This window comes from Pseudonocardia sp. (assembly GCF_050246655.1).
GTDB lineage: Bacteria > Actinomycetota > Actinomycetes > Mycobacteriales > Pseudonocardiaceae > Pseudonocardia.
In genome coordinates this window covers 1-57,135 of the sequence record NZ_JBFWVQ010000016.1, presented here as the reverse complement: position 1 = coordinate 57,135, position 57,135 = coordinate 1, and the positions used below count along the sequence as shown (strand labels likewise).

54 protein-coding genes (1 of these 54 only partly in view) are annotated in these 57,135 nt (G+C 74.9%); 38 read left to right on the top strand and 16 right to left on the bottom strand.

The window, feature by feature from the left end; translation table 11 throughout:
- Positions 1-1,660: the 5' portion of an ATP-binding protein gene (locus AB7J25_RS08480; protein WP_428506838.1), read on the bottom strand. 425 nt of this gene lie to the left of the window's left edge; the window shows 1,660 of its 2,085 coding nt (coding positions 1-1,660); its start codon is at positions 1,658-1,660; the stop codon falls past the left edge of the window.
- 152 nt (positions 1,661-1,812) lie between these two features.
- Here AB7J25_RS08480 and AB7J25_RS08475 point away from each other — a divergent pair, with 152 nt between their 5' ends.
- The 6 genes from AB7J25_RS08475 (at position 1,813) to AB7J25_RS08450 (ending at position 8,298) form a co-directional block, all read left to right on the top strand.
- Positions 1,813-2,442, top strand: a complete 630-nt coding sequence (locus tag AB7J25_RS08475) for a Maf family protein (RefSeq protein ID WP_428506836.1) — start codon at positions 1,813-1,815, stop codon at positions 2,440-2,442.
- A gap of 69 nt (positions 2,443-2,511) precedes the next feature.
- Complete coding sequence (locus tag AB7J25_RS08470) at positions 2,512-3,447, top strand: TIGR04222 domain-containing membrane protein (protein ID WP_428506834.1); 936 nt, start codon at positions 2,512-2,514, stop codon at positions 3,445-3,447.
- A gap of 318 nt (positions 3,448-3,765) precedes the next feature.
- On the top strand, positions 3,766-5,109 hold the full coding sequence (locus AB7J25_RS08465) for a DUF692 family multinuclear iron-containing protein (RefSeq protein WP_428506832.1): 1,344 nt from the start codon (positions 3,766-3,768) through the stop codon (positions 5,107-5,109).
- Positions 5,110-5,298: 189 nt separating this feature from the next.
- Positions 5,299-7,068: an acetyl/propionyl/methylcrotonyl-CoA carboxylase subunit alpha gene (locus AB7J25_RS08460; RefSeq protein ID WP_428506830.1), complete on the top strand. Its 1,770-nt coding sequence runs from the start codon at positions 5,299-5,301 to the stop codon at positions 7,066-7,068.
- Positions 7,069-7,614, top strand: coding sequence for a GNAT family N-acetyltransferase (locus AB7J25_RS08455; RefSeq protein ID WP_428506828.1), 546 nt, complete (start codon positions 7,069-7,071; stop codon positions 7,612-7,614).
- Between the two features lie 213 nt (positions 7,615-7,827).
- Positions 7,828-8,298 carry a hypothetical protein gene (locus tag AB7J25_RS08450; RefSeq protein ID WP_428506826.1) on the top strand — a complete coding sequence of 157 codons (471 nt, stop codon included), beginning with the start codon at positions 7,828-7,830 and terminating at the stop codon, positions 8,296-8,298.
- Positions 8,299-8,379: 81 nt separating this feature from the next.
- On the opposite strand, the gene AB7J25_RS08445 is transcribed toward AB7J25_RS08450, so the two are convergent.
- Together AB7J25_RS08445 and AB7J25_RS08440 are read right to left on the bottom strand one after the other, a co-directional pair.
- Positions 8,380-9,342 (bottom strand): aldo/keto reductase, encoded by a 963-nt coding sequence (locus tag AB7J25_RS08445; RefSeq protein WP_428506824.1) that lies wholly within the window; start codon positions 9,340-9,342, stop codon positions 8,380-8,382.
- Positions 9,339-10,121 (bottom strand): IclR family transcriptional regulator, encoded by a 783-nt coding sequence (locus tag AB7J25_RS08440; protein WP_428506822.1) that lies wholly within the window; start codon positions 10,119-10,121, stop codon positions 9,339-9,341. The genes AB7J25_RS08445 and AB7J25_RS08440 overlap by 4 nt, the downstream gene beginning before the upstream one ends.
- Before the next feature lie 111 nt (positions 10,122-10,232).
- Between AB7J25_RS08440 and AB7J25_RS08435 the strand changes: the two genes are divergently transcribed.
- The 4 genes from AB7J25_RS08435 to ptsP are packed head-to-tail and all read left to right on the top strand — an operon-like array spanning position 10,233 to position 15,122.
- A complete protein-coding gene (locus AB7J25_RS08435) occupies positions 10,233-10,988 on the top strand; it encodes an MIP/aquaporin family protein (RefSeq protein WP_428506820.1) in 756 nt (251 codons plus the stop codon).
- A gap of 17 nt (positions 10,989-11,005) precedes the next feature.
- On the top strand, positions 11,006-12,007 hold the full coding sequence (gene dhaK, locus AB7J25_RS08430) for a dihydroxyacetone kinase subunit DhaK (protein WP_428506890.1): 1,002 nt from the start codon (positions 11,006-11,008) through the stop codon (positions 12,005-12,007).
- Positions 12,004-12,654: a dihydroxyacetone kinase subunit DhaL gene (gene dhaL / locus AB7J25_RS08425; protein ID WP_428506818.1), complete on the top strand. Its 651-nt coding sequence runs from the start codon at positions 12,004-12,006 to the stop codon at positions 12,652-12,654. Before dhaK ends, dhaL begins: the two co-directional genes overlap by 4 nt.
- Positions 12,651-15,122, top strand: a complete 2,472-nt coding sequence (gene ptsP / locus AB7J25_RS08420; protein WP_428506816.1) for a phosphoenolpyruvate--protein phosphotransferase — start codon at positions 12,651-12,653, stop codon at positions 15,120-15,122. The genes dhaL and ptsP overlap by 4 nt, the downstream gene beginning before the upstream one ends.
- Positions 15,123-15,129: 7 nt before the next feature.
- On the opposite strand, the gene AB7J25_RS08415 is transcribed toward ptsP, so the two are convergent.
- Positions 15,130-16,536, bottom strand: a complete 1,407-nt coding sequence (locus AB7J25_RS08415; RefSeq protein WP_428506814.1) for an NAD(P)H-quinone dehydrogenase — start codon at positions 16,534-16,536, stop codon at positions 15,130-15,132.
- A 76-nt stretch (positions 16,537-16,612) separates the two neighbouring features.
- Between AB7J25_RS08415 and AB7J25_RS08410 the strand changes: the two genes are divergently transcribed.
- Positions 16,613-17,062 carry a gamma-glutamylcyclotransferase gene (locus AB7J25_RS08410; RefSeq protein WP_428506812.1) on the top strand — a complete coding sequence of 150 codons (450 nt, stop codon included), beginning with the start codon at positions 16,613-16,615 and terminating at the stop codon, positions 17,060-17,062.
- 122 nt (positions 17,063-17,184) lie between these two features.
- On the opposite strand, the gene AB7J25_RS08405 is transcribed toward AB7J25_RS08410, so the two are convergent.
- Complete coding sequence (locus AB7J25_RS08405) at positions 17,185-18,084, bottom strand: hypothetical protein (protein WP_428506810.1); 900 nt, start codon at positions 18,082-18,084, stop codon at positions 17,185-17,187.
- Positions 18,085-18,245: 161 nt separating this feature from the next.
- Positions 18,246-19,481, bottom strand: coding sequence for an amidohydrolase (locus AB7J25_RS08400; RefSeq protein ID WP_428506808.1), 1,236 nt, complete (start codon positions 19,479-19,481; stop codon positions 18,246-18,248).
- 333 nt (positions 19,482-19,814) lie between these two features.
- On the opposite strand from AB7J25_RS08400, the gene AB7J25_RS08395 reads away from it, so the two are divergent.
- The 4 genes from AB7J25_RS08395 (at position 19,815) to AB7J25_RS08380 (ending at position 24,464) form a co-directional block, all read left to right on the top strand.
- Positions 19,815-21,455 carry a serine/threonine-protein kinase gene (locus AB7J25_RS08395; RefSeq protein ID WP_428506806.1) on the top strand — a complete coding sequence of 547 codons (1,641 nt, stop codon included), beginning with the start codon at positions 19,815-19,817 and terminating at the stop codon, positions 21,453-21,455.
- Between the two features lie 5 nt (positions 21,456-21,460).
- Positions 21,461-22,249, top strand: a complete 789-nt coding sequence (locus AB7J25_RS08390; protein WP_428506804.1) for a purine-nucleoside phosphorylase — start codon at positions 21,461-21,463, stop codon at positions 22,247-22,249.
- Positions 22,246-23,892 carry a phospho-sugar mutase gene (locus tag AB7J25_RS08385; RefSeq protein WP_428506802.1) on the top strand — a complete coding sequence of 549 codons (1,647 nt, stop codon included), beginning with the start codon at positions 22,246-22,248 and terminating at the stop codon, positions 23,890-23,892. The genes AB7J25_RS08390 and AB7J25_RS08385 overlap by 4 nt, the downstream gene beginning before the upstream one ends.
- A 122-nt stretch (positions 23,893-24,014) precedes the next feature.
- Positions 24,015-24,464, top strand: coding sequence for a flavodoxin family protein (locus AB7J25_RS08380; protein WP_428506800.1), 450 nt, complete (start codon positions 24,015-24,017; stop codon positions 24,462-24,464).
- A 193-nt stretch (positions 24,465-24,657) separates the two neighbouring features.
- Here the strand turns inward: AB7J25_RS08380 and upp are convergent, their stop codons facing one another.
- A complete protein-coding gene (upp, locus tag AB7J25_RS08375) occupies positions 24,658-25,290 on the bottom strand; it encodes a uracil phosphoribosyltransferase (protein WP_428506798.1) in 633 nt (210 codons plus the stop codon).
- Positions 25,291-25,315: 25 nt separating this feature from the next.
- Between upp and AB7J25_RS08370 the strand changes: the two genes are divergently transcribed.
- Together AB7J25_RS08370 and AB7J25_RS08365 are read left to right on the top strand one after the other, a co-directional pair.
- A complete protein-coding gene (locus AB7J25_RS08370) occupies positions 25,316-25,972 on the top strand; it encodes a DinB family protein (RefSeq protein WP_428506796.1) in 657 nt (218 codons plus the stop codon).
- 148 nt (positions 25,973-26,120) lie between these two features.
- Complete coding sequence (locus AB7J25_RS08365; RefSeq protein ID WP_428506794.1) at positions 26,121-26,567, top strand: nitroreductase family deazaflavin-dependent oxidoreductase; 447 nt, start codon at positions 26,121-26,123, stop codon at positions 26,565-26,567.
- Between the two features lie 29 nt (positions 26,568-26,596).
- On the opposite strand, the gene AB7J25_RS08360 is transcribed toward AB7J25_RS08365, so the two are convergent.
- The gene (locus tag AB7J25_RS08360; protein WP_428506792.1) at positions 26,597-27,505 is read right to left on the bottom strand and encodes a haloalkane dehalogenase; all 909 of its coding nucleotides are present in this window, start codon (positions 27,503-27,505) and stop codon (positions 26,597-26,599) included.
- 339 nt (positions 27,506-27,844) lie between these two features.
- Here AB7J25_RS08360 and AB7J25_RS08355 point away from each other — a divergent pair, with 339 nt between their 5' ends.
- The 4 genes from AB7J25_RS08355 (at position 27,845) to AB7J25_RS08340 (ending at position 32,115) form a co-directional block, all read left to right on the top strand.
- Positions 27,845-28,081 (top strand): hypothetical protein, encoded by a 237-nt coding sequence (locus AB7J25_RS08355; RefSeq protein WP_428506790.1) that lies wholly within the window; start codon positions 27,845-27,847, stop codon positions 28,079-28,081.
- Positions 28,082-28,188: 107 nt separating this feature from the next.
- On the top strand, positions 28,189-29,145 hold the full coding sequence (gene deoC, locus AB7J25_RS08350; RefSeq protein WP_428506788.1) for a deoxyribose-phosphate aldolase: 957 nt from the start codon (positions 28,189-28,191) through the stop codon (positions 29,143-29,145).
- Positions 29,142-30,566, top strand: a complete 1,425-nt coding sequence (locus AB7J25_RS08345) for an aldehyde dehydrogenase family protein (protein ID WP_428506786.1) — start codon at positions 29,142-29,144, stop codon at positions 30,564-30,566. Before deoC ends, AB7J25_RS08345 begins: the two co-directional genes overlap by 4 nt.
- Positions 30,567-30,708: 142 nt before the next feature.
- Complete coding sequence (locus tag AB7J25_RS08340) at positions 30,709-32,115, top strand: pyridoxal phosphate-dependent decarboxylase family protein (RefSeq protein ID WP_428506888.1); 1,407 nt, start codon at positions 30,709-30,711, stop codon at positions 32,113-32,115.
- Here AB7J25_RS08340 and AB7J25_RS08335 read toward each other — a convergent pair.
- A complete protein-coding gene (locus AB7J25_RS08335) occupies positions 32,112-32,834 on the bottom strand; it encodes an alpha/beta fold hydrolase (protein WP_428506784.1) in 723 nt (240 codons plus the stop codon). The two genes, AB7J25_RS08340 and AB7J25_RS08335, sit on opposite strands and share 4 nt — an antisense overlap.
- A 28-nt stretch (positions 32,835-32,862) precedes the next feature.
- Here AB7J25_RS08335 and AB7J25_RS08330 point away from each other — a divergent pair, with 28 nt between their 5' ends.
- Positions 32,863-33,879 (top strand): TIGR03617 family F420-dependent LLM class oxidoreductase, encoded by a 1,017-nt coding sequence (locus tag AB7J25_RS08330; RefSeq protein WP_428506782.1) that lies wholly within the window; start codon positions 32,863-32,865, stop codon positions 33,877-33,879.
- 78 nt (positions 33,880-33,957) lie between these two features.
- Here AB7J25_RS08330 and AB7J25_RS08325 read toward each other — a convergent pair whose 3' ends face one another.
- Complete coding sequence (locus AB7J25_RS08325) at positions 33,958-35,238, bottom strand: PQQ-binding-like beta-propeller repeat protein (RefSeq protein ID WP_428506780.1); 1,281 nt, start codon at positions 35,236-35,238, stop codon at positions 33,958-33,960.
- Positions 35,239-35,270: 32 nt separating this feature from the next.
- Positions 35,271-35,759: a cupin domain-containing protein gene (locus AB7J25_RS08320; RefSeq protein ID WP_428506778.1), complete on the bottom strand. Its 489-nt coding sequence runs from the start codon at positions 35,757-35,759 to the stop codon at positions 35,271-35,273.
- A 30-nt stretch (positions 35,760-35,789) separates the two neighbouring features.
- Here AB7J25_RS08320 and AB7J25_RS08315 point away from each other — a divergent pair, with 30 nt between their 5' ends.
- The 13 genes from AB7J25_RS08315 to AB7J25_RS08255 all read left to right on the top strand — a co-directional run bounded on the left by AB7J25_RS08315 (position 35,790) and on the right by AB7J25_RS08255 (position 50,275).
- The gene (locus tag AB7J25_RS08315) at positions 35,790-36,620 is read left to right on the top strand and encodes an aldehyde dehydrogenase family protein (protein WP_428506776.1); all 831 of its coding nucleotides are present in this window, start codon (positions 35,790-35,792) and stop codon (positions 36,618-36,620) included.
- A gap of 237 nt (positions 36,621-36,857) precedes the next feature.
- Positions 36,858-38,045, top strand: a complete 1,188-nt coding sequence (locus AB7J25_RS08310) for a primosomal protein (protein WP_428506774.1) — start codon at positions 36,858-36,860, stop codon at positions 38,043-38,045.
- A gap of 449 nt (positions 38,046-38,494) precedes the next feature.
- Positions 38,495-39,664 carry an ADP-forming succinate--CoA ligase subunit beta gene (gene sucC, locus AB7J25_RS08305; protein ID WP_428506772.1) on the top strand — a complete coding sequence of 390 codons (1,170 nt, stop codon included), beginning with the start codon at positions 38,495-38,497 and terminating at the stop codon, positions 39,662-39,664.
- Position 39,665: 1 nt separating this feature from the next.
- Complete coding sequence (sucD, locus tag AB7J25_RS08300) at positions 39,666-40,553, top strand: succinate--CoA ligase subunit alpha (RefSeq protein ID WP_428506770.1); 888 nt, start codon at positions 39,666-39,668, stop codon at positions 40,551-40,553.
- A 531-nt stretch (positions 40,554-41,084) separates the two neighbouring features.
- Positions 41,085-42,323, top strand: coding sequence for a DUF5336 domain-containing protein (locus AB7J25_RS08295; protein ID WP_428506768.1), 1,239 nt, complete (start codon positions 41,085-41,087; stop codon positions 42,321-42,323).
- 60 nt (positions 42,324-42,383) lie between these two features.
- The gene (locus tag AB7J25_RS08290) at positions 42,384-44,096 is read left to right on the top strand and encodes a cell division protein PerM (protein ID WP_428506766.1); all 1,713 of its coding nucleotides are present in this window, start codon (positions 42,384-42,386) and stop codon (positions 44,094-44,096) included.
- Positions 44,097-44,424: 328 nt separating this feature from the next.
- Positions 44,425-45,042, top strand: coding sequence for a phosphoribosylglycinamide formyltransferase (purN, locus tag AB7J25_RS08285; RefSeq protein WP_428506886.1), 618 nt, complete (start codon positions 44,425-44,427; stop codon positions 45,040-45,042).
- Entirely contained in the window at positions 45,039-46,637 is a 1,599-nt protein-coding gene (gene purH, locus AB7J25_RS08280; RefSeq protein ID WP_428506764.1) for a bifunctional phosphoribosylaminoimidazolecarboxamide formyltransferase/IMP cyclohydrolase, read from the top strand. The genes purN and purH overlap by 4 nt, the downstream gene beginning before the upstream one ends.
- Positions 46,638-46,739: 102 nt before the next feature.
- On the top strand, positions 46,740-47,540 hold the full coding sequence (locus tag AB7J25_RS08275; RefSeq protein WP_428506762.1) for a S1 family peptidase: 801 nt from the start codon (positions 46,740-46,742) through the stop codon (positions 47,538-47,540).
- A 53-nt stretch (positions 47,541-47,593) separates the two neighbouring features.
- Positions 47,594-47,959: a hypothetical protein gene (locus AB7J25_RS08270; protein ID WP_428506760.1), complete on the top strand. Its 366-nt coding sequence runs from the start codon at positions 47,594-47,596 to the stop codon at positions 47,957-47,959.
- Positions 47,956-48,132 carry a hypothetical protein gene (locus AB7J25_RS08265; protein WP_428506758.1) on the top strand — a complete coding sequence of 59 codons (177 nt, stop codon included), beginning with the start codon at positions 47,956-47,958 and terminating at the stop codon, positions 48,130-48,132. The genes AB7J25_RS08270 and AB7J25_RS08265 overlap by 4 nt, the downstream gene beginning before the upstream one ends.
- Positions 48,133-48,173: 41 nt before the next feature.
- Positions 48,174-48,866, top strand: coding sequence for a response regulator transcription factor (locus AB7J25_RS08260; protein ID WP_428506756.1), 693 nt, complete (start codon positions 48,174-48,176; stop codon positions 48,864-48,866).
- Positions 48,863-50,275: a HAMP domain-containing sensor histidine kinase gene (locus AB7J25_RS08255; RefSeq protein WP_428506754.1), complete on the top strand. Its 1,413-nt coding sequence runs from the start codon at positions 48,863-48,865 to the stop codon at positions 50,273-50,275. The genes AB7J25_RS08260 and AB7J25_RS08255 overlap by 4 nt, the downstream gene beginning before the upstream one ends.
- A 149-nt stretch (positions 50,276-50,424) precedes the next feature.
- Here the strand turns inward: AB7J25_RS08255 and AB7J25_RS08250 are convergent, their stop codons facing one another.
- Positions 50,425-51,126: a hypothetical protein gene (locus tag AB7J25_RS08250; RefSeq protein ID WP_428506752.1), complete on the bottom strand. Its 702-nt coding sequence runs from the start codon at positions 51,124-51,126 to the stop codon at positions 50,425-50,427.
- Between the two features lie 156 nt (positions 51,127-51,282).
- Here AB7J25_RS08250 and AB7J25_RS08245 point away from each other — a divergent pair, with 156 nt between their 5' ends.
- Genes AB7J25_RS08245 through AB7J25_RS08235 form a run of 3 tightly spaced genes read left to right on the top strand, consistent with a single transcriptional unit; the run spans position 51,283 to position 53,955 of the window.
- Entirely contained in the window at positions 51,283-52,485 is a 1,203-nt protein-coding gene (locus AB7J25_RS08245; protein ID WP_428506750.1) for an alpha/beta hydrolase family protein, read from the top strand.
- On the top strand, positions 52,473-53,006 hold the full coding sequence (locus AB7J25_RS08240) for a peptidylprolyl isomerase (RefSeq protein WP_428506748.1): 534 nt from the start codon (positions 52,473-52,475) through the stop codon (positions 53,004-53,006). The genes AB7J25_RS08245 and AB7J25_RS08240 overlap by 13 nt, the downstream gene beginning before the upstream one ends.
- A gap of 16 nt (positions 53,007-53,022) precedes the next feature.
- Positions 53,023-53,955, top strand: coding sequence for a rhomboid family intramembrane serine protease (locus tag AB7J25_RS08235; RefSeq protein WP_428506746.1), 933 nt, complete (start codon positions 53,023-53,025; stop codon positions 53,953-53,955).
- A 121-nt stretch (positions 53,956-54,076) separates the two neighbouring features.
- On the opposite strand, the gene AB7J25_RS08230 is transcribed toward AB7J25_RS08235, so the two are convergent.
- The 4 genes from AB7J25_RS08230 to pknB form a co-directional block, all read right to left on the bottom strand.
- On the bottom strand, positions 54,077-54,508 hold the full coding sequence (locus tag AB7J25_RS08230; protein WP_428506744.1) for a PH domain-containing protein: 432 nt from the start codon (positions 54,506-54,508) through the stop codon (positions 54,077-54,079).
- A gap of 21 nt (positions 54,509-54,529) precedes the next feature.
- Positions 54,530-54,805 carry a cell division protein CrgA gene (crgA, locus tag AB7J25_RS08225; protein ID WP_428506742.1) on the bottom strand — a complete coding sequence of 92 codons (276 nt, stop codon included), beginning with the start codon at positions 54,803-54,805 and terminating at the stop codon, positions 54,530-54,532.
- A 48-nt stretch (positions 54,806-54,853) separates the two neighbouring features.
- Positions 54,854-55,489, bottom strand: coding sequence for an aminodeoxychorismate/anthranilate synthase component II (locus tag AB7J25_RS08220; RefSeq protein WP_428506740.1), 636 nt, complete (start codon positions 55,487-55,489; stop codon positions 54,854-54,856).
- An 18-nt stretch (positions 55,490-55,507) separates the two neighbouring features.
- On the bottom strand, positions 55,508-57,135 hold a 1,628-nt coding region (gene pknB / locus AB7J25_RS08215; protein WP_428506738.1), incomplete at its 5' end, for a Stk1 family PASTA domain-containing Ser/Thr kinase.

Sequence of the window (57,135 nt, the reverse complement as noted above, 5' to 3'; positions counted from 1 at the left end):
CCGGAGAAGGCACCGGCGGCACCGACGCGCGTCCGTAGTCGGGCGTCTCGGGCGAGCGTGGCGCGGGCACGCTGTCGATCACCGATCGCGCCTCCCACCAGCCTGTCCAGCCGTTGGACTCCGCGTAGCCGTCCCCCGACGGGCCCTCGGCGACACCCGCCTCGACGAGCGCGGGGCGCGCGGTGGTGGCGAACACCGGGTCGAGGTTCGTGCTCAGCGGCTGCTCCGGATCGAAGCCGGACGGCGGGGCGAGGGTCAGCTTCTCGGTCACCTCGCGGGGACCTCCGCCCGGGCGGGTGGCCGTGCCCGGCTCCGCGTGTCGCGCGGACGCGTGGGGCTCCTCCAGCAGGGCCTGCGGCAGGTGCACGACCGCCGTGATGCCGGAGCCCGGTGTCGTGTCGAGGGTGACGGCGATGCCGTGGCGTGCGGCCAGCCGTGCCACGACGTGGAAGCCGAGGCGCTGCGCGACCGACAGGTCGACCTCCGCCGGCTTCGAGAGCAGCGCGTTCGCCGCCGCCAGCTCGTCCGGCGGCATGCCCACGCCCCAGTCCTCGATCGTGAGCAGGACGCCCTCGGGCCGCCGCGCGGTGGCCCGGCGGGTCCGGATCGTCACGACGGTCTCCGGCGGGGAGAAGCGCACCGCGTTCTCCGTGAGCTCCGCCAGCAGGTGTGTGAGGTCGGTGACGCTGCCCCCGGCGACGGCGGCGTGCTCGTCGATGGTGAAGGCGACCCGCTCCAGGTCCTCGGTCTCGGCGATCGCCGCCCGCACGACGTCGCGCAGCGGCACCGGCTCGCGCCACATGCGCGGTGGCTGCTCGCCGGAGAGCACGAGCAGGTTCTCGGCGTTGCGCCGGACCCGGGTGGTGAGGTGGTCGAGCCGGAACAGCTCGGCGAGGGCGTCCGGGTCGCGCTCGGAGTCCTCCAGCTGGTTGATGATGTCCAGCTGCCGGTAGAGCATGGTCTGGTTGCGGCGCGCGAGGTTCACGAGCAGGTCCGAGGTGAACTTGCGGCGTCCGATCTCGGCGTCCGCGAGCTGCATGGCCAGCGCGTTGCGCTCGTTCTGGGAGTCCTCGGTGTAGCGCCAGAACATCGTCATCCCGATGCACGCCGCGAGCACCGCGCCGCCGTGCAGCACCGACCACGTCCACGGGCTCTGCTGACCGGCGGCGTGGCTGAACATGAGGTCCTGCCGCCACGCCGACCCGATCCCGTGGGTGAGGACCGTCAGCGCGATGTTGACCAGGAACGGCACCCAGTCCTGGTAGAGCGCGATGAACCCGATGATGACGAAGAAGTGGAAGTGGGCCTCGATCGACCCGTACGTGAGCACGACGAGGGCCGTCGCGCTGTACACGAGCCCCGTCGAGACCGCGATCGCGGGCCCTCGCCTGCCCGGCAGGGTGTGCCCGAGCACCATGCACAGGACCAGCGGCAGCAGCGCGACGCCGGTGACCACCGGTGTGTGGTCCAGCACCAGACCGATGACGGCGAGCACCGGGACGTGGGCAAGCAGGACCAGCTGCAGGAACCTGTGCCGGCGCCGCCAGTCCGCCTCGTCGAGCGTGCCGCCTCGGGGCAGGTAGTCGAGGAGCGACTTCCAGTTCGACAACCGCACCATTCTCCCTCCGTTGCCGCCGTAGCCCGAACGGGTGTACGGCACGGCACAGGAAAGCTATGACCGCGATGATCGGGGCGATATCGGGGATTCGAACCGTACACCCCGTCGGAGTGATCTCCGTGACACCCCTCCCCGTTCGGGTGGCGGAGCCGTCGCTCACCGTGATGATCGAACGGTGCGTAGGGTCGTGACCTGTGCGTATCGTGCTCGCTTCCGCCTCCCCTGCCCGGCGCGGCATCCTCCGCGCGGCAGGCGTCGATCCGATCGTCGAGGTCGCGGGTGTCGACGAGGACGCCCTGCTCGCCACCCTCGCCTGCGCCTCGCCCGGCGAACGGGTGACCGCTCTCGCCGCTGCCAAGGCGGCCGTCGTCGCCCGCCGCGTCGGTGCGCTGCATCCCGACGCCGTCGTGATCGGCTGCGACTCGATGCTCCACGTCGACGGCGAGCTCGTCGGCAAGCCCGTGGACGAACCCCGCGCCCGCGCGCGCTGGCTCCGCATGGCGGGCCGCTGCGGGGCACTCGTCACCGGCCACGCCGTGCTCCGCCTCTCCGGCGGCGACGTCGACCGGGTCGCCGAGGGCGCTGCCACCACCACGGTCCGGTTCGCCGACCCCGACCCGGCCGAGCTCGACGCCTACCTCCGCACGGGAGAACCGCTGGCCGTCGCGGGGGGATTCACCCTCGACGGCTACGGCGGCTGGTTCGTCGACGGCATCGACGGCGACCCGTCCAACGTCGTCGGGCTGAGCCTGCCGCTCGTCCGTCGGCTGCTCGCGGAGGTCGGTGTTCGGGTCAGCGACCTCTGGAACCTCAATTCCCGGTGAAGAACGTTCCCTCGGCAGTGTCCCCGCCGTCACACTCCCGGGCGACAGGGAACGGACGGAGGTGGGGACGTGGACGCGGCGACACCGCTGGCCTGGAGCACGTTCGGCGGCCCCGGCGACACCTGGGGGGTGAGCGGTCCCGCGTTCCTCGTCCTTTACCTGATGCTCGCCGCGGCGGTGTGGATCGCGGGTGCGCAGGCGCGCCGTGGCATCGTCGCGAGGCCGCTCGGCAGGCCCGGTGTCGATCCCGGCGCGCGGCCCTACGACCTCGCGCTCCTCAACGGCGGTCGGGAGCTCGCCGTCGACGCCGCCCTGGCGGCCATGCACCAGTCGGGCACCGTCGTCCCGCGGTCGGGCAAGGTCGGCGCCTCCGGACGGCTCGACGCGCGGGCCGACGATCTCGAACGTGCCGTGCACGCGGCTGCGACCACGCCCGTGACCCGGGCGCGGCTGCGTCACCACCGTTCCGTGGGCCTCGCGCTGGACGCCGTCCAGGCCCGGCTGGTCGCGGGTGGGCTGCTGCTCTCCGAGGCCGACCGCAGGCGCTACCGCGCCGTCGGCTGGTGGATGGTCGCGGTCGCCGGGCTCGGTCTCGTGCGCCTGCTCGCCGGGGTCGCGGCGGCCAAGCCCGTCGGCTACCTCCTCATCGCCATGGTGGCGGCCGCGGTCGTCGGCCTCGTCCAGCTCGCGGGCGCGCCGCGCCGGACCCGCGCCGGGGACGAGGTCCTGCGGGCGCTGCGCGCCGAGCACCACGTCCTCTCGCCCACCATGAGGCCGGACTGGACCACCTACGGCGCGGGCGCGGCCGCGCTCGGCGTCGGGCTCTTCGGGCTCCAGGCGCTGTGGGCGTCGGACCCGGCCTTCGCCGGCGAGATCGCCCTGCAGCGGGCCGCGGCCGCCGGTGGGTCGTCGGGGACGACCACGTCCGGCTGCGGGTCGTCGAGCGCGGACTCTGGTGGTGGTGGGGGAGGCGGCTGCGGCGGCGGCGGGGGCTGTGGCGGCTGACGCGGGTGCGTCCGCGCCCACCGGGATGGGGGTCCCGGCGGACGTGGGTGCGACCCGCGTGACGGGGGGACCGGTCCGGGGCGCTGGCGGGCGCTCCGGCCGGGTCGAGGGGGCCGGGGCCTCGCGCGGGGCTCCCGGAGCCGGGGGAGGAACGGCGGTGCGCGGGGGCACCGCCGGGCAGCGGGGAGCGGTGGCCGCGACGGTGGGGTGCGGCCACCGTCCCGTGGCCGGACGGTCCGCGACCCCGGGGGGCGCGGCCGTGCGGGGGCGGGCGGGTCGGTCCGGTCGTGCGGGGGGTGCGGCCCGGCGGGTGCCGCCGTGATCTGGGCCGCCGACGTCCCCGCGGCCTCCGGCCCCGCCGTGCCGCTCGCCGGCGGCGGGGCCGGCGGCGTCACCGCGCTGGCCGCGGGTACCGGCATCGGCTGGCGCCCCGAGATCGCCGGTGTCGTCGCGGACCTGCCCGACCTCGCGTTCTGCGAGGTCATCGCCGAGGCGATCGATCCCGCGTCGCCGCCCTGGGCCGTCGAGGAGCTGCGTGCGCGGGGCGTCCCCGTCGTCCCGCACGGGGTGCGGCTGTCGCTCGGCGGGGCCGAGGCCGTCGAACCCCACCGCGTCACGCACCTCGCCGCCGCGGCGGCAGCTCTCGGTGCGCCGCTGGTCAGCGAGCACGTCGCGTTCGTCCGCTCCGGCGGCCGCGAGGCGGGCCACCTGCTGCCGGTGCCCCGCACGCGGGCCGCGCTGGCCGCCCTCGCCGGCAACGTCGCCCGCCTGCAGGCCGAGCTGGACGTCCCGCTCGCGCTGGAGCCCATCGCCGCGCTCGTGGACTGGCCCGAGGACGAGTACACCGAGGCCGACTTCCTCGCCGCGCTGCTGGACCGCACCGGCGCCCACCTGCTGCTCGACGTCGCCAACGTCCACGCCAACGCCGTCAACCATGGTCAGCACGCCGAGGCGGTCCTCGACGCGCTGCCGCTCGATCGCGTCGCCTACGTGCACGTCGCGGGCGGTGCCGTCCGCGCGGACGGGCTCTACCACGACACCCACACCCATCCCGTACCCGCGCCCGTGCTGCAGCTGCTGCGCCGGCTGCGCGAGCGGCTGCCCGCCGATGCGCCCGTCCTGCTCGAACGGGACGGGGCCTACCCGGCGGCGGCGCAGCTGCGGGCCGAGTTCGCGGCGGTGGCCGCGGCCGGGCCGGACGGGACCCGGCCCGGTCCCGTCGCGGCCGGGAATGCGCCCGCCCGCGTCCCGGCCGCCGGGCCCGGGATCGACACCGCCACCCTCGCCGCCGCGCAGGCCGGTCTCCTCGACGCCCTGGTCGCAGGCGGGCCCGATCCGCCAGGGTTCGATCCGTACCGGCTCGACGCAACCCGCGCGGCGCTGCTGCGCAAGCGGGCAGGCGAGGTCGCCGTCGTGTGGCCGGTGCTCGCCGTGTCGCTCGGCGAGCGGTGGCGCGCGGCGTTCGCGGCGCACGCGGCCGGTCGTCCGCCCGCCGGAGCGCTGCGCGACGGCTGGGACCTCGCACGCGCGCTGCACGTCGCGAACGCCCTGGGTCCCGGCGCCGCCGCGGAGCTCGCCGACCGCGAGGCCGCGTTCCGCTACGACGGGGCGAGCGCACCGCGCAGGCGGGGCCGGCTGTCGCGGGCGTTGCGCGGGCGGTGACGACGGTGTCGTCACCGGATGTGATGATCGTGTGACGATCCGCGCGGTGGCGCAGGTCACGCGTCACCGGCTGTGACGCGAAGGCCACACCCGGACGACCGGTCCGTTCGGTGGTTCGGCTCCTACACTCCCCGGTAACCATCGCGCCGGGGCAGGGCCACCGGACGCTGCACCTCCGGGGAGGCCGTCGTGTCGGGCTTGAGCAAGGTCCTGGTCGCCAACCGAGGCGAGATCGCCGTCCGCGTCATCCGGGCCTGCAAGGACGCGGGCATCGGGAGCGTCGCCGTCTACGCCGATCCGGACCGCGACGCCCCGTTCGTCCGGCTGGCCGACGAGGCCTTCGCGCTCGGCGGCAGCACGGCGGCCGAGTCGTACCTGGACTTCGACAAGATCATCGGTGCGGCGCGCGCCGCCGGGGCCGACGGGATCCACCCCGGCTACGGCTTCCTGAGCGAGAACGCCGACTTCGCCCAGGCCGTCATCGACGCCGGCATCACGTGGATCGGCCCGTCGCCGCAGTCCATCCGCGACCTCGGCGACAAGGTCACGGCCCGCCACATCGCCCTGCGCGCGGGCGCACCGCTGGTGCCCGGTACGGCGGACCCGGTCTCGGGGGCGGAGGAGGTCGTCGCGTTCGCGAAGGAGTACGGCCTGCCCGTCGCGATCAAGGCGGCGTTCGGCGGCGGCGGGCGCGGCATGAAGGTGGCGCGCGAGGAGAAGGAGATCGTCGAGCTCTACGAGTCGGCGGTCCGCGAGGCGACGGCGGCGTTCGGCCGCGGCGAGTGCTTCGTCGAGCGCTACCTGGACAAGCCGCGCCACGTGGAGACGCAGGTCCTGGCCGACGAGCACGGCAACGTCGTGGTGGTCGGCACCCGGGACTGCTCCCTGCAGCGCCGCTTCCAGAAGCTCGTCGAGGAGGCGCCCGCGCCGTTCCTCACCGACGAGCAGCGCGAGACCCTCTACGGCGCCTCCAAGGCGATCGTGAAGGAGGCCGGCTACCACGGCGCTGGCACCGTCGAGTTCCTCATCGGCCAGGACGGGCTCATCACGTTCCTGGAGGTCAACACGCGGTTGCAGGTCGAGCACCCGGTCTCGGAGGAGACCAGCGGGCTCGATCTCGTGCGCGAGCAGTTCCGCATCGCCGAGGGCCGCGAGCTCGGCCTCACCGAGGATCCGCAGCCGCGCGGGCACTCCATCGAGTTCCGGATCAACGGCGAGGACGCCGGGCGCAACTTCCTGCCCGCGCCCGGCACCGTCACCGCGATCGACTACCCGGCGGGCCCGGGCGTGCGGGTGGACGCGGGCGTGGAGGCGGGCTCGGTCGTCGGCGGGAACTTCGACTCGCTGCTCGCCAAGCTGATCGTCACGGGCTCGGACCGTGCGCAGGCGCTGGAGCGCTCGCGGCGTGCGCTCGCGGAGCTCCGGGTCGAGGGCATGGCGACGGTGCTGCCGTTCCACCGCCTCGTCGTGGCCGATCCGGCGTTCGCGGCCGGCACCGGTGCGGAGTTCACCGTCCACACGCGGTGGATCGAGACCGAGTGGGACAACACCGTCGAGCCGTTCGCGGGCGGCCAGGAGGCCGACGAGGAGGCGGCGCCCCGCCAGAACGTCGTGGTGGAGGTCGGGGGGCGGCGGCTCGAGGTGTCCCTGCCCGGCGATCTCGCGATCGGCACGGGCGGCGCCGCGGCGAAGGGCAGGGCCCCCCGCAAGCGCGGCGGTGGCGCGGGCGGCACGGCCGTGTCGGGCGACGCGGTCACCGCACCGATGCAGGGCACGATCATCAAGGTCGCGGTCTCCGACGGCGACACGGTCTCCGCCGGCGACCTGGTCGTCGTGCTGGAGGCGATGAAGATGGAGAACCCGGTCACCGCGCACAAGGACGGCACGGTCACCGGCCTCACGGCGGAGCAGGGCAGCTCGGTCGCGCAGGGCACCGTCCTCTGCGAGATCAAGGACTGAGTGGAACCGGTCGAGATCAACGCCGGTACCTGGTACCTGCGTGCGCTGCGGGCCGACGAGCGGATCGACGACCGGCCCGCGGTCCTCGCGTCGGCGCTGGAGCCGGACATCGTCCGCTACCGCAGGCGCCCGGATCCGACGCTCGAGGCCGCCGGGGCGTACGTCGCGCAGCGGGCCGCGGCGTGGGAGCGCGACGAGCGCTTCACGTGGGCCGTGTGCGAGCCGACGACCGGAGAGATGGTCGGCGAGGTCGACCTGTCCCGGCTGGACCTGGACCGTGGTCTCGCCGAGATCGGGGTGTGGGCGCTCCCGCCGGCGCGCGGGCGGGGACTGGCCGTGGCCGCGGTGTCGAGCGTGCTGCGGTTCGGGTTCGGCGGTCTCGGCCTGCACCGGGTGACCTACATGTGGGCGGCGGGCAACACCGCCTCGGAGGCCGTGGCGCGGCGCTGCGGGTTCGTTCCCGAGGGGCTGCTGCGCGGTGCCTGGATGATCGACGGTGCCCACGTGGACATGCACGTGGCGTCACGACTCGCCACCGACCGTTGACCTCGATGATCCACTTCGGGTAGTTTCGGCGCGCCAGGTTCCTTCCACCGCGACCCGCACAACTCCACAGCGGACAGCAGTGACGTACCCGTGTGTCCACCCACGGGGCCCGGTTCTCCGCCACGCGGACAGCCGCGCCGCGGATCCGTTCACCACGTCGGCCACGCCACGCCGTGAACAGTCCCCTCTTCCTTCAGGCGACTGGGATCCGTCATGCCCCCCGAGATCATCGTCAGTACCCACGTCCACACCGACGGGCCGATCCCCGGCCCCCACTCCCTGCTCACCCTCGCCGCCGCGGCGCATCTTGCCGACGGCGGCACGACCACAGAGAACGTCACGCAGTTCGCCGCGACGCTGCGCGAACTGCCCGGCGCCACACCCCACCCGACCACCCTTCAGGACTGGCGGTCGCGGCCCGAGGAGTGGCTCCGCACCCGCCGGGGGAGCCGTCCTCCGGCGCTCGTGGCGACCGACCTGCTCCGGTGGGTCGAGAGCCTCCCGGCCCCGCCGGTGCTCGCCACCGACCACGGACCGGACCACCTGTTCCTCTACTGGTACCTGCAGCGGTTCACCGGCCGCTGGCCGTTCGACCGCGTGAGCGTCGACCCGGCCCACCGGATGGACGCCGCAGGCACCTGCGTCCTGGACGGCTGCCGCAGCAGCGTCGTCCGGGCCGCCTGACACCGCCGGCGGCGGCTCGCGCGTGACTCCTCCGCGCCGGCCGCCGCCGGTGTCCGGCCGCGATCGCGAAGGCACCCGGCCTCACGTCCAGGTGCGACGGGATCGGGCGGCCCAGTAGGCCGTGGGCTCCTCGGCGATCGTCGCGAGCTCGGCCGCCACCGCCGGCGGGAGGACGATCCGCGCGGCGTCGACGTTGCTCGCGAGCTGGGCGACCGTCACGGCCCCCGACAGCACCCGCGTGGCCCAGGGCTGGGCCAGGGCCGCGGCGATGGCCACCTGGTCCAGCGGCACGTCGAGTGCGGCCGCCACGACGGCGGCGCGTCGCACCCCGTCGGACCCGTCACACCCCCCGGAAGTGAGCCGGCCGTTGGCCACGGCCTCCTTGACGGTCACCTGCGCGCCACGGGCGACGGCGTCCGCGAGGGCGTCGCCCGCCGACGGTTCGAGCAGGTTCCAGGTGGCCTGCACGGAGGTCACGAGCGGTCGGCCGTCGACCGTGAGATCGAGCGCGCGACGCACGGTGTCGCCCTGCGCCGGGCCGGACGTCGAGACGCCGATGCACACGCCGGAGTCCCGCAGCCCGGCGAGTGCCCGGTGCAGCGCCCGGTCCTCGAGCACACCGGTCTCGGGCGTGGCGGAATGCACGTGGTAGACGGCCAGGTGGTCCCCCAGCACGGCGCGGGTCTCGGCCAGCTGGGCGGTGAAGGCGTCGAGGGAGTGGTCCTTCACCTCGTGCACGGCCGCGTCGAGCCGCCAGTCCCCGACGTAGCGGTACCCCCACTTCGAGCCCACGACCACGTCGCCGTGTTCCGGGTGGGCCTGCAGCCAGCTGGCGAGGAACTCCTCCGCCCGGCCGTAGGAGCGGGCGACGTCGACGTAGCGGATCCCGGCCTCGTACGCGGCGTCGAGCAGTTGCTCGGCGCGGTGGTGCAGCTCGGCGACGGGCCGCAGGCGGCCCAGGTCGGACGCGCGCCCGGACGTGAGGTAGGCCGGGCGGCCGACGGCGGCGAGGCCGAGTCCCAGCCGGGCGGTGGGGCCGCTCACGCGGACTCGCGCGGGACGGCCGCTGCGGGTGGGGGCCAGGTGGGCGCGCCGAGCTCGCGCGAGACCGCCCGTGCCGCCGCGCGCAGGCCGTCGAGTGCGGCCGGCGGGGGTGGCCACTCTCCGCTCGGTACGACCAGCGCGATCGCGCCCGCGACCTCGCCGGTGGCATCGACGAGCGGAGCGGCCGCGCTGCACTCGCCGAGCACCGCCTCCTCGACCTCGGTCGCGATGCCGGTCCGGCGCACCTCGTCGAGCTGGGCGCCCAGCTCGACGGGATCGGTGATCGTCTCGCCGGTCATGCTCCGCCGGGCGCCGCCGGGCCCGAGTACCTCGGTGCACACGTCCGGCTCGAACGCCAGCAACGCCTTGCCGAGCGCGCACGCGTGCGCCGGGATGACGATGCCGACCTCGGGCATCTGCCGGGACCCGTCCGGGCGCGGCTCGTGGTGAACGACGACGACGTCGTGGCGCAGCAGGACGCCGGTGCGGATCGCGAACCCCGTGCGCCGGGCCAGGTCCTCGGCCCAGGTGTCGACCCGGGCGCGGAGCTCGAGGGTGTCGAGGTAGACGTTGCCGAGGCGCAGGGTGGCGGGGCCGAGGCGGTAGCGGCCGGAGTCGCGTTCCTGGGCGACCATGCCGTGTCCGAGCAGCGTGCGGACGATCCCGTGCACCGTGGAGGGCGGGAGCTCGAGGCTCGCGGCGATCTCGCCGAGGCTCATCCGTCGGCCGCCCTGCAGCACGGTGAGGATCCGCACGGCGCGGTCGACCGACTGAATCATGCCTGGGTTCGTCCCTTCCCGGCGTCTTGTGCCCTGCGCCACAGTAGCGTAGCTTCTCGACCAGCGTTCGACAATGTCGAATGACATTCAGATCCTAGCACGGAGGTGCTCATGGACGAGCCGACCATGGTCCAGAAGCTCGCATCGGAAGTCTTCGGCACGGCCATCCTGGTGTTCATCGGCGTGGGGGCGGTGCCGGCCACGCTGATCGTGAACGGCGACGCCCCCTTCACGATGGCCGACCTGGGCATGATCTCGCTCGCGTTCGGGACCGTCGTGGTCGCCACCGTCTACGCCCTCGGGCACATCTCCGGCAACCACATCAACCCCGCCGTGACGCTCGGGCTCGCCGTCACGGGGAAGTTCCCGTGGTCGAAGGTGCCCGCCTACATCGGCGCGCAACTGCTCGGGGCCGTCATCGGGTCGGTGGCCATCCTCGGTGTCCTCGGACCCCAGGCCAGCGAGGTGGGCCTCGGCGTCGCGGCCTTCGGCGAGGGTGTGGGGGCCGGGCAGGCGTTCGTCGCGGAGTTCGTCGGGACGTTCATCCTCGTCTTCACCGTGTTCGGCGTCATCCACCGCAAGGCCGCACCCGGCTTCGCCGGTCTCGCGATCGGCCTCGTCGTCTTCGCGGTGATCATCCCGGTCGCGCCTGCGACGAGCGCGGCGATCAACCCCGCCCGCGCGTTCGGCCCGATGCTGGTCCAGCAGGTGGCCGGGGGCACCGTCCAGTGGGCGCAGCTTCCGGTGTACCTGGCCGCCGAGCTCGCGGCCGGAGCCCTCGCGGCGCTCGCCTACGTCTTCCTCTCGCGCACCCGCGCCGACCTCCCCGCCCGAGCGGCCGCCACCGAGACCCCCGTGTCGGCCTGACCCTCCAGGAGCAGATGATGAAGAAGCTCATCAACAACCCGTCCGATGTGGTCGCCGAGGCGCTCCGCGGGGTGGCCGCGGCCCATCCGACGCTCCGGGTCGACCACGAGAACAAGATCATCTATCGCGGTGACGCGCCCGTGCGGGGCAAGGTCGGCCTGATCTCGGGCGGCGGTTCGGGGCACGAGCCGCTGCACGGTGGCTTCGTCGGCCCGGGCATGCTCGACGCCGCCTGCGCGGGCGAGATCTTCACCTCGCCGACCCCCGACCAGATGCTGGAGGCGACGAAAGCGGTCGACGGCGGCGCGGGCGTCCTGCACATCGTCAAGAACTACACCGGCGACGTGCTGAACTTCGAGATGGCCGCCGAGCTCGCCGCGGCCGAGACGGGCGTCGACGTGGCGTCCGTCGTGGTCGCGGACGACGTCGCGGTGCAGGACAGCCTCTACACGACGGGCAGGCGCGGTGTCGGCGTGACGGTCCTGCTGGAGAAGATCGCGGGCGCCGCGGCCGAGCAGGGCCGCAGCCTCGGCGAGGTGGCGGACGTCGCGCGCCGCGTCGACGCGAGCGGCCGCAGCATGGGCATGGCGCTGACCTCCGGCACGGTGCCCGCCGCGGGAAAGCCCACGTTCGACCTGCCGGAGACCGAGGTGGAGATCGGGATCGGCATCCACGGCGAGCCCGGCCGCAGGCGCGTCCCGCTCGTGCCCGCCCGCCAGGCCGCCGAGCTGCTGCTCGACCCGATCCTCGCCGACCTCGACTTCACCGCGGGGGACGGTGTGATCGCGTTCGTCAACGGGATGGGCGGCACGCCGTTGATCGAGCTCTACCTCATGTACGGCGAGGTCGCGACGATTCTGGAGAAGGCCGGGGTGACGGTGGTGCGCTCGCTCGTCGGGCCGTTCATCACGAGCCTGGACATGGCCGGCTGCTCGGTCACCCTGCTCAAGATCGACGAGGATCTGCTGCGGCTCTGGGACGCCCCGGTCTCGACGCCGGCGCTGCGGTGGGGGGTGTGAGCGTGCCGGAGACCGTCGATGCCGAGGCACTCGCGCGCTGGCTGCGCCGGTTCGCCGAGGTCGTCGCCGCGAACCGGGAGCTGCTGACGCGGCTCGACGCGGCCATCGGCGACGCCGACCACGGTGCCAACATGGACCGCGGGATGGCGGCCGTGGTCACCACGCTCGAGGCCGACGCGCCCGCCGGGGCGGGCGCCCTGCTCAAACAGGTCGGGATGACGCTGGTCCGCACCGTCGGCGGGGCGAGCGGGCCGCTCTACGGCACGTTCTTCCTCCGGATGGCGACGTCGGCCGGCGACAGCGGGAGCCTCGACGCGATGGGCTTCGCCAAGGCCCTGCGTGCCGGGCTGGAGGGGGTCGTGGCCCGGGGCAAGGCCGAGGCAGGCGACAAGACGATGTTCGACGCCCTGGCGCCTGCCGTCGATGCGCTGGAGAGCTCCCTCGCCCGGGGAGCCGCGCTGCGGACCGCGCTCCAGATGGCCGCGAGCGCGGCGGCGACCGGCCGCGACGCCACCGTCCCGATGCTCGCCCGCAAGGGCCGGGCCAGCTACCTGGGCGAGCGCAGCGTCGGCCACCAGGATCCGGGCGCGACCTCCGCGGCCCTGCTGATCGCCTCGGCCGGCACGACCATCCCGGAGGAGCGGTGACGGCGGTCGGGATCGTGGTGGTCTCCCACAGCAGGCCGCTCGCCAGGGCGGCCGTGGCGCTGGCCGAGGAGATGCTGCACGGGCGGCAGGCCCGGATCGAGGTGGCCGCAGGCCTCGAGGACGGGTCGTTCGGCACCGATGCCGTGCAGATCGTCGATGCGGTCACCCGCGCCGACGCCGGTGCCGGGGTCGTGGTCCTGATGGATCTCGGCAGCGCGGTGCTGTCCGCCGAGCTGGCCCTCGACCTCATGGATGAATCCGTCCGCGGCCGCGTGGTGCTCTGTCCCGCGCCGCTCGTCGAGGGCCTGGTCGTGGCGGCCGTCGCCGCGGGCTCCGGCGCGGGGATCGCGGAGGTGGCGGCCGAGGCGGCCGCGGCACTGGCCGGGAAGCGCTCGCACCTGGGTGCCGTGCCCGCGCCGGGAACCGACGACGCCGGTCCCGCGGGCGCGGAGCTCGTCGGGGCGTTCACCGTGGTGAACCCGCACGGCCTGCACGCCCGCCCGGCCGCGCTGCTGGTGCAGACGGTGCGCAGCCTCGACGCCCGGGTGCTGCTGCGCAACCTCACGCTCGGCACCGGCGCCGTTCCCGCCGCGAGCCTGTCGCGGGTCGCCACCCTGGGCGCGCTCGCCGGCCACGAGGTCGAGGTGCGCGTCACCGGCCCCCAGGCACGTGAGGCGCTGGACCACGTGCTGTCCCTCGCCGCGGACGGGTTCGGCGAGGAGACCGGGCTGCCCGCGCCGGTCGCTCCTCCCGACCGGCAGCAGGGTGGGGCCCCGATGCCGGCGGCGCCCGGTATCGGTATCGGGCCGGCCCGTACCGCGACCGCGCCCACCATCGATCTCGCGTTCCTGGCCACGGCACCGTCGGGCGATCCGGCCGCGGAGTGGCGCAGGCTCCGGGAGGCGATCGCCGCGGTCCGCCGCGACGTCCAGCGGCTGCGGGCCCAGGCCGCCCGGGAGGTCGGCGAGGTCGAGGCGGCGATCTTCGACGCCCATCTGCTGCTGCTCGACGATCCCGAGCTGGTCGCGGAGGTGCGCTCGCGGATCGAGGCCGGGCAGGGCGCGGGGCGGTCGTGGACCGAGGCCGTGTCGGGTGTCGAGGCGGGCTTCGCGGCCATCCCCGACCCGTACCTGCAGGCGCGGGCGGCGGACGTCCGTGCGGTCGGGGATCAGGTCCTGCGCCAGCTGGCCGGTGCGGTCGAGGAGCGGATGGACGTCGAGGGCGTCCTCGTCGCCGCCGACCTGACCCCGGCGGAGGCCGCGCGGCTCGACCTGGCGCGGACCACCGGCGTCGTCCTCGCCTACGGCAGCCCCACCGCGCACAGCGCGATCCTGATCCGGGCGCGCGGGATCCCCGCCGTCGTCGGTGCCGGTCCCGAGGTGCTCGACGTCGCGCCCGGCACCCTGGTCGCGGTCGACGGCGGTACGGGCGAGCTCGTCGTCGATCCGGAGGCCGACGTCCTCGCCGCGTTCCGGGAGCGCGCGGACGGCCTGGCCCGGCGACGGTCCCAGGCCCTGGCGCGGGCAGGCGAACCGGCCCGGACCCGCGACGGCGTGCACGTTCTGGTAGGTGCGAACGTGGCCACCCCGGAGGAGGCCGCGGCGGCCGTGCCGGCGGGTGCGGACCTGGCCGGCCTGGTCCGCACCGAGTTCTGCTTCCTCGGCCGGAACACCGCGCCCGACGTCGACGAGCAGGAGGCGGCGTACCGGCGGATCGCCGAGGCCATGGACGGGCGCCGCATCACGCTGCGCACCCTCGACGTCGGCGGCGACAAGCCGCTGGCCTACCTGCCGACCGCGAACGAGGCCAACCCCTTCCTCGGGGTCCGCGGGATCCGGCTCGCGCTGACCCGCCCGTGGCTCCTGGCCGAGCAGCTGCTCGCCGCGGTCCGGGTGGCGCACGACCACCCCGTGGACCTCATGTTCCCCATGATCACGACGCTCGACGAGCTCTTCGCCGCCCGCCGCGTCCTCGACGACGCGATCAAGCTCGCCGGGCAGGGCGAGCCGCCCGGCATGCGGGTCGGGATCATGGTCGAGGTGCCCGCGACGGCCCTGAAGGCCGCCGCGTTCGCGGCGCACGTCGACTTCCTGTCCGTCGGCACCAACGACCTCACGCAGTACGCCCTGGCCGCCGAGCGCGGCAACGACGCCGTCGCGTCCGTGGCCGACCCGCTCGATCCCGGGGTCCTCCAGCTGGTCGCCGCCGCGGGACGGGCGGCGGGACCCGGGTGCCTGGTCGCGGTGTGCGGTGAGCTCGCCGCCGACGAGCACGCGGCGGCGCTGCTCATCGGGCTGGGCGTCCGGGAGCTCAGCATGGCGCCACGTGCCGTCGCCGAGGTGAAGGAGGCGGTGCGGCACAGCTCGCTGGAGGACGCGAACCGCCTCGCGGCGCGCGCGCTCGAGGCCCCCGACGCGGCGACCGTCCGGGCCCTGCTCGGCGGCCACCCGCCCGGACGGGCTGACTAGGCCGTGTTCAGTCCAGGTCGCCGTGCTGCATGAGCTGCCGGCCGGACTCCGTGATCGAGCCGGACAGCGACGGGTACACCGAGAACGTGTAGGCGAGATCGTCCACGGTGAGGCCGTTCTGGACGGCCAGCGCGATCGGCAGGATCAGCTCGCTCGCCACGGGTGCCACGACGACACCGCCGATCACGACGCCCGTCGCGGGGCGGCAGAACAGCTTCACGAAGCCGCGCCGCAGGCCCTGCATCTTCGCCCGCGGGTTCGTGGCCAGCGGCAGCATGACCGTCCGCGCCGGCACCTCGCCCGCGCTGATCGCGCGCTGGCTGATCCCGACCGTCGCGATCTCGGGGCGGGTGAACACCGCCGCCGCCACGGTCTTCAGCTTGATCGGGGCGACGCCCTCGCCGAGGGCGTGCCACATGGCGATCCGGCCCTGCATCGCCGCCACCGAGGCGAGCATCAGCACGCCGGTGCAGTCGCCGGCCGCGTAGACGCCCGCCACGCCCGTGCGCGACACCCGGTCGACGGTGATGAAGCCGCCGCGGCCGGTCTGCACGCCCGCCTTCTCCAGGCCCAGCCCGGTGGTGTTCGGCACCGATCCCACCGTCATCAGCGCGTGCGAGCCGTGCACCGTGCGGCCGTCGGCCAGGGTGACGAGCACACCGTCGCCGTCGCGGGCGACGGACTCCGCGCGGGCGTTGCCCAGGATCGTCACCCCGCGCTGGGCGAACACGTCCTCCAGCACGGCGGCGGCGTCCGCGTCCTCGCCGGGCAGCACGCGGTCGCGGCTGGAGACGAGCGTCACCTTCGCGCCCAGCTCCACGTACGCCGAGACGAACTCGGCCCCCGTCACCCCGGAGCCGACCACGACGAGGTGCTCGGGCAGCTCGGTGAGGTCGTAGAGCTGGCGCCAGGTGAGGATGCGCTCGCCGTCCGGGCGGGCGGCATCGAGCACCCGCGGGCTCGCCCCGGTGGCGACGAGCACGACGTCGGCCGGCAGCTCCTCGTCCTCGCCCGCCGCGGTGCGCACGGCGATGTGGTGGGGACCGCGAGCATCCTGCGGTCCGTCGGCGAACGCCGCCGTACCCGTGACGATCCGCACCCCCTCGCGCTCCAGGCGCGCCTTCACGTCCGCGGACTGGGCGAGCGCCAGCGACTTCACGCGCTTGTTGACCGTCGCGAGGTCGACGGTTGCCGAGTCCCGGTCGGCGAGGATTCCCAGGTCAGGGGCGCGATGCAGCTCGACGCGGATGCTCGCGGAGGAGATGAACGTCTTCGAGGGGACGCAGTCGTCCAGCACGCAGGCGCCACCCATGCCGTCCCGCTCCACCACCGTGATCTCGCTGCGGTGCTGCGCGGCGACCAGCGCTGCCTCGTATCCCGCCGGGCCCCCGCCCATGATCACGATCCGCGCCACGACCACACGGTACGCGGCCGGGTGATCGTGGCGATCCGGCGGTGGGCGCCGATTCGCCGCGCACTACCCTGGCCACGTGCCGCTCTACGCCGCCTACGGGTCGAACATGGACCCTGCCCAGATGAAGGAGCGTGCCCCGTACTCGCCGATGGCCGGCACGGGGTGGCTTCAGGGCTGGCGGCTGACGTTCGGCGGCGAGGACTTCGCCTGGGAGGGCGCGCTCGCCACGGTCGTCGAGGACGAGGGATCGCAGGTCTTCGTCGTGCTCTACGACGTGCCGGACCACGACGCCGCCCAACTGGACCGCTGGGAGGGCGGGGAGCTGGGCCTGCACAAGAAGCTGCGGCTGCGCGTGCACACCCTGGACGGCGACGTGCTCGCCTGGATCTACGTGCTGGACGCCTACGAGGGCGGGGAGCCGTCCGCGCGCTACCTCGGGGTGCTCGCCGACGCGGCCGAGCTCGCCGGCGCCCCGGACGACTACGTGGCGGCGCTGCGCAGCCGCCCGAGCCGCAAGAGCCTCTAACCCACCCCCCACCCCCGCGAGTTCCGCATCCCACCGCCGCGAGTTCCGCATTTCATCAGGCCGGCTTGCGCCTCTCGCCGGGTCGAGCGGGTGCCGGCCACCAGGTCCGGCCTGACGCGGCGTCACCACGTGTAGCCGCGTCGCGCGAACGCCGCCCGTAGCTCTGCCTCGAACCGGTAGACGTCGACGAGATCGCCGATCCGGACGCGCACGACGATCCAGCCGCGCCGTTCGAGATCGCGCTGGCGGGCCAGGTCGGCCGCCTCCCGCCCACGATGGGACTCGTAGCCGTCGTACTCGACGGCGATCCGCAGCGCGGGCCACGCGAGGTCGATCCGCGCGACCGCCTCGTCGCGGCAGTCCCGCAGGGTCCAGTTGACCTCGGGCACGGGGAAGCCCAGCTCGATCAGCCGTAGGCGCACCCAGCTCTCCGGAGGCGACTCGGCGGCCGGGGACGCGACGCTGAGCAGGAACGCGGCGCGGGCGGTGCCGCGCGGATCGCGCCGGAGCCGGATGCGTTCGGCGATGCGTTTCGCCAGGGCTTCGTGATCCTCCTCGGCCTGCCGCAGCGCCTCGTCGGCGAGCGCGAGCGCATCGCGCGGGTGCGGCAGCGTGCAGAGGAGGTCGGCGATGATCCGGTCCGGTGGCAACGTCTGCAGCCCGTCCACCTCGACGATCTCGTTCTCCCAGCCGTCCGCCCGGTGGACGGCGAGCCCTCGCCCACCGCGCGCGCTGCACCGGTACGGCACGACGACGTGGACGCGGCCGTCCTCGATCGCCGTCAGGCCGAACAGCCGTGCGGCGGTGGCACCGACGAGCGCCACCCGCGGCCCGAGCGAGAGTTGGGCCGCCGCTGCGCGGGTGCGGGGGTCGAGCCAGCGCGTGGCGTCGACGACGACGCCCTTCCAGAGAGCGCGCAGGCTACCGATCGCCAGCGCGGTGTCCAGGCAGTGGCGGCCGCAATGCTCGACGATGTCGTTGCGGCGGTAGGCGCCATGCAGTCCGATCGTGGGAATGTCCATGATCCCGACGATCGGCGATCACGCCGCCTTGGCGGGGCCGTTCCGTCAAGTTGTGGACAACTTCCGACGAGGTGGACAACATCCGCCGACGAGTTGCGCATCTCGCCCTGATGAAATGCGCAACTCGCGGCGGTGAGATGCGGAACTCGCGGGGACCCCGGTCACGCCAGGGCGATCAGCGCCGCCTGGGTGAGCACCCGGACGCCGAAGGGCAGCGCCCGCTCGTCCAGGTCGAACGTCGGCTGGTGGATGTCGCGCAGCGGGCCCTCGCCCGACCACACGCCCAACCGCGCCATGGCCCCGGGCACGTGCTCGAGGTACCAGGCGAAGTCCTCGCCGCCGCTGGACTGCTCCGTGGATCGGGCCGCGTCCGGCCCCAGCACGAGCTCGGCCGCGTGCGCCAGCATCCGGGCGGACTCCTCCTCGTTCACGACCGGCGGAACGCCGCGGATGTGCTCGAGGGTGTAGTCCACACCGGTGGGGACGAGGATCGTCTCGACCAGCGAGCGGACCTTGCCCTCCAGCTCCGCCCAGGTCGCATGGTCGGCGGTGCGCAGGGTGCCGCGCAGGATGCCGTGCTGCGGGATGGCGTTCGCGGCCTCGCCCGCCTGCACGGCACCCCAGACGAGGACGGTGCCGGAGCGCGGGTCGACCTGGCGGCCGAGCAGCAACGGGAGCTGCGTGATGAGCAGGCCGAGCGCGAGGACCAGGTCCGCGGTGAGGTGCGGCCGCGAGGTGTGCCCGCCGGGGCCGCCGAGCCGCAGCCGCAGCAGGTCGCACGCGGACGTGATCGGCCCGACGCGGGTGCCGAGCCGGCCGACCTCGAGACGGGGGTCGCAGTGCAGGGCGAAGATCCGGTCCACGCCGTCCATGGCGCCGTCCGCGACGACGTCGAGCGCGCCGCCGGGCTGCACCTCCTCGGCGGGCTGGAAGATCAGTCGGACGCGCCCGGGGAGCGGCGGCGCGGAGGCCAGCGCCAGCCCGGCGCCGAGCAACATGGCGGAGTGGGCGTCGTGCCCGCAGGCGTGCATGACACCGTCGACGGTGGACGCGAAGGGGAGCCCGGTGTCCTCGGACAGCGGCAGGGCGTCCATGTCGGCGCGCAGGGCTACGCATCGGTCGCCGTAGCCGATGTCGCAGATCAGGCCCGTGCCGCCGCGGAGCGTGCGGGGTTCGAGGCCTGCGGCGAGGAGCGCCCGGGACAGGAATGCGGTGGTCCGCGTCTCCTGGCGGGCGAGTTCGGGGAAGGCGTGCAGTGAGCGGCGGTACCCGACCACGTCGGCGGAGTGCGTGGCCAGCCAGGCATCGAGCCAGGCCGGGCCGCTGCCCGCGCCGAGATCCGGGACGGGATCGCCCGTCGGGGGCACCACTTCCGGGTATGTGTCGAGAACGGTCACCGTCACCTCCCCTCGGTGCGGGGCCGCTGTGTGACGGCGGCCGCTGGATCGTCGTGCATCACCTCATGGTCCTCACCAAACCGATCCCGCAACAACTTGAATTCGGCGGTCCACGACAATTGGCGCCGAGGGGTCGCCGGAATGCTGCGGGCGGCCCGCCAGCCATCGGTCAACGGTCGTGTCCGAGTGCGCCGAGCGGACGTTTCGGCCGCTCGTCGCCGTCGAGCGGGGTGCGAGTGGACATACGGACGGGTACCCCGTGTCGATCCTCGGGACGCACGAGTGGGTGACCCGCCGGGAGCCGTGCGTACGGTGGTCGTGACAATGAGAGGCGTGTCGGCGGACGAGGAGCGGTCGCAGCGCCGCATCGGTGGCCGCTACCGGCTCACGGGTCGGCTCGGCTCCGGAGCGATGGGCACCGTGTGGTCGGCGTTCGACGAGGTGCTGTGCCGTCCGGTGGCGGTCAAGGAGCTGAAGGTCCCGCCGGGCCTGCCCGTACGGGAGGCCGAGGCGATGCGCGAGCGCATGCTGCGCGAGGCGCGCGCGCTGGGCGGGCTGTCGCACCCGAACGTCATCACGGTCTACGACGTCGTCACCGCGGAGGGCGAGCCGCTGGTGGTGCTGGAGATGCTGCCGTCGCGCAACCTCGCCACCGTCATCACCGAGAACGGCGCCCTCACCCCCGAGCAGGCGGCGGTGGTCGGCTACGCGACGGCGGCGGCGCTGCGTGCCGCACACCGCCGCGACATCACGCACCGGGACGTGAAGCCGGCGAACGTGCTCGTGGGTGACGACGGCCGCGTCAAGCTGACGGACTTCGGCATCGCGCGCAACGCCGCGGACGTCACGATGACGACGGCGGGCCTCGTGCTCGGCTCGCCCGCCTACATCGCGCCCGAGGTGGCGGCGGGCCAGCCGGTGAAGCCCGCCGCGGACCTCTGGGGTCTCGGCGCCACGCTCTTCGCCGCGATCGAGGGCCGCCCGCCCTACGACGTGCGCGGCGAGGCGGTCGCGACCATCACCGAGGTGGTGGACGGCGAGGTGCCTCGCCCGCGCGCAGGCCCGGTGGGCGAGGTCGTCGCGGCGCTGATGGTGAAGGACCCGTCGAAACGGATCTCCCTCGACGAGGTGCGCCGCAGGCTGCGTCCCCTGATCCCGGACCCCGACGATCCCGTCTACCCGAACTCGCCGGTCATGTCCGCGATCCCCACGATGACGGGCACGGACGGGACGGGCGGGCTCGCCGCGACGCCGATGCCGCGTTCGATCGCGCTGCCGTCCCCGGCGCCCGCCCCGGTGCTGGAGACGGGCGCGGCGCCCGCCGCCGGGCCGCTCGCCGCGGCCCCGGGGCCGCTGCCGTGGGAAGCGACCGGTGTGCAGCCGGCGCCGGTCCCGCCTCAGGTGACCGCGCCGGCATGGCGGCCCGCCCCCACCCGGCTGTCCAGCCGGGCGGGCGCGGGACTCGTGCTCGCGGGGACGGCGATCGTGCTCGCCGGAGCGCTCGGCGGCTGGTCGGTCACCCGCTCGCTCGCCGGCCAGACCGTGCTGTCGACGATGACGGTGACGGCCGCCGGAGTGGACGTCACCGCCCACACCGACCCGCTCGGCTTCCGCGTCGAGATCCCCGACGGCTGGGCCGAGCACCGCGACGGGCCCACGCTGGTGAGCTTCGTCAGCCCGGACGGCGCCGAGAAGCTGGTCGTCGAGCGGGCCGCGTCGGCCGAGGCCGTCACGGGCGGCCTGCCCGGGGTGCTCGGCCCCGGTGCGGTCGTGCCCCTGGTCACCGCCACGCCGGCGCCCCCGGGGTCCACGGAGTTCGTGCACCGGGCACCGCGCACGTCGTGGCTGCGGATCCTGCCCGCGGCGGACGGCGGCGTGTGGGTCGTGCGGCTGACCGCACCCGGCGGCTCCACCGAGGGGATCAGCCAGGCCCTGTTCGAGCGGCTCGCGGGCGGGTTCGGCCCCGTAGGCTGACGGCCGTGGGTGATGATCACGCCGCCGAGGCCGCGTCCGTCCTGGCCGAGCGCACCGGCGTCGCCGCGCACGACGTGGCCGTCGTCCTCGGGTCCGGGTGGCGGGAGGCCGCCGACGGGATCGGCCCTCCGGCGCACGAGATCCCGATGGCCGAGGTGCCGGGGTTCGTCCGACCCTCGGTCAGCGGGCACAGCGGCGTCATCCGCTCGGTGCCGGTCGGGGGCCGCAACGTGCTGGTGCTGCTCGGGCGCACCCACCTCTACGAGGGCCACGGGGTCGAGCCCGCGGTGCACAACGTGCGCACGGCGGCCGCGGCCGGGTGCCGCGCGGTGCTGCTCACCAACGCGGCAGGCGGGATGCGCCAGGGTATGACGGTCGGGGACGCGGTGATCGTCGCGGACCACCTGAACCTCACCGCCCGCTCCCCGCTGGTCGGGGCGCGGTTCGTCGACCTCACCGACCTCTACTCCCCGCGCCTGCGCGCGCTGGCCGCCTCGCTGGATCCGGCCCTCACGGAAGGGGTGTACGCCGGGCTGCCCGGCCCGCACTTCGAGACGCCCGCCGAGATCCGGATGCTGCAGGGGCTCGGCGCCGATCTCGTCGGGATGTCGACGGTGCTGGAGGCCGTCGCCGCGCGCGCCGAGGGCCTGGAGGTGTTCGCGCTGTCGCTGGTCACCAACCTCGCCGCGGGCCTGACGGACGGGCCCGTGGATCACGTCGACGTCCTCGCCGCCGCCGCCCGGTCCGCGGGGCGGCTCGGCGGGCTGCTGCGCTCGCTCGCGGCACGCGCATGACGCTTCGGCCCGCCGTGCGCGACGCCGCGATGCGCTGGATCGCGGACGACCCGGATCCCGCCACCCGCGGTGAGCTGCAGAGGGTGCTGGCCGCCGCGATGGCGGGCGACGTCGCGGCGGCGGACGACGTCGCGGCGCGGATGGCGACGCCGCTGCGCTTCGGCACGGCGGGGCTGCGCGGGCCGGTGCGGGCGGGGCCCGCGGGGATGAACGTGGCCGTGGTGCGGAGGACGACCGCGGGATTGGCGGCGTGGCTCGCCGGTCGGCTCGGTGGTGGCACGGTGCCCGGTTCCGGCGGCGGAGGTCCGCTGGTCGTCGTGGGGCGCGACGCGCGCCGCGGCTCGGAGGCGTTCGCCGCGGCCGCCGCCGCGGTGCTCGCCGGCGCGGGGTTCGACACCGCGATACTGCCCGAGCCCCTGCCCACACCTGTGCTGGCGTTCGCGGTGCAGCACCTCGGCGCGGTCGCGGGCGTGCAGGTCACGGCCTCGCACAACCCGCCTGCCGACAACGGCTACAAGGTCTACCTGGGTGCCGCCGTCGCCCCGGAGGCGCCGGGAGCCCAGCTCGTCGCCCCGGCGGACGTCCAGATCGAGGCGCTGATCGACGCCGCGCCCCCGGCGGTCGACGTCCCGACCTCGCCGGGCACCCGCACCGTCGACGTCACCGACGAGTACCTCGACCGCGTCGGCCGGTTGAGCCGGGGCGGGGCCTTGCGCATCGCGCTCACCCCGCTGCACGGGGTGGGTGGCGCGACCGCGGTCCACGCGCTGCGCCGCGCCGGGTTCACCGACGTCCACGTGGTCGCGTCGCAGGCGGCCCCGGACCCGGACTTCCCGACCGTCGCCTTCCCGAACCCGGAGGAACCCGGCGCCACGGACGCGCTGCTCGCCGTCGCCGCCGAGGTGGGCGCGGATCTCGCGATCGCGCTGGACCCGGATGCGGACCGGTGCGCGCTCGGCGTCCCGACCGCGGGTGGCTGGCGGATGCTCACCGGCGACGAGACGGGTGTCCTGCTGGGCGACCACATCCTGCGCTCGCGTACCGGTCTCGTCGCGACGACGGTCGTGTCGTCGTCGATGCTGCGGGCGGTCGCCGAGGCGCACGGCGCGCGCTACGCCGAGACGCTCACCGGCTTCAAGCACATCGTCCGTGCTGATGACGGAGCCGGGGACGGTCTCGTGTTCGGTTACGAGGAAGCGCTCGGCTACTGCGTCGATCCCGAGGCGGTGCGCGACAAGGACGGCATCGCGACCGCCGTGCTGGCCTGCGACCTCGCCTCGGGACTGCGCGCCGCGGGGGCCGCGCTGCCGGAGCGGCTGGACGAGCTCGCCCGCGACCACGGGGTGCACCTGACCGAGGGGTTCTCGGTGCGGCTGGACCCACCCGCGCGGGACGCGACGGTCGCCCGGCTGGCGGCGGCGCCGCCGGAGGGGTGGTCGGTGCAGCGCCCGGCCCCGGACGTCGTGGTGGTGCGGCGGCCGGGCGAGCGGCTGGTGGTGCGCCCGTCGGGTACGGAGCCGAAGCTGAAGGCCTACCTGGAGGTCGTCGAACCCCCGGGGGAGGACGTCGCCGCGGCGCGTGCCCGTGCGGCGGACCGGCTCGCCGCGCTGCGGGTCGCCGCGGACGCCCTGCTCGCCCCCTGACCCGCGAGTTGCGCAATCCAACAGGCCGTGTTGCGCACCTCGACGGGCGACCGGGCGCACACGGCCGGATGAGATGCGCAACTCGCGGGGGTGGGATGCGCAACTCGCGGGAGGATCCACGGGTGCCGCGGCTGCTCATCGTCCACCACACGCCCTCGCCCGCCACCGCCGAGCTGCTCGACGCCGTCGTCCGCGGCGCGCACGACCCGGAGATCACCGGCGTGGACGTGGTCCGCCGGGCCGCGCTCGCCGCGACGGCGCCGGACCTGCTCGGCGCGGATGCCCTGCTGCTCGGCACGCCCGCGAACATCGGCTACATGTCCGGTGCACTCAAGCACTTCCTCGACACCGTCTACTACGTCACCGCCGACGACAAGCGCGGCCTGCCCTACGGCCTCTACGTGCACGGCAACCTGGGGCTGGAGGGCGCGATCCGCTCCGTCGACGCGATCGCCGAGGGCCTCGGCTGGACGCGGGCGGCCGCGACCGTCGAGGTGATGGGCGCTCCGGACCGGGCCGCGCTCGACGCGTGCTACGAGCTCGGCGCCACGCTGGCCGCGACGATCAGCTGACCGGACCCGGCGACCGGGCGCGATCTCACGCCTCCCCGGCCCGCGAGTTGCGCAATCCATCAGCCCGCGTTGCGCATCTCGACCGGGCGACCGGGCGCACACGGCCTGATGAGATGCGCAACTCGCGGGAGGGGCTCGGGTCAGACCGGGCGCACACGGCCTGATGAGATGCGCAACTCGCGGGGGGCTCGGGTCAGACCGCGCCGAACTGCCGGTCCCCGGCGTCCCCGAGGCCGGGGACGATGAACGCGGAGTCGTTGAGCCGCTCGTCCACGGCGGCCGTCACGACCCGCACGGGCAGGCCCGACGCCGCCAGGAACGCGAGCCCCTCGGGCGCGGCGAGCACGCAGATCGCGGTGACGTCCTCCGCGCCCCGTGTGGTGAGCAGGCCGATCGTGTGGGCCATCGAGCCGCCGGTGGCGAGCATCGGGTCGAGGACGAACACGGGGCGCCCGGCGAGGGACTCGGGCAGCGACTCCATGTACGGCACGGGCTCGTGGGTGGATTCGTCACGAGCGACCCCGACGAACCCGATCTGCGCCTCGGGGATGAGGGCGTGCGCGGCGTCGACCATCCCCAGGCCGGCCCGCAGGACGGGTACCAGCAACGGCGGTGCGCCGAGCCGGTAGCCCGTGGTGCGGGCGACCGGCGTGTGCAGCGGGAACGTCGCCACCGGGGAGTCCCGGGTGGCCTCGTAGATGAGCATGAGGGTGAGGTCGCGCAGGGCGGCGCGGAACGTGGCGTTGTCGGTGCGGGCGTCGCGCAGCGTGGTGAGCCGGGCTTTGGCCAGCGGGTGGTCGACGACGGTCGTGGGGCGCGCGTCCATGGCCGGACACGCTAGCGTCCGCGACGTGTTCGACACGCTCTACGACGACTCCCGCCACCGCATCTGCGAGCTGGCGGTGAGCCTGACCGACGAGGAGCTCGACACGCGGGTCCCCGGCACGCCGGCCTGGACCGCCCGCCAGGTCGTCGCGCACCTGACGGGGTGCGCGTCGGACGCCCTGCGCGGCCGGCTGGACGGCGCGCCCGGCGAAGCGTGGACGGCGAGGCAGGTGGCCGACCGCGAAGGGCGCCCGCTGGAGGCCGTGGTCGCCGAGTGGGACGACCTGGGTCCACGGGCGAGGGAGGCGCTCGCGGCGCGCGAGCTCTCGATGCGGATCGTGATCGACGTCGTGTGCCACGAGGCCGACCTGCGGGAGGCGTTCGGCCGCGGCCCGCTGCCGGGGGACGCCGTCGACGCCTTGCTGCCGAGGATGGGGCGGGCCGTGGTCGCCGCGGCGGCGGGGGACGGCGCGCTGGTCGTCAGGGCCGGAGCGCTCGAGCTGCGGGGCGGGGAGGGCGAGCCGACCACCCTCGACGTCGACCCGTACGAACTGTTCCGGGGCCTGGTCAGCCGCCGCAGCCGGGCCCAGATGCGGGCCTGGGCGTGGTCCGGCGACGCCGAGCGCTACGTCGACCGGCTGCCGGTGTTCGGCCCGCGCGACGACGACCAGCCGGTCCCCTGACGGCTCGACCCGGATCCAGGCCGAGGCGCCGTGCCGGCGACATTCGCGACGGGCATCGTGAAGTGATCGGGAACGTGGTCGACGAAGGGGCCCGTGGATGTACGGCTATGCCGACGCAGGGCCGGTGCGTCGTGCCGTGCGTCTGGCGGTGACCAGCCGGCCGGTGGCGTGGCTCTCGGTGCGGTTGCTGCCCGGTCTCGACAGGGCGATCTACCGGCTCACCGGTGGGCGGTTCACCTTCTCGGCCTGGGTGACGGGGCTTCCGGTGGTACTGCTGTGCACGACCGGCGCCCGGTCCGGCCGGACCCGGACTGCTCGGGTGCTGGGTATTCCCGACGGTGATGGACTCGTGGTGATCGCGGCCAACTTCGGGCAGACGTCACATCCCGCGTGGTACCACAACGTGCGAGCCCATCCGGAGGTCACCGTCGTGGCCGGCGGAGCCCGGCGCAACTTTCACGCCCACGAGCTGGCCGGCGCGGAACGGGCGCAGCAGTTCGAGCGCGCGGTCGCGATGAATCCCGGGTGGACACGGTTCCAGGATCGGGCCGGTTCCCGCGACATCCCGGTCATCCGGCTGGAACCGAGGGCCTGAGCACGACGCCGCCGCCACACGGTCTGATCTCAGGTCGACCGCACGAACGCCACCACCTCCGCCGCGAGCGCCGGCCCCGCGTCCTCCTGCAGGAAGTGGCCCGCCCCGGTGATCGTCGGGTGCACACGCCCCGCCGCGCCCGGTACCGCCCGCTGCAGGACGGGGTTCATGGCCGCGGTGATGGGGTCGCCGTCACTGAACGCGCACAGGAACGGGATCTCGCTGCGGGACAGTGCCGTCCACGCCGCACGGTTCGCCTCGGTCGCCGGGTCGTCGGGCCGGGTGGGGACGAGCAACGGCATCGCGCGCGGGCCCGCCTTGAACTCCTCGGCGGGGAAAGGGGCGTCGTACGCCGCGCGCACCTCGGGGGTGAACCGGGTGCGGCACCCGGACTGGACGAGCCGCGCGACGTCGAGAACCTCGGCCCTCTCGACGGCGCGCCGGAACCGCCACCACACCTCCGGCATGTCGACGTCCCCGGTGGGCAGGCCGGTGTTGGCCGCCACCACGCGTGCGAACCGGTCCGGGTGCTCGGCGACCAGGCGCAGGCCGAGCAGCCCGCCCCAGTCCTGGCCGACGAGCGTGAGCCCGCGCAGGTCCAGGACGTCGAACGCGAGCGCGCGGACCCACTCGACGTGGCGGGCGTAGCTGTGGTCGGCGATCTCGCCGGGCTTGTCGGAGCGGCCGAACCCGACGAGGTCCGGCGCGATCGGACGCAGCCCGGCCGCGGCGAGCCCGGGGATCATCGTCCGGTACAGGAACGACCAGCTGGGCTCGCCGTGCAGGAGCAGGACGGGCGGGCCGTCGGCGGGGCCGTCCTCGATCCAGGCCATGCGCAGGGTGCCGCCGTCGGGATCCGCGACGTCGGCGAAGCGGGGTGGGTACGGGAACTCCGGGAGGTCGGCGAACCGCTCCTCGGGAGTGCGCAGTGCACGCATGCGGCGATCGTGGCACCCCGCAGCGCCCGGACGACGTGCGTCGCGGTCACGTCGAGTGATCTCGGCTCGGTCCGTCGCCGCGCGCCGGTCGTCGGTCGGGGTCGCGGGGCGCCACGTCCGGAGCGCTGTCCGGGCGCCCAGGCGCAAGATGATCACTGACGGTATCCCGGGGCGGGCGTCGTCCCTCCTTCTCATCACCGCGCGTGTGCGGCCAGGACGAATTGGTACGATCAGTGAGGGCCTGTCAAGTTCACCCTGACCCGAACGGGTGGTAGTGCCGAACGCGTGTCACGCCGGGCGCCTCCGCGACGCTGTACTAAGCAACAAGGAGGTGATCCGGTGCCGGAGAACACGACTTCCGACGAGGCGACCCTGGTCGCAGCGGCGGAGAAGCTCACGCAGTGCGACGGGTACGTGGTGCTCGCGGTCGACCCGCAGACCGGTGAGGTGGACGCGCACGGGCCGTTCGACGGCCTGACGGCCACCATCAAGGCCGACCAGCTGCGCCGTGACTTCGACCGCGGTGGCCTCGACGACGTCACGGTCGGCGTCGTCCGCCTGCACAGCTCGACCTGAGCGAGCCCCCGACAGTCCACCGCACCGCCCGCCGTTCCTCCTCCAGCGGCGGGCGGTGCGCTGTCCGGAGGCCCTCGCGGACGCCGTCCGGCGCCTAGACTCGGGCCGTGACCGCCACCGTCGCGCCAGCCGATCTCGCGGACGCCGGCCGGGACGACCGGTCGTTGCGCCGTTTCCTGGACGGCCTTCCGGGGGTGGACGCCGTCGGCCTGGAGCGCCGGTCCGCCACGCTCGCGACGCGCAGCATCAAGGCCGCGTCGAAACTGCAGGCCATCGACCTGGCGATCGCGATGGTGGACCTCACGACGTTGGAGGGCGCGGACACCCCCGGCAAGGTGCGCTCCCTGTGCGCGCAGGCGTTGCGGCCCGACCCCGCCCACCCGGACGTCGGTCCGGTCGCCGCCGTCTGCATCTACCCGGATCTCGCGGGCGTGGCCGCCGAACGGCTGCGTGGCACGCCGGTGCAGGTCGCCGCGGTGGCGACGGCGTTCCCGTCGGGCCGCTCGTCGCTGCAGGTCAAGCTCGCCGACACGCGGCTCGCGGTGGACGCGGGCGCGACCGAGATCGACATGGTGATCGATCGGGGCGCCTACCTCACCGGCCGCTACGGCCAGGTGCTCGACGAGATCGTCGCCGTGAAGCAGGCCTGCGGGAGCGCCCATCTGAAGGTCATCCTGGAGACCGGCGAGCTGGGCTCGTACGACGAGGTGCGTCGCGCCTCGTGGCTCGCGCTGCTCGCGGGCGCGGACGTCATCAAGACCTCCACCGGGAAGATCTCGCCCGCCGCGACGCTGCCGGTGGTGCAGGTGATGCTGCAGGCCGTGCGGGACTGGCACCGGGTCACGGGGGAACGCCGGGGGGTGAAGGCGGCAGGCGGGATCCGCGTGGCGAAGGACGCGATCCGCCATCTCGTGGCGGTCAACGAGGTGGCGGGGCCCGAGTGGCTCACCCCGGAGCTCTTCCGGTTCGGGGCGTCGTCACTGCTCGGCGACCTGCTGCGCCAGCGGCGCACCCAGCGTGAGGGCCACTACGAGAGCGCGGCCCGGATCGGTGGTGCGGCATGAGCGAGTGGACCTACGCGCCCGCGCCGGAGTCGTCGGCGCTCGCGAACCTGCGGCCGAGCTACCGCCCGTTCGTGGACGGGGAGTTCGTCGACGGCGGCGGGGAGCCGCTCAAGACGGTGAACCCGGCCACGGAGGAGGTGCTCGCCGAGGTCGGGACGGCGGATCGGGGCGACGTCGAACGCGCCGTCGCCGCGGCGCGGCGCGCGTACGACGAGGTCTGGGGCCCGATGCCGGGCGCGCAGCGGGCGAAGTACCTGTTCCGGATCGCGCGCGTCGTCGCCGAGCGGGCGCGCGAGCTGTCCGTGCTGGAGGCCCTCGACAACGGCAAGCCGATCCGCGAGTCCCGCGACGTCGACGTCCCGCTGGCCTCCCAGCACCTGTTCCACCACGCCGGGTGGGCGGACAAGCTGGAGTACTCGGGCGCAGGCAGCCGGTCGCTGGGCGTGGTCGGCGCGGTGATCCCGTGGAACTTCCCGCTGCTCATGGCGGCGTGGAAGGTCGCGCCCGCGCTCGCGTGCGGCAACACGATCGTGCTCAAGCCGGCGGAGACCACGCCGTTGACGGCGCTGGTCCTCGCCGAGATCGCCGCCGACGCGGGCCTGCCGCCCGGGGTGCTCAACGTGCTGCCCGGGGCGGGCGACGTCGGCGCGGCCGTGGTGGGTTCGCCCGTGGACAAGGTGGCGTTCACCGGGTCCACCGAGGTGGGGCGCCAGATCCAGCGTTCGCTCGCCGGGACGCGGCGGCGGCTCACGCTGGAGCTGGGCGGGAAGGCAGCGAACATCGTCTACGCCGACGCGGCGCTGGACCAGGCCGTCGAGGGCATCGTGGACGGCATCTTCTTCAACCAGGGGCACGTGTGCTGCGCGGGCTCGCGGCTGCTCGTGCAGGAGGCCGTCGTCGAGGAGCTGGTCGAGCGGCTGCAGGAGCGGGTGCGCACCCTGCGGGTGGGCGACCCGCTGGACAAGAACACCGACGTCGGCGCGATCAACTCGCGGGCCCAGCTGGACCGGATCGTCGATCTCGCCGCGGCCGGGGACGCCGAGGGGGCGGTGCGCTGGACGAGCCCGTGCCCGCTGCCGGAACGCGGCCTGTTCTTCCCGCCGACGGTGTTCTCCGGTGTCGAGCCGACGATGCGGGTCGCGCGGGAGGAGATCTTCGGCCCGGTGCTGTCGGTGCTCACGTTCCGGACGCCGGACGAGGCGGTGGCGAAGGCGAACGACACCGCGTACGGGCTCTCCGCGGGGGTGTGGACGGAGAAGGGGGCGAAGGCGCTGTGGACGGCGCAGCGGCTGCGGGCCGGCGTGGTGTGGGCGAACACGTTCAACCGGTTCGACCCGGCGTCGCCGTTCGGCGGGTTCGGGGAGTCCGGGTTCGGCCGCGAGGGTGGGCGCGCGGGTCTCGCGGCCTACCTCGCCGGTTGAGGGGCACGTCCGCCGGGGCGGCACGGCCTGCTCCGGCGCCCGCCCCTCCCGCGCGAACGGCCCGATCGGGAGCTAGGTCTTCCTATACGGGCCGTTCGCTCGGGAGTGGGAGTGGGAGCGGGCGCAGGGGCGGCACGCGGTGATGATCCCGACGCGACCGCTCGAGCCCGACGACGAGCAGTGGCGGAAGCTGGCCGCGATCACCGTCGACCACCTGGCCGCGGTGCTGCGCGACCTGCCCGCCGCACCGGCGGCCGTCCTGGACGCCACCGCGGAGGTACTGGCCGACCCGATGCTGCGCCGCATGCCGCCCGAGCACGGTCGGCCGCTGCCGGAACTCCTCGACACGCTCGTCCGCGCCGCGCAGCCCGGCCTGAACCCGTCGAGCCCCGGGTACCTCGCGTTCATCCCGGGCAGCGGGCTCGTCAGCGCCGGGCTGGCAGGGCTGGTGGCGGACGTCCTCAACCGCTACACCGGGCTGGCGGCCCCCGCGCCCGGGTTCGTCGCTCTGGAGTCGGACCTCCTGCGCTGGCTCGCGGACCTCTTCGGCCTGCCCCCGACGGCCGGTGGCCTGTTCACCTCCGGCGGCTCGCTGGCGGCGTTCTCGGCCCTGGTGGCCGCGCGCGAGGACCGCCTGCCCGAAGACTTCCGCCGCGGCACCCTCTACGTCACCGACCAGGCCCACGCGTCGGTGGCGAAGGCGGCGCGGCTGGCCGGGTTCCCGCGCGACGCGGTCCGCGTCGTCGCCCGCGATCCACGCCACCGGATGGATCCCGACGCGCTCGCCCGGCTCGTCCGCGCGGACCGCGACGGCGGGCGCGTCCCGTTCTGCGTCGTCGCCACCGCGGGCACCACCAACCTCGGGACGATCGACCCACTCCCGGAGATCGCCGCCGTGTGCCGACGCGAGGAACTCTGGCTGCACGTCGACGGCGCGTACGGGGCCGCCTTCCAGCTCACCGCGCGCGGCCGCGAGCGCCTGCGCGGCATCGAGCACGCCGACTCGATCGTCCTCGACCCGCACAAGGGGTTCTTCCTGCCGTTCGGCACCGGTTGCCTGCTGGTGCGCGACACCGCGCCGCTGCAGGCCGCGCACGCCGGCGACGAGGCCCATTACCTGCAGGACCTCGCCGGGCAGGAGCTTCCGGACTTCGCCGATCTCGGCCCCGAGCTCACCCGCGGGTTCCGCGGGATCCGGCTGTGGCTGCCGCTGCACCTGCACGGTGTCGCCGCGTTCCGGGCCACCCTCGACGAGAAGCTCGACCTCGCCGCGTGGGCGCACGACGAGCTCGCCGCCGAGCCCGCGCTGACCGTCCTCGGGCGCCCGGAGCTCACGATCGTCGGCTTCCGCTGCGCCCGTTCCGACGACCGGGACGCCGCGACGGCCGAGCTGCTCGCCCGCGTCGACGCCGAACGGCGGGTGTTCCTGTCCAGCACCCGCGTCGACGGCCGCTTCGTCGGCCGGATCGCGATCCTGAACCACCGCACGGACCGCGAACGCGTCGCCGAAGCCGTCGAGGCGATCCGGCGGCACGCCCGGGCGCTCTAAGGGGTGTGCGTGGCCAGGAACTCCTCGACCGCCGCCCGGGCCGCCGGCTGGTCCTCGGGCTGCTTCCACCGCTCGACGAGCGTCGCCCGCGGCGCGGCGGCGGCGAGCGTGCGGGACGCGACCTGCGGGTGGTGGAGGTCGTCGCCCATCAGCACGAGCATCGGGGTCGCCATCGCCGCGATCTCGGCCGTCGGGACGCTCCAGAGCACGTCGTCGCCGCCGTAGAGGTTGCGCCGAAACGCCGCCCAGTCCGCGTCCGACGTCCCGGGGTGCAGCGGGGTCTGCTCGGCCCGCCAGCCGTCGAAGATCTCGAAGAAGGCCTCGCGGTTGCCGTCCAGGCCGATGGGCTGCAGGAACACCGCCGAGGCGAACCGCTCCGGCGCCGTGCGCAGCAGCGACAGGATGTACGCGCCGCCGATGCACATGCCGAACACGTGGCAACGGTCGATCCCGAGGTGGTCCAGCAGGGCGAGCTGGTCGCCGGTGTAGGTGGACCACCCGTCCGCTCCGGATACCGGACCGCGCGAGTCGCCCGCGTTGCGCTGGTCCATCGCGACCACCCGGTACGCGGGCGCCAGCTGCTCCACCGGGCGCCACGGCGCGTTCTTCCACGCCGGGATCGCCGAGCGCAGCCCGCCCGGCGCGATGAGCAGGACGGGGTAGCCCACGCCGTGCTCCTCGTAGTGGATCTCCACATCCCCGTGGTGCAGCATCGCCATGCCTCACCCTGACACACGGGAGCCGTTCATGAAGATCGACCTCATGCTCGACGAGCTGTTCGGCGAGGAGCAGTGGGCGGCCGCCGAGCGGGCCGAGCGGGACGGCTACGACGGCGTGTGGGCCAGCGAGACCAGGCACGACCCGTTCCCTGCGCTCGCCGTCGCCGCCACCCGCACGTCGCGCGTCCAGCTCGGGACGGCGATCGCGCTCGCGTTCGCCCGCAACCCGATGTCGCTCGCGGTGCTCGCCGACGACCTCCAGCGCTACAGCCGCGGCCGCTTCGTCCTCGGGGTGGGCTCCCAGATCCGCACGCACGTCGTCGGCCGCTACTCGATGCCGTGGAGCGCGCCCGCCGAGCGGATGCGCGAGTTCCTGCTGGCCGTGCGCGCGATCTGGGCCTCGTGGGCCACCGGCGAGCGGCTGCGGTTCCGCGGTGAGCACTACCGCCACACCGTGATGACGCCGATGTTCGATCCCGGCCCGAACCCCTATGGCAACCCGCCGATCCTGCTCGCCGGGGTGGGGCCGCGGATGACGGCGGTGGCGGGCGAGGTCGCGGACGGGTTCTTCGTGCACGGCTTCACCACGCAGCGCTACCTGCGCGACGTGACGCTGCCGCTCCTCGCGCAGGCGCGCGGCGGGTCGCTGCGCGGGTTCGAGATCAGCGGAATGCCGTTCGTGGTCACGGGTCCGGACGCCGTTGCCATCGACGCCGCAGCGACGGCCGTCAGGGAGCGGATCGCGTTCTACGGCTCGACGCCCGCCTACCGTCGCGTGCTGGAGCTGCACGGCTGGGGTGGGCTCGCCGACGAGCTGCATGCCCTCTCCCGACGGGGTCGCTGGGCGCAGATGGGGACGCTGATCTCCGACGAGGTGCTCGACGCGTTCGCCGTCGTCGCGCCGCCGTCGCGGGTGGCGGGGGAGCTGCGGGCCCGGTTCGGCGGGCTCTGCACCCGGATCGCGCCGTACGCGCCCTATCCGGTGCCGGACGGGTACTGGGCGCCGATCGTGGCGGAGTTGCGGGACAGCCGGCCGACCACGTGATCTGCGGACGTCGAGGGCACGCTCGGATCCCCGCGAGTTGCGCATCTCATCGCGGCGAGTTGCGGGTTTCGTCGGCGCTCAGGGTCCGGTGGTGGTCGAAATGGCGCAGATCCACGAGCCCGAGGCCGCGACCACCAGCCCCGTCCCGGTCGCGACCGGGCCCGCCCGGGCGCCCGAGGGGGAGGGGTCGGGCAGGTCCAGGCGCCAGCGCAGGTCGCCGGACCGGGCGTCGAGGGCGAGGACGGCGACGCGGCGGCCGTCCGTGGCCGGCGGGACGGTGACGTCCGCCGTGAGGACGACGGTGCCGTCCGCGGGGGCGGCGGGCCTGAGGTCGCGGGCGGGGCCGGTCACGGCAGCCGCGCCGGAGCCGGTGTCCGGGCCGCCGGTGCTGCCGCCATCGCCACCGCCAGGCCCCGGGTCGCCGCCCGCTCCGTCTCCATCGGAGCCACTGTCATCGGCACCGCCCGTCGACCCGCTCCCCTGCCTGACACCCGCCGGCCCACCACCCGCCGACCCGCCCGCTCCGGCCTCGTCGGCCGACCACGTCCACGCCTCCTCTCCGGTGGTCGCGTGCCACGCGGCGATCCGGTCGCCGCCTGCGGCGCAGACGAGCGTCCCCGGCATCGAGAGCAGGCCCGCCACGGGGCCCGCGGCCCGCCAGGAGACCACTCCGGTGCGGGCGTCGAGGCAGGTCAGCGCCCCATCGTCGACGAGGATCACCGATGCCCCGCCCGCGACCGGCGGCGGCCCCGCCGTCACCCGCCGCTCCCAGAGCGGCGCGCCGGTGCGAGCCGCGACCGTGACGATGCGGTCGGTGCCCCTGAGATGGACCGCGTCGCCGGACAGCGCCGCCGTGGGCGCTGACCCGCTCCACGGCAGCGTCCACCGGGCCTCGCCGGTCTCCGGGTCGTGTGCGGTGAGGATCCCGGCCTCGGGCGACTCCGACCACCGCGACCGGACGACGATCGCGGCCTCGCCCGCGGCGAGGAGCGTGCCGGACACCTGCCAGGCCCGCCGTCCGGTGGCGATCCGCAGGCCGTAGGTATCGGTGGTGTCGGACGCCGCGAGCAGGGTGCCGACCACCGTGGGCCGGGCGGCGCGCAGGAGCAGCGACTCCGCCCACTCGTGCGAGCCGGTCGCTGCGTCGAGGGCGTGCACCGCCCCGCGTGACGTGCCCGCGAGAACGAGCCCGGAAGCCGATGCGAGACCGAGCACGTCCCCGACGGCCTGGAACCGCCACACCACTCGCGCCCGGACGGGCGGCTCGCGGGATCCGACGGCACAGCCGCCGAGCCCGAGCACCACGAGCCCTGCGAGCACCGCCCGCCGGGACAGGCGCGGGGACGTCGGTGACGTCATGGCTCCAGCGTGCCGCCCCGCCGGACGGCGGGCTATCCGACGAAGATGTTGTCGTGGCGGGCGAGGAACTCCGCCCGCGCCTCGGGCGTGGGGCCGCCGGCGGCGAGCGTCTCGAAGTAGCCCTCCCGCGGCGCACCGGGCGCGAACAGCAGCAGCATCGCCGCAGGCGCTTCGGCGTCGTTGCGGAACGCGTGCAGCCCGCCGGGCGGGACGTAGAGGTAGTCGCCAGGTCCGGCGTCGCGCCACTGCCCTCCGTCGTAGACCCGCACCGTGCCGGAGAGCACGAAGAACGACTCGGAGATCGTGCGGTGGAAGTGGGTCGCGGGCCCGCCGGAGCGGGGGCCCATGTCGTAGCGGTACAGGCCGAACTCACCACCGGTCGACGCGGTCGTGGCGAGGTAGTGGAGCGCGGTGCCGTTCGGGGCTGGGCCGATGTCGGCGGGGGAGTCCGCGGGGCGGAACGTCGCGCTGATCTCACCGGTGATGCCGTGGTAGCGCGGCGGGGGGTAGACGAAGGACATCCGGGCATCTTCGCGCGTACCGTCTCGGCCGTGGACCGGCTCGGGGTGGCCAAGACCTACAAGCTGTACGTCGGCGGCGCGTTCCCGCGCTCGGAGTCGGGTCGCACCTACCCCGCACGCTCTGCGGACGGCGCGCTGCTCGCGCACGCGGCGCTGGCCTCACGCAAGGACCTCCGGGACGCGGTGACGGCGGCCCGGGCGGCACTGCCGGGCTGGTCGGGGGCCACGGCGTACAACCGGGGGCAGGTGCTGTACCGGGTCGCGGAGGTCATGGAGGGCCGCCGCGCGCAGTTCGTCGCCCGGGTGGGCGCAGTGGAGCCGGATGCCGAGGCGGTCGTGGACGCCGCGATCGACCGCTGGGTCTGGTACGCGGGCTGGACGGACAAGATCGCGACGGTGCTGGGATCGGTGAACGCGGTCGCCGGGCCGTACGTCAACTTCTCCACCCCGGTGCCGACGGGGGTGGTCGGCGCGGTCGCGCCACAGGAGTCGGCGCTGCTCGGGCTGGTGGACGTCCTCGCCCCGGTGCTCGCCACCGGCTGCACCGCCGTCGTGCTCGCCGCGCAGGAGCGCCCGCTGCCGGCCGTCGAGCTGGGCGAGGTGCTCGCCACGTCGGACGTCCCGGCCGGGGCGGCGAACCTGCTCACCGGACGGACGGCGGAGCTGGCGCCGTGGCTCGCCTCGCACGCCGAGGTGGCCGGGCTGGATCTCGCGGGTGCCCCGCCGGAGCTGGCGGTCGAGCTGGAGCGGGCGGCCGCCGAGACCGTCACCCGGGTGCTGCCGCCCGGGGACCATCCCGGCCTCGCGCGGCTGCGGGCGTGGAGCGAGATCCGCACGGTCTGGCACCCGGCGGGCCGCTGACGGATCCGATCACCGCGGCGGGTCAGCGGCAGAGCGAGACCACCGCGACGCGCAGCGCGTCCGCGTGCAGCTGGTCGAGCGCGCTCGCGGGCCACCTCCTGCCGGACCTCGGGAGCGCAGCCGGTGAGGGCGGTGAGGGCGAGGACGCACACGATGATCGTCCGCATGTCCCGTGCCTACCCGATCATGCGGCCCGGGGCGACCGGTTACCCGCGGCACGGCCTAGGGTGCAGAGCCGTGGCCAGCGACATCGTCCCGATCCAGCTCTCGCTCACCGAGGGCGACCTCGTCACGCTGTGGGCCCCGGTCTGGCGCGAGGACGGGGAGGAGTGGGAGGCCTTCCTCGGCGACGACGACGCCCTCTTCGCCTTCCCCGAGCCGGCGCAGCTCGCGGCGTTCGTCCGCACGGCGAAGTCGCACGACCTGATCGACCATCCGGCATGGGCGGTCGTCCCCGACCTCACCGTCGCGGAGCTGACGCCCGAGGACACCCAGCGCTACGACGTCGTGGGCGTCCCGGAGCTGCTGGCGCAGGAGGCCGACACCTGGACGATCGCCGACCTCGCCCAGATCGTGGCGATGGTCCGCTCGATCGCCGACGTGTGCGACCTGGCGGCCGTGCACGAGGTCCTCGACTCCACCCCGGCGTTCTCGATGCTCGATCAGGGCACGCTCCCGTTCACCGGCCGCGAGGGCACACGGCTGTGGAGCAGGCTCGTGGACACCGTCGCACAGCGGTGGGACGACGTCGTGGACGCGCTGGACGCGCTGGTCAGGGTCCCGGAGGTCGACGCGGACGCGCTCGCCGCCGTCGAGGCGGAGGTGGCGCGGAGCGACGCCGAGCCGGCGGAGGCGGACGCGGATGCGCCGGCCGGGTTCTGGGACGAGGTGGGCATCGACCCGATCCGGATCGTCGTCGCCGGTGCGGACCACCTGACGCTGCGCTGCTTCCTCGACGACGCCCCGCTCTTCCTCGGCGCGGACGGCCGCATCGACGCCTTCCCGAACGCGCGCTCGCTCGTGCGCCACCTCGCGGGGGAGGGCGCCGACGACCACGATCTCGCCGCCGTCTCGACCTGGCCCGAGGTCGTCGAGAGGGCGACCTCCGGCGATCTGGACGTGCATGTCGCCGACGCGAACGTCTACGACCTCACCGAGCTCGACTCCGACCTCGCCGAGGGCCCCACGGTCGTCGACCCCGGTCAGCTGGAGCTCGCCGCCGAGCTGCTCCTGGACGTCGGCGACTGGGCGGGCGACACCGCCGCGCGCGACGCACTCGCGGACAACCAGCCGCTCGGTTGGCTCGTGTCCTACGTCGTGCGCCCGGACCCGACCCGGCTCGCGCCGAGCCCGCCGTTCGACACCGAGGCGGAGCGGTGGCGCGTGCTCGTCAACGACCTGGTCGAGCGGCTCCGCACGCACTGACGCCGCCCCGGGCGCCCGGAGTGACGAATCTCCCTCCCCGCACGGAGGCCCGCGGCGAGGCGCGCCGGGCGGGACGGCCGCGGCGGCCCGCCGAGCGTCCAGGCGCCGTCGTTCGCGGCGGCCGGAACGCGTCCACGGGGGTCCGGGGACCTGCCATCGCGACCCCGGCCAGGTCAAACTCCCACCGCCCGCCCCGGGAGCTCCCGCGGCGGCGGGTCCGCCGGGGCCGCAGGGTGTGGACCGGGGACCGCCGGGTGCCCGGCTGCGCCGGTGGCCAGGGGCCCCTACGAGGTGAGGGGTGTCACCCGCCCCAGGTCAGAGCGGGTGCGGTCGGCGTCGCTAGGGTCCGTTCCAGCAAGCGGCGCAGGCCGGGTTCCGGGTGCGCCGTGTCGAGGATTTCGCGGCCAGACCATCGGCACCATCGGCAGAGTGGGCGAGGGAGAACCCGGGTGGACCTCTACGAGTACCAGGCGAAGGACCTCTTCGCCGCGCACGGAGTCCCGGTCCTGCCGGGCAGGACGGTCGAGAGGGCCGAGGACGCCGCCACGGTGGCGCGCGAGATCGGCACGGCCGTCGTCGTCAAGGCGCAGGTGAAGACGGGCGGGCGCGGCAAGGCCGGCGGGGTCAAGCTCGCACAGACCCCGGAGGAGGCCGCTGAGAAGGCCGACGCGATCCTCGGGATGGACATCAAGGGCCACACCGTCCACCGGGTCCTCGTGACCGAGGCCAGCGACATCGCCGAGGAGTACTACTTCTCCTTCCTGCTGGACCGCGCGAACCGCAGCTTCCTCGCCATGTGCTCGGCCGAGGGCGGCATGGAGATCGAGCAGCTCGCCGTCGAGCGTCCCGAGGCGCTGGCCCGCATCCCCGTCGACGCGATCGTGGGCGTGGACCGGGCGAAGGCCGCCGAGATCGTCACCGCCGGGAAGATCCCCGCCGCAGTGGCTGACCAGGCCGCGGACGTCATCGTGAAGCTGTGGGACACCTTCGTCGGCGAGGACGCCACCCTCGTCGAGGTGAACCCGCTCGTGCGGTCGCCGAAGGACGAGGTGATCGCGCTCGACGGCAAGGTCACGCTGGACGGCAACGCGGACTTCCGCCACCCCGAGCACGCCGCGCTCGTCGACGAGCGCACCGAGAACCCCCTCGAGGCGAAGGCGAAGGCCAAGGGCCTCAACTACGTGAAGCTCGAGGACGGCCAGGTCGGCATCATCGGCAACGGTGCGGGCCTGGTCATGTCCACCCTCGACGTCGTCGCCTACGCGGGCGAGGCCCACGGCGGCGTCAAGCCCGCCAACTTCCTCGACATCGGCGGCGGCGCGTCCGCCCAGGTGATGGCGGACGGGCTGGACGTCATCCTCGGCGACCCGGACGTCAAGAGCGTGTTCGTCAACGTCTTCGGCGGGATCACCGCCTGCGATGCCGTCGCGAGCGGCATCGTCGAGGCGCTGAAGATCCTCGGTGACAGCGCCACGAAGCCGCTGGTCGTCCGCCTGGACGGCAACAACGTGGTCGAGGGCCGCCGGATCCTCGACGAGGCGAACCACCCGCTCGTGACGCAGGTGGCGACGATGGACGACGCGGCCGACAAGGCTGCCGAGCTGGCGGCGGGAGCCTGAGATGTCGATCTTCCTCAACGAGCACAGCAAGGTCATCGTCCAGGGCATGACCGGTGCCGAGGGCACCAAGCACACCACCAAGATGCTCGCCGCAGGCACGAACATCGTCGGCGGAGTGAACGCCCGCAAGGCGGGCACCACCGTCGAGATCGGCGGCAAGCAGCTCTCGGTGTTCGGCACCGTCGAGGAGGCGATGAAGGAGACGGGCGCGGACGTCAGCGTCCTGTTCGTCCCCCCGCGCTTCGCCAAGGACGCCGCGATCGAGGCGATCGATGCGGGCATCGGCCTGGCCGTCGTCATCACGGAGGGCATCCCGGTGCACGACTCCGCCTACTTCTGGGCGCACGCCTGCGCCAAGGGCAACCGGACGCGGATCATCGGCCCGAACTGCCCCGGCATCATCTCGCCCGGCAAGTCCAACGCGGGCATCATCCCGGCCGACATCACGGGGCCCGGCAGGATCGGCCTGGTGTCGAAGTCGGGCACGCTGACCTACCAGATGATGTTCGAACTGCGCGACATCGGCTTCTCCACCGCCATCGGCATCGGCGGCGACCCGGTCATCGGCACCACCCACATCGACGCCCTCGAGGCGTTCGAGGCCGACCCCGAGACAGCGGCGATCGTCATGATCGGCGAGATCGGCGGCGACGCCGAGGAGCGCGCCGCGGACTTCGTCAAGGCGAACGTCACCAAGCCGGTGGTCGGCTACGTCGCCGGGTTCACCGCGCCCGAGGGCAAGACGATGGGCCACGCGGGCGCCATCGTGTCCGGCTCGGCGGGCACCGCCCAGGCGAAGAAGGAGGCCCTCGAGGCCGCCGGGGTCAAGGTCGGCAAGACGCCGTCGGAGACCGCCGCGCTCATGAAGGAGATCGTCGCCGCGCTGTAGGTCGGTCGGCGGCCGAGCTGCGGGACGTCCGCGCGCCGGGAATGGTCTAGCGTGCAGGCCGAGCCGGCGAGCGAGGAGACGATCGTCATGACGCAGCCAGCGGGCACACCGTCCGGAACGCCCGGGAGCGGCACGCCAGGTGCGGCGGCGCCGTGGCCGGGACCCCAGGGTGGCGCCCCGGGACCGTCGTGGCCAGGGGCGCCGGGTGCCGGGCCTGGTGCGGCGGCGCCCGGCGCCGCCGGGTCGGGTGCGGGGGTCCCTGGTGCCGCCGGATCTGGTGCGGGGGCGCCCGGCGCGCCCGGATCTGGTGCGGGGGCGCCCGGCGCGCCCGGGTCGGGTGCGGGGGCTCCCGCTGCGCCGTCGTGGCCCGGCGGCACCGGCGGCCCGGGCTCCGGCTGGCCCGGTGCACCCGGCGGAGGCCGGCCCGGGTCCGCAGCCGCTCCGGAGCCCGCCGCGGCGCCGGCACGGCCGGCCGATTCGCCGGCTGCCGGTGCGGCCGGATCCGGGGACGCCGACCTCGGAGTCGGCCCGGTGCGGCCGCTGGCGTACGCCGTCGCGGGCCTGTCCGCGGTGGTGTACCTGCTCGGCTTCGTCGACGACCTCGGTGCCGTCGTGCCCGCCCTGGTCGCGAGCGGTGGCCTGCTCACGGCCGCGGCCGCACTGCCCCGCCGCGGGCGGCTGCTGGTGCCCGGCTGCGTGCTGGCCGTGGTCGCCGCACTCGTGCTCGCCCAGGCCGTCGTCGTGTCGCCGCTGGTCTCGCTCGTGATGGTGGCGGCGCTGGTGGTCGCGCTCCTCGGCGCCGGCGCCGCCGTGACGGCGACACTCCTCGACGCGGGGCTCCTCGCGCCACCCGCGCGGCGGGCCCGTCCCGCGCAGGCCGGCCCGCCGGAGGGCCAGGGGCCCGCCGGCTATGCGCAGCCCTACCGTTCGCCCTGGGCGGAGCAACCCACCGCCTACGTCCCCGCCCCGCCGGGTACGGGGGCGCCGCGCGCCGACACCGGCCGTGCGGAGTGGTACACCCCCCCGCCGGGCGGCGCGGCGACGTCGGACCCGACGGCGGCGCCGGGGCGTGCGGAGCAGCCGGGCTCCGGGTTCGCCGCTGCGGCACCGTCCGATCCGATGGTCGTGGGGGGTGGGCGCGCGGAGGCGCCACCTGCTGCCGGCGGGGAGCCGGTGGAGCGCCAGCAGCGCAGCGAGTGGGCCCCGCCCGCCCGCCACGGGGCACCCGGATCGGGCCCGCCGGCAGGCGGTGGGCCCGAGGGCGGGCCGGGGGAGCGAGCTCCGACCGGTGGGGTGCCGATGGGGAGCGTGCCGCTCGCGCCGGGGGATCGGCCGCCGGCCGGGGTGCCGACGGGGGACGTGCCCACTGCTCCGGGGAACCGGCCGCCGGGTGGTGTGCCGACGGGGAGCGTGCCGCTCGCGCCGGGGGATCGGCCGCCGGCCGGGGTGCCGACGGGGAGCGTGCCCACTGCTCCGGGGAACCGGCCGCCGGGTGGTGTGCCGACGGGGAGCGTGCCGCTCGCGCCCGGGGATCGGCCGCCGGCCGGGGTGCCGACAGGGGGCGTGCCCACCGGCCCAGCGCCGCCCGAGGTCCCGGACCCCGGCGGCCGTCACGCCGCACCGGATCAGAGCCGCGCGTCGGAGGCGACCGTCGTCGTCCCCCCCGTCGAGCGCGGTACGCCGATCCCGCGCTCGGAGCCGACGGTCGTGTCGCCGCTGTCCGTCGAGGACGCGGACGACGACCGGCCGCCGCCGCCGGCACGCCCCTGACCGCGGCCGCACTCGGCGTTTCTGCCCGGCTTGCCGCGGTGGCGCTGCGAGGCTTGGCCGGTGACCCGAGCGATCGCCCCGCCCGACCCGGACGTCGAGCCGCCCGCCGGGCTGGACAGGGTGCGCGTGCTCGCCTCCGCGGCGATGGGCACGATCCTCGTCAGCTACGCGATCCTCGTTCCGACCAGCGCTGCGCTGATCTACACGGGCGGTCGCGGGTCCTCACTGGACGCCACCTTCGCGGCGGCCGTCCCCTTGTGGCTGGCTGCGCACCAGGTACCGCTGGCCGTGCAGGGCCAGCAGCTGTCGGTGCTGCCGTTGCTGCCGACGGCCGCGGTGATCGCCGTCGTCGCGCTGGGCGCGTCGTGGGCGGTGCGCCGGCTCGGCGGCCGGGCCGCCCACGACGGTGGCGCGGTGCTGGCCACGGTCGGCGGGGCGCACACCGCTGTCGCGGTGCTGGCCACGGGGCTCCTGCCCGCGGAGGTGTCGGCGGGGCCGTGGACGGCGATGCCGGCCGCGGCGCTGGTCGCGGTACCCGCCGCCGGGATGGGCGTGCTGCGCGCCTGCGGGGTGCACGAGGTCGCCGCGCGATGGCGACACCTGCCACCCTGGGTGCTGCCCGGGCTGCGCGGGGCCGTCGTCGGGGTCGCGACGCTCGCGGTCCTCGGCGCGGCCGTGCTCACGGCCGGGCTCGTCACGGCCGCCGGGACGGTGCACGCGGCCTACGAGCACCTCGCCCCGACGGCGTCGGCAGGCGTGGGCGTGACGATGCTCGCGTTCCTGTACCTGCCCAACGCCGTCGTCGCCGCCGCGAGCTGGGGTCTCGGCGCGGGCGTCGGGGTGGGGCTCGCCTGGGCCTCACCGTTCACGAGCGTGGCGGGCGCGGAGGTGTCGAGCTTCCCGCTGCTCGCGGTGATGCCGGTGCACGCACCGGCCTGGGCGCTGCTCGTGCTGGTGCTACCGGTCCTGGCCGGGGTGCTCGTGGGACGGTCGTGCGTGCGCTTCGCGGGACCGGTGTCGCCGGCGCAGCGGGCGTGGTCGGCGCTGGTCGCGGTCGGTGTCACGGCGGTGGCTGCAGGGGTGCTCGCACTGGCCGCGGGGGGACGTCTGGCGGCCGGGACGTACGACCCGGTGCGCGTGCCCGCCTTCTGGATGGCGCTCGGCGTGCTGGCGTGGATGGGGCTGGCGGCGGTCGCCGCGGCGGTGCTGCAGGTGCCCGAGCGGACGGCTGGCCGGGCCGTCGAGATGATCCGGGCGCGCCGGGAGGCGGCCCGAGCTGCGCAGGTCCCCGCGCCGGACCGGGCGGATGACCCGGCCACGGTCGACGCCGCGGCGGGCCCGTCCGACGCGGGCGGCGCCCCGGAGCGCAGAGCCGAGGACGGCACCGCACGTGACGACGGCGATCACGGCGACGGTGACGACCACGGGGGCACCGCTGCGCCCGCCGCCGACGGCCCCGGCGACGATGCCCCTGCTGATGCCGCCGCCAACGCCCCTGCCGACGCGGCGCCTCGCCCCGCCGCCTCCGACGCCTCCGCCGCGACCGACGCCTCCGCCGCATCCGCAGGCCCGGACGCCGCCCCCGATGCGACCGCCGCCCCCGCCGACGCCCCGGCCGCCGCCCCCGCCGATCGCGCAGCAGGTACCCCGCCCCCGGCGCGCGCACGGCGCTCTGCAGGCCGACAGCGCGCCCGGACCGTCGCGGACCTCGTCGCCGAGCGCGCCGCCGCGGCCCGGGCCACCGCCGCCGACGACCCGGCACCGGAGCGCTGACCGCCCTCCGTTGCACCGCCTCCCGCCGTGCACACCTCCTCGTGCGGTGCACACGCCGATGTCGCGGTGCACACGCCCCGACGTCTGCACGGTGACGTCATGGTGTGCACGGGTGGCAGCGGCGGGCGCTGTGAGGTAGCGGCGGCGGGGTAGCGGTGGCGTGGCGCGAGCACACGCGAACCCGAACCCGCGCCCGTCACGGCCCGCCGCTGATCGGACCCCCGCACCGCCCGCCTACGCTTGCCAGGGGCGACCGGGCCAGCACCGCGGGTGACCCGGACGACGTCCCCGCGACGAGAGGAGCTGCCGCGTGCCCGCGCCCTACCGGTTGCAGCTGCCCGCCGCCGCGCGCGTGGTGGTGCTCGTGTCCGGCTCGGGGACGCTCCTGCAGGCCCTGCTGGACGCAGCGGCGCGACCCGGCTACCCGGCGCGGGTCGTGGCGGTGGGTGCGGACCGTCCGGGCATCGAAGGCCTGCGCCGCGCGGAGCGCAGCGGCGTCGCCACGTTCGCCGTCGCGCTGCGCGACCACCCGGATCGCGACGCCTGGAACGCCGCGCTGACGAAGGCCGTCGCCGCGCACGAGCCGGACCTGGTGGTGAGCGCCGGGTTCATGAAGATCCTGGGCCCGGCCTTCCTCGAGGGCATCGGCTGCCCGATGATCAACACGCATCCGGCCCTGCTGCCCAGCTTCCCCGGCACGCACGGTGTCGCGGACGCCCTGGCCTACGGGGTGAAGGTCACGGGCGCGACGGTCCACCTGGTGGACGCGGGCGTGGACACCGGCCCGGTGCTGGCCCAGGCACCGGTGCTCGTGGCGCCCGGTGACGACGAGAGCTCCCTGCACGAGCGCATCAAGATCGAGGAGCGGCGGATGCTGGTCGAGGTCGTCGCCGCCCTGGCCCGTGAGGGCGCCACCGTGACCGGACGAGAGGTGACCATCCCGTGAGCGAGCGTGCGAGCGAACCATCGGCTCCGAGCACCGCAGACGAGCGCCGCCCCGTCCGCCGCGCCCTGGTCAGCGTGTACGACAAGGCGGGGCTCGCGGAGCTGGCCACCGGGCTGCACGCCGCCGGGGTGGAGATCGTGTCCACCGGGTCGACGGCGCAGCGGATCGCGGAGGCGGGCGTGCCGGTCACGCCCGTGGAGGAGCTGACGGAGTTCCCCGAGTTCCTGGACGGGCGGGTGAAGACGCTGCACCCGCGCGTGCACGCGGGACTGCTGGCGGACACGCGCCGTCCCGCGCACCTCGCCCAGCTGGCGGAGCTGGGGATCGCGCCGTTCGAGCTGCTGGTGTCCAACCTCTACCCGTTCACGGAGACGGTCGCGTCCGGGGCCACGCCCGACGAGTGCGTGGAGCAGATCGACATCGGTGGCCCGGCGATGGTACGGGCGGCGGCGAAGAACCACGACTCGCTGGCGGTCGTGGTCGAGCCCGGCCGCTACGACTGGCTGCTGACGCAGATCGCCGCGGGCGGGATCCGGCTCGCGGACCGGCGGTCGCTCGCGGCGGCGGCGTTCCGCCACACCGCGACCTACGACGTCGCGGTGGCGTCCTGGCTGGGCAGCGTGATCGCCCCGGACACGGAGACGCCCTTCCCCGTGTGGGTCGGCGCCACCTGGGAACGCAAGGACGTGCTGCGCTATGGCGAGAACCCGCATCAGGCGGCCGCGCTCTACACCGGCGCCGGCGGTTCCGGGGTCGCCGTGGCGCAGCAGCTGCACGGTAAGGAGATGTCCTACAACAACTATGTCGACGCGGACGCCGCGTGGCGGGCCGCGCACGACCACGGTGACGTGCCGTGCGTCGCGGTGATCAAGCACGCGAACCCGTGCGGGATCGCGATCGGCGCGGACGTCGCGCAGGCCCACCGCAAGGCCCACGCGACGGACCCGACCAGCGCGTTCGGTGGCGTGATCGCGTGCAACGCCGAGATCAGCGTCGAGATGGCCGAGCAGGTGGCGGGGATCTTCACCGAGGTCCTGGTCGCTCCGTCGTACGCCGACGGGGCGCTGGACGTGCTCACGGCGAAGAAGAACATCCGCCTGCTGCGCCTGCCGGTGCCGCCGCAGCGCCGGGGTGCGGAGTTCCGCCCGGTGGGCGGGGGAGTGCTGCTGCAGCAGCGCGACGCGATCGACGCGCCCGGCGACGAGCCGTCCGGCTGGACGCTCGCCACCGGCGATCCGGTCGACCCCGCGACGCTCGCCGATCTGCGGTTCGCGTGGCGGGCATGCCGGTCGGTGAAGTCGAACGCGATCCTGCTGGCGCACGACGGTGCGGCTGTCGGAGTGGGGATGGGCCAGGTCAACCGGGTGGACGCCGCCCGGCTCGCGGTCGCGAGGGCGGGGGAGCGGGCACGCGGCTCGGTGGCGGCTTCGGACGCGTTCTTCCCGTTCCCGGACGGCCTGGAGGTGCTGCTGGAGGCCGGGGTGCGGGCGGTCGTGCAGCCGGGCGGCTCGGTGCGTGACGAGCTCGCCGTCGAGGCCGCGGCGAAGGCCGGGATCCCGATGTACCTGACCGGCACGCGCCACTTCGCGCACTGAGCCACGGTGGGCGCCCGCGTAACGCGGTCCGCGCGCCGGGCGACAACCGGGCGACGGCACGGCCAGCGAACGTGGTCGGCCGCTACCGGAGGTCGCCTCGCCGTGCGCTCGTTCGCGCTGCTCGTGCTCGCCCTGCTCGTACCCGCGTCCCTGCTCGTCGCGGGCCCGGCCCACGCCATCGACGGCGGCGGCGAGCCGCCCGCGGAGCTGCCGTACGTCGGGCGGCTCACCGCGGTGCGCGACGTCGGCCGCGGTGAGGTGGGGGAGAACTGCGGTGCGGTGCTGATCGCGGACACCTGGGCGCTCACCGCGGCTCACTGCACCCGCTACACCTCCCCGGTGGGATCTGGGCCGTTCGCGGCCAGGGACCTGTCGTTGACTTTCGGGTCCACCCGGGCGGACGGCGCCGGCGGCACGACGGTGCACGTGACGCGGATCGTCCGCGGCGAGCAGGACATCGCGCTGCTGGAGCTGGCCGACGCGGTGCCGGTGGCGCCGGTGCGGCTCGCGGTGCGCCGTCCCGGGGACTCCGCGGCGGTGCTGGCCGCGGGCTGGGGACGCGGCCGGGGGCCGGCCCCGCTGGAAGCGGCGGCGATGCAGGTGGACGACGGGTCGGCGTTCCGCACGCGGAGCGTGCTCGTCACGCAGCCCGCGGCGGGGCATCCCGACGCCGGGGTCGCCAACCACGGCGACAGTGGAGGACCGCTGCTGGTGGCGGTGCCGGGCGGCTACGCCCTCGCGGGGATCGCGGAGTCGGCGATCGAGGCGTCGCGCGGCGCCCTGTCGAACGCGTGGGTGCGGGTGGACGCGGCGTCCCCGGTCTACGCGTGGATCGAGCAGCGCGTCCCGCTGCGGACGATCGGAGCCTTACCGCATCCGAACATCCGCCCCACGGCGCCCTGATCCGCGCGCGCCATCGTCGTCGGTGTCCGGTTCCCCGACACCGAAGGAGCACAATGCTCACCCAGCTGCTCGTCGCGACCGCCGCGCTGCTGCCGGCCGCAGCCCCCGCCGACGACCCGTCGCCCCCCGGCCCCATCACGATCACGCTCTCCCCGGAGCAGGCACAGCGGCTCTGCGACCAGCGCATCCCGCGGATCCTCGACCGCATCGACGACCTCACCGCCCGCATCAACGGCGACGCCGGGACGGTCGGCTCGGTCGCGAACCTGGAGAAGCGCGCGGCGCAGGCCCGCGACGCAGGCGACGACGCCATCGCCACCGAGCTGGACGAGCGGGCCGACCGCCGCGGCGAGCAGGTCGGCCGCCTCGCGCAGCTGAAGGAGAGGGTCACGGCGTTCGAGACGGAGCACTGCTCGTGACGCGCCGGGTGCTCGCCGCATGCGCGGCCGTCGCGATCCTCGGCACGGTCGCGGGCTGCCGCGGGACCGCCGGCGCGTCCGCCGGTTCCGGGCCCGGGGCGCAGCAGCAGGTCCAGGAGTTCGAATCGGTGCTCCGCGACGTCGAGCGTGAGCTGGATGCCGACCGCGGCTGATCGCGCGTGCGTGGCAGCATCCGTGCCACCGGAGGTGAGCCATGAGCGGCGCGACGCCCGGTCGCGGGCTGGTCCTTGTCGTCGAGGACGACCGCGCCATCGCCGACCTGATCGGCCTCTACCTGCGACGGGACGGCTTCGGCGTGCACGTCGAGACGGACGGGTCGATGGGCCTCGCCGCGGTGCGGCGGCTGCGGCCGGTGGCGGTCGTGCTCGACGTGGGCCTGCCGGGCACGGACGGCATCGAGGTGTGCCGGCGGATGCGCGCCGACGACGACTGGACGCCGGTCCTGTTCGTCACGGCCCGCGACGACGAGGTCGACCGGATCGTCGGGCTCGAGCTCGGCGCCGACGACTACGTCACCAAGCCGTTCAGCCCGCGCGAGCTGGTGGTGCGCGTGCGGGCCGTGCTGCGCCGCGCGGCGGGGCCCGCGCCCGCGGCTGCCGTGGTCGTCGGGGCGGTGCGGCTCGATCCGGCGGGGCGCCGCGTGCATGCCGGGGAGCGGGAGGTGGTGTTGACGTCCACCGAGTTCGACCTGCTCGCGCACCTGATGCGCTCCCCGTCACGGGTGTTCTCCCGCGAGCAGCTGCTCAGCGCCGTGTGGGGGTACGCCGCGGCCGCCGCGACCCGGACGGTGGACGTCCACGTGGCGCAGCTGCGGGCGAAGCTCGGGCAGGCCAGCCCGATCCGCACGGTCCGTGGCGTGGGGTACGCCGCGGAGCCGGCCCCGTGACGGGCGTCCCGACCCGGGCCGTGCCCCCGCCCGACCCGCCGACCGTCGCGGTCCCCCGTCCTCGCCGCCGCACGACGCTGGCCTGGCGGATCACGGCGTCGTGCCTGCTCGCGGCCGTCGCGGCCACCGCGGCGGCCGGGGTGGTCGCCGCGCGGCTCCTGGAGAACGCGGGCCGCGACATCGGCCACGAGGTGCTGGCCGACCAGGCCGACGTCCTCGCGTCCCAGTTCGACGACGGTCCCACCCCGGGGGTCCGGCGGGTCGCCGACGTGCTGCGCGGGCAGGGGGTGACGGTGGTGCTGATCGGGCCGGGCGGGCGGCTCGTCACGGCGGATGCCACCGCGCGCACCGCCGCCGAGCTCGCGGATGCCGCCGCGGCCGCCGCGGGACGGGCGGTGTCCGCCACCCCGATGGTGGGCGGCCACGCCTACCTCGTGGAGTCCCGCGCGGCCCGTTCGGGCGGGTTCGCGCTGGTCCAGCGCGTGGACGAGGCCACGGCGGCGCGGCCCCGGCGGGTGATGGTGCCCGCGCTGGCCGTCGGCGGGGCGGTGGCGGTACTGGTCGGCGTCGTCGGGGCGGCGCTGATCGCGCGGCCGCTGCAGGACGCGGCGGCCACGGCGCGGACGATGCGGTCGGGCCGCCGCGACACGCGCATCCCGGTGCGGGGCCCGCGCGAGGTCGCGGACGTCGCCACGGCCGTCAACGAGCTGGCGGATGCCCTCGAGCGCAGCGAGACGCGCCAGCGCCGTTTCCTGCTGTCGGTGTCGCACGAGCTGCGCACCCCGCTCACCGCGGTGGCGGGATTCGCCGAGTCCCTTGCGGACGGCGTGGTGAGCGGTGACGACGTGCCCGCCGCGGGCCGCACGATCCAGCGGGAGGCGCACCGGCTGCACCGGCTCGTCGACGACCTCATGGAGCTCGCCCGCCTCGACGCCGACGACTTCCGCCTCGATCCGGTGCCCACCGACCTCGCTGCGCTGCTCACCGAGGCGGGCGAGGTGTGGAGCGGCCGGTGCCGCGCGGCGGGCGTGCGGCTCCGGCTGGAGATCGCCGGGCCGGTCGTGGTGCGCACGGATCCGCGGCGGCTGCGCCAGGTCGTCGACGGCCTCGCCGAGAACGCGTTGCGCGTGACGCCCGCAGGGGCGGAGCTGGTGTTCGCGCTGCGGGCCGGGACCGGCGCGGCGACCGTCGAGGTCCGCGACGGCGGGCCGGGCCTGCGCCCGGAGGACCACGCCGTCGTGTTCGACCGCGGGGCGCTGCACGAGCGCTACCGCGACCGGCGGCCCGTCGGCGCAGGCGGCATCGGCCTCGCGCTCGTACACGGGCTGGTCACACGGATGGGCGCCACCATCGCATCGGGCGACGCCCCCGAAGGCGGTGCGCTGTTCGCCGTGCACCTGCCCGCCTGACCCGACGATCCCACGCGTTGCCGCGGGCGCAGGCGAACGGCCCGACCTCGACGGACTTCGAGGGAGTCCGGAGATCGGGCCGTTCGTCAACCGCGCGCGATCGAGGGTCGCGCACTCATGTCATGCCGTCGGCGTCACGGCACGGGGTCTCACGGGGCGGGCACGCCCGGGGCCGGAGCGGACGGCGCGGCGGGAGCGCCGGGCAGGCCGGGGATCATCGGGCCGGCGGGCAGTCCGGGCAGGCCCGGCAGCGACGGGCCGGTCGGCGCGGCGGGCGCCTCGTCGGCGGCCTTGTCGACCTGCTGCTCCTTGCCCTTGGCCTGCTCGGTGGCGGACTTCTTCTTCGCCTCGTAGACGGCCCGCTCGTCCGGGGTCATGTCCTTCTTGGCCTCCTCGGCGTCGGCGTCGACGTCCGCGGAGGTGGCGTCCTTGTCGGCACTCGCGTCCACGTCGGCCTTGTCCGCGTCCGCGGAGGTGTCGGCGGACGGGGCGGCGGTGTACATGCTCGGGTCGAAGGCGAACGGCGCCGGCAGCGCGGCCGGGGCCTTCGGCGCGGCGGGGGCGGGGGCGGCGACGAGCCCGCCGAGGAGCGCGGCGATCGGGTTCGCGGGGGCCGGCTCCGCCGCGGGCGCCGGGGCGTCCTCGGTCTGCGCGGCCTTGTCGGCGTCCTTCTCCTTGACGTCCGCGGTCTGCGTCGTCGAGTCCGACTTCTTCGCGTCGGCCTTCGAGGCGGGCGCAGCGTCGGTCTCATCGACGGCGGCGAAGGCGGGGACAGCGAGTCCGAGACCGAGGGCTGCAATGCCGGCGGCTGCGGCGGTGGCGCGAACGCTACGCCGGGCGAGGCTGCTCATGAGGAGAGATCCCTTTCATTGACGTCGCTGATCTACCGGCCCCAACGAAGATCAGAGCGAGAGGTTCTGCCGTTCGGTGGATCGCCTGTGACCTTTCACCCCATTCGGTGACTATCAATCCTGTAACGGTGTGGCGGTGACGGAGGATCTGTCTCCATGGGCTCCGTGACGCCGCGGTTCGGCCGGCGCGGTGCCGCGATCGGCGCGGGCGTCGGCACGGGGGCCGTCGGGCTCGGGGTCGGGGTCGGCCTCGGGATCGGCTGGTTCTACTCCAGCGTGCTGCTCGACACCCGCCGGGCGCAGGTGTTCCCGGAGCGGGTCGTGGCCGTCGACACCGCCGTGGACGCTGCCGTGGACGCCGACACCGTGACCCTGCGCCGCAGCCGCCTCACCGCGCAGCCGGGGATCTGGGGCCTGCGCTGGTCCGGTGGCCTCGCCCGCGTCGGCCCGATCCTGGACGGCGACGCGACCACGGTGGTCCGCCGCCTCGACGGGGGCGAGGTCCCCCCGGCGGGGGCCCGCGCGGTGATCGACGCCGGCCCGTTCGACCCGGACCCGTCCGCGCGCGGCCTCCGGTTCCACGAGGTGAGCGTGGCCATGCCGCTCGGCGCGTCCCCCGCGTGGCTGGTGCCGGCGGACGGGCCGGACTGGCTGGTGCTCGTCCACGGCCGCGGCGGCGCCCGCCGCGAGGCGCTGCGGATCCTGCCCGCCCTGCACGCCACCGGGCTGACCACGCTGACCATCACCTACCGCAACGACGAGGGCGCTCCGGCCGCGCCGGACGGGCGCCACCACCTCGGCGACACGGAATGGCAGGACGTGGCGGCCGGGGTCCGGTTCGCCCGGGAGCGGGGAGCCCGTCGCATCGCGCTCCACGGCTGGTCGATGGGAGCGGCGCTGATCGGGGCATTCCTCGACCGTTCGCCGGACGCGGCGGGCATCGCGGCCGTCGTGTTCGACGCGCCGCTCGTGGACTGGCGGGAGACCCTGCGCCAGCAGGCGCGCAACCGCCGCCTGCCCGGGCGGCTCGCCGGGGTCGCGTCGGCCGTCACGAGCAGGCGCATCGGCATCGACTTCGACCGGTTCGACCTGCGGACGCACCCGCCCGCCGTCCGCCCACCGACGCTGCTCGTCCACACCGACATCGACACCGCCGTGCCCGTCGGCCCGAGCCGCGACCTGGCGGCGCTCGCCCCCGGGCTGGGCTGGCCGATGCACTACCTCGAGGTCGCCGGGGCCGAGCACACCGGCGCCTGGAACGCCGATCCCGAGGTCTACGAGCAGGCCGTCACGGGCTTTCTCGCCGCGCACCTCGCGCCGGACGGCCTATCGGGCGACCTGGCACGATGGGGGCCGTGACTCAACCAGGCAAGCAGACCGCGACGCTGCGGACGAACCGGGGCGACATCCGGATCGACCTGTTCGGCGACCACGCACCGAACACCGTGGCCAACTTCGTCGGCCTCGCCACCGGCGACAAGCCGTACCGCACCAAGAACGCCTCCGGCGGTGACAGCGGGCCGTTCTACGACGGTTCGGTCTTCCACCGGGTGATCTCCGGCTTCATGATCCAGGGCGGCGACCCCACCGGAACCGGGCGCGGCGGCCCCGGCTACCAGTTCGCCGACGAGTTCCACCCCGAGCTGCGCTTCGACCGGCCCTACCTGCTCGCGATGGCCAACGCCGGCCCCGGCACGAACGGCTCCCAGTTCTTCATCACCGTCGGCGCCACGGACTGGCTCAACCGCAAGCACACGATCTTCGGTGAGGTCGCGGACGCGGAGTCCCGTGCGGTCGTGGACGCGATCGCCACCACCAAGACCGACCGCGGGGACCGCCCGGTGGACGAGGTCGTCGTCCAGAGCGTCGAGATCAGCTGACGCGCGAGGAGAACGTGTGAGCCATCCCGCCGGCCCGCCCCCGCCCGGCGATCCGCCCTACCGGCCGGGCGGCCCGCCGTACCCCGCCCCCGGCGGGGCCGGCGGGGTTCCCGGCTACGGGGCGGTCGGGCAGCCGGGGTGCGTCCGCCACCCGGATCGGCCCACCGGCCTGCGGTGCACGCGCTGCGACCGGCCGGCGTGCCCGGAGTGCCTGCGCGAGGCCTCGGTCGGCTACCAGTGCGTGGACTGTGTCGCCGAGGGCAGGCGCACCACGCGCCGCGGCGTCACGGTCGCGGGTGCGGAGCCCGGCGGCAAGCCCCTGGTCGTGCCGATCCTGGTGGCGTTGAACCTCGCGATGTTCGCGTGGACGGCGCTGGAGGCGGGCAGCATCGCCCGCAACTACGCCGCCCCGCTGTTCCAGGATCTGGCGCTGCGGGCCGACCTCGTCGCGGACGGCGAGTGGTGGCGGATCGTCACCTCCGGATTCCTGCACGTGGGGCCGCTGCACCTGGCGTTCAACATGCTGGCGCTGTGGATCATCGGCCGGGATCTCGAGATCGTGCTGGGCCGGGGCCGGTTCCTCGCCGTCTACCTCATCTCGCTCCTGGGCGGCTCGGCCACCGTGATGCTGTTCCAGCCGGACGCGCAGGTCGCGGGCGCGTCCGGGGCCGTGTTCGGGCTGATGGGGGCGCTCGCGGTCGTGCTGCGCCGGCTGCGGGTTCCGGCGGGCCAGGTGATCGCCCTGATCGTCGTGAACATCGTCCTGTCCGTCGTGCTGCCCAACATCTCGCTCGTGGCGCACCTCGGCGGGCTCGCCATCGGCGCCATCGCGACGGCCGTGCTCGTGTACGCGCCGGCGAGCAACCGCAACGTCGTGCAGGCCGTCGGGCTCGGGGGGCTGACGGTCGCGCTGCTCGCCGTCGTGGCCGTGGCGGCCTCACTCGCCTGACCCGCGAGTTGCGCATCTCGCCGCCCCGAGTTGCGCATCTCATCAGCCCGAGATGCGCGATCCGTCGGCGTCGCGGCCTGAGGGAATCCACAACACGGCCTGGCGGGACGCGGAACTCGCGCTAGCTGCGGGGTGGGCGCAGTGCCGCGATCCGCTCCGCCACGTCCTCCGGGTCCGCGTCCAGGTCCAGCCGACCGAACACGACGAGCTGCTCGTCACCGGCGGCCGTGACGGAGTCCAGCTCCAGCAGCCGGGTCTCGCGGCCGAGCCTGCGGACCCGGCGCACCCGCACGTCACGGACCAGCGGCCACGGGTGATGGCGCGCGCCCCACAGGCCGCCGACCGTGAGCCCGTCCGCGTCCGCCCGCAACCGGGGACGGGCGCGTGTGCCGTACAGCGCCGCGAGACCCAGGCCGACCGTCGACACCACGGCGAACAGCAACCCGCCCGCGTCCCCGCCCCTGACGAGCAGCACGACGAGCCATGCGAGCGCGGCGACGACGCCGATCCACGCCAGCGCGACGAGGCCGCGCGCGGGGCTCCAGTCGCTCACAGGCCGGCCGTCAGCGGCAGGTCAACGCCACCGCATCGTCATGAACAGGCCGATCACGATCAGCACGAAGCCGATCGCAAAGTTCCACGGACCCAGCTGCACCATGAAGTCGATCTTGTCGCCGGCCAGGTAGTTCACGACCAGCCAAACCAGGCCCGCCAGCATCAGCCCGAGCATGACCGCCACGTACACCGGATGCGACGGACCAGCGGCCCTGGCCGGCGTGGCCGCGGTACCGCCGCCCACGGTGCGCGGTGGGGTGTACGGCGCCTTCTTGCGGACCTTCGACTTCGGCATGCTCGACCTCTGCGGGTATCGGGTGTCGACCACCACGGTAGCGGGGCGTCAGGCGCTCGCGCGCACCGCCGCGGTCTCGGCGGCCAGGGTGGCGACGAGCGACTCGTCGACGGGGTGGCCCGCGGATGCCATCCAGTTCGCGAGCATCCGGTGCCCACCCTCGGTCAGCACCGACTCGGGGTGGAACTGCACGCCCTCGACGGGGAGCTCGCGGTGGCGCACCGCCATGATGATGCCGCTCTCGGTGCGGCCGGTGACCTCCAGCGCGTCCGGCACCGTGTCCGTCATGATCGTGAGCGAGTGGTACCGGGTGGCGACGAACGGGTTCGGCAACCCGGCCAGCACCCCGGTGCCGTCGTGGTGGACCAGCGACGTCTTGCCGTGCAGCAACTCGGGGGCTCGGTCCACGACGCCGCCCCAGCAGACACCGATCGCCTGGTGGCCGAGGCACACCCCGAGCAGCGGGACCCCGAGCTCGGCGCTGCGACGGATCGCGTCGATGCTGGCGCCCGCCCGCTCCGGGGTGCCGGGTCCGGGGCTGACCAGCACACCGTCGACGTCGGCGAGCTCGTCCAGGTCGACCTCGTCGTTGCGGCGAACCGTGACCTCCGCCCCGAGCTGGGCCAGGTACTGGACGAGGTTGTAGACGAAGCTGTCGTAGTTGTCGATCACGAGGACACGCACGGCGGGGCCTTCCGGAGCTCAGTTGACGCCGGGAAGGCGGCCGACGACGAGCCGGACCGGCCGCGTGGTGTCGAACTCGGTCCCGCCGGACGGGGTCTGGGAGATGACCCGGCCCACCTCGCCCGGATCGGTGGTCGTCTGCTGGCTCACCGCGGCGGTGAACCCGCGGGACTCCAGCTCTGCCTGCGCGTCCTGCAGCAGCTCGCCGACGACGTCCGGCACCCGCGCCGTGTCGCCCTCCGAGCCGAGCTGCATCGTGACGGTGCTGCCCTCGGCCACCTGCTGGCCCCCGGCCGGGTTCGTCGAGACGACCTGGTCTCCGTCGCCGCTGTGCTGGACCGTGAATCCGGCGTTCTCCAGTGTCGACTCCGCGGTGTCCGCGGACAGACCCGTGACGTCCGGCACCGACCTGAGCTGGGGCTTCGTACCGATGAAGATCGAGACGGCGGTGTCGCCGCGGACGGACTCGCCCGGCTCGGGATCCGTTCGGACGATCTTGTCCACGAGCGTGGGGTCCGTCGTCGCCTCCTGGCCCTTCTGGCCCAGCCTCAGCCCGGCGTCGATGAGCAGCTGCGCGGCCTCCGCCTCGGTCCGGCCGATGAGCCGCGGAACGGTCGTCTGGGCCGGGCCGGTGCCCACCCGCACCACGACCTGGGCCCGCTCCGACACCTGCGTGCCCGCCGGCGGGTCGGTGCCCACGACCTTGCCCTTCTGGGCGGCATCCGAGGCGACCTGCTCGATCCGTGGCTGCAGCTTCGCGTTGAGCAGCGTCGCCCGGGCCGCCTCCTGCTCCTGGCCCACCACGTCCGGAAGCGCGAACTGCGGAGGCGCGGGTGGCTCGGAGAGGATCAGCCACGCCACGATCGCGACGAGGGCGAGCGCCGCTCCGGTCGCCGCGGCGATCAGCCCGGTGCGCCGCCGCGGCGGGTCGTCGTCGGTCCACTGCGTCGCCACCCGGCTGCCGTTGAGGCGGCGTGTGGCGGGTGCGGGCCCCGAGGTGAGCAGCGCGGTGCGCTCCTCCTCGCTCATCACCATCGGGGCGAGCGGCGCCTCCCCGCTGCGGACCCGCACGAGGTCCGAACGCATCTCGGCCGCGGACTGGTAGCGGTTGGCCGGGTTCTTCGACAGGGCCTTGAGCACGACCGCGTCCAGCGCGGGCGGGACGTCCTGGTTGACGTCCGACGGGCGCTTCGGGTCCTCCCGCACGTGCTGGTAGGCGACGGCCACGGGGGTGTCGCCGGTGAACGGGGGCTCGCCCGTGAGCAGCTCGTAGAGCACACAGCCCGCGGCGTAGACGTCCGACCGCGCGTCCACCTGCTCGCCGCGCGCCTGCTCCGGTGACAGGTACTGCGCGGTGCCGATGACCGCGGCCGTCTGCGTGACGTTCTGGCCCTCGCCCAGGGCCCGGGCGATGCCGAAGTCCATCACCTTCACCGCGCCCGCCCGGTTGATCATGATGTTGGCGGGCTTGACGTCGCGGTGGATGATCTGGTGGCGGTGGCTGAAGTCCAGTGCGGCACAGACGTCGGCCATCACCTCGATGACCTTCTGCTGGCTCAGCGGACCCTGCGTCTTGACGATCTCGCGCAGCGTCTGCCCGTCCACGTACTCCATGACGATGTAGGGCAGCGGGCCGTACTCGCTGG

Excerpts from the sequence above, each read along its gene's own strand:
- AB7J25_RS08325 (WP_428506780.1), bottom strand. The coding sequence starts at position 35,238 with ATGACGTCACCGACGTCCCCGCGCCTGTCCCGGCGGGCGGTGCTCGCA.
- AB7J25_RS08260 (WP_428506756.1), top strand. The coding sequence starts at position 48,174 with ATGAGCGGCGCGACGCCCGGTCGCGGGCTGGTCCTTGTCGTCGAGGAC.
- AB7J25_RS08385 (WP_428506802.1), top strand. The coding sequence starts at position 22,246 with ATGACGCTTCGGCCCGCCGTGCGCGACGCCGCGATGCGCTGGATCGCG.
- AB7J25_RS08335 (WP_428506784.1), bottom strand. The coding sequence starts at position 32,834 with ATGGCGATGCTGCACCACGGGGATGTGGAGATCCACTACGAGGAGCAC.
- crgA (WP_428506742.1), bottom strand. The coding sequence starts at position 54,805 with ATGCCGAAGTCGAAGGTCCGCAAGAAGGCGCCGTACACCCCACCGCGC.
- dhaK (WP_428506890.1), top strand. The coding sequence starts at position 11,006 with ATGAAGAAGCTCATCAACAACCCGTCCGATGTGGTCGCCGAGGCGCTC.
- AB7J25_RS08245 (WP_428506750.1), top strand. The coding sequence starts at position 51,283 with ATGGGCTCCGTGACGCCGCGGTTCGGCCGGCGCGGTGCCGCGATCGGC.
- AB7J25_RS08340 (WP_428506888.1), top strand. The coding sequence starts at position 30,709 with ATGATCCCGACGCGACCGCTCGAGCCCGACGACGAGCAGTGGCGGAAG.
- AB7J25_RS08330 (WP_428506782.1), top strand. The coding sequence starts at position 32,863 with ATGAAGATCGACCTCATGCTCGACGAGCTGTTCGGCGAGGAGCAGTGG.
- sucD (WP_428506770.1), top strand. The coding sequence starts at position 39,666 with ATGTCGATCTTCCTCAACGAGCACAGCAAGGTCATCGTCCAGGGCATG.
- AB7J25_RS08250 (WP_428506752.1), bottom strand. The coding sequence starts at position 51,126 with ATGAGCAGCCTCGCCCGGCGTAGCGTTCGCGCCACCGCCGCAGCCGCC.
- AB7J25_RS08405 (WP_428506810.1), bottom strand. The coding sequence starts at position 18,084 with ATGGACATTCCCACGATCGGACTGCATGGCGCCTACCGCCGCAACGAC.
- AB7J25_RS08360 (WP_428506792.1), bottom strand. The coding sequence starts at position 27,505 with ATGCGTGCACTGCGCACTCCCGAGGAGCGGTTCGCCGACCTCCCGGAG.
- AB7J25_RS08450 (WP_428506826.1), top strand. The coding sequence starts at position 7,828 with ATGCCCCCCGAGATCATCGTCAGTACCCACGTCCACACCGACGGGCCG.
- AB7J25_RS08240 (WP_428506748.1), top strand. The coding sequence starts at position 52,473 with ATGGGGGCCGTGACTCAACCAGGCAAGCAGACCGCGACGCTGCGGACG.
- AB7J25_RS08435 (WP_428506820.1), top strand. The coding sequence starts at position 10,233 with ATGGACGAGCCGACCATGGTCCAGAAGCTCGCATCGGAAGTCTTCGGC.
- AB7J25_RS08440 (WP_428506822.1), bottom strand. The coding sequence starts at position 10,121 with ATGATTCAGTCGGTCGACCGCGCCGTGCGGATCCTCACCGTGCTGCAG.
- upp (WP_428506798.1), bottom strand. The coding sequence starts at position 25,290 with ATGGACGCGCGCCCCACGACCGTCGTCGACCACCCGCTGGCCAAAGCC.
- AB7J25_RS08345 (WP_428506786.1), top strand. The coding sequence starts at position 29,142 with ATGAGCGAGTGGACCTACGCGCCCGCGCCGGAGTCGTCGGCGCTCGCG.
- AB7J25_RS08320 (WP_428506778.1), bottom strand. The coding sequence starts at position 35,759 with ATGTCCTTCGTCTACCCCCCGCCGCGCTACCACGGCATCACCGGTGAG.
- AB7J25_RS08270 (WP_428506760.1), top strand. The coding sequence starts at position 47,594 with ATGCTCACCCAGCTGCTCGTCGCGACCGCCGCGCTGCTGCCGGCCGCA.